This is a genomic window from Polynucleobacter sp. SHI8 (assembly GCF_027944005.1).
Taxonomy (GTDB): Bacteria; Pseudomonadota; Gammaproteobacteria; order Burkholderiales; family Burkholderiaceae; genus Polynucleobacter.
Genome location: NZ_AP027204.1, coordinates 1 through 57671, shown reverse-complemented (window position 1 = coordinate 57671; position 57671 = coordinate 1). Strand labels below are relative to the sequence as shown.

At 40.3% G+C, this 57671-nt stretch carries 49 protein-coding genes, 7 tRNA genes, 3 rRNA genes and 1 riboswitch (1 of these 60 running past the window's edge); of the genes, 8 read left to right on the top strand and 51 right to left on the bottom strand.

The window, feature by feature from the left end:
• The 18 genes from rpoC to QMN06_RS00210 form a co-directional block, all read right to left on the bottom strand.
• Window positions 1-2796: the 5' portion of a DNA-directed RNA polymerase subunit beta' gene (gene rpoC / locus QMN06_RS00295; protein ID WP_281970502.1), read on the bottom strand. Its footprint begins 1440 nt before the window's first position; 2796 of the gene's 4236 nt are visible here — the first part of the coding sequence; it begins with the start codon at window positions 2794-2796; its stop codon lies off the left edge, out of view.
• A 1-nt stretch (window position 2797) separates the two neighbouring features.
• Window positions 2798-6898, bottom strand: coding sequence for a DNA-directed RNA polymerase subunit beta (rpoB, locus tag QMN06_RS00290; protein WP_281971689.1), 4101 nt, complete (start codon window positions 6896-6898; stop codon window positions 2798-2800).
• A 207-nt stretch (window positions 6899-7105) separates the two neighbouring features.
• Window positions 7106-7477 (bottom strand): 50S ribosomal protein L7/L12, encoded by a 372-nt coding sequence (gene rplL, locus QMN06_RS00285; RefSeq protein WP_281970501.1) that lies wholly within the window; start codon window positions 7475-7477, stop codon window positions 7106-7108.
• A 46-nt stretch (window positions 7478-7523) separates the two neighbouring features.
• Window positions 7524-8027 (bottom strand): 50S ribosomal protein L10, encoded by a 504-nt coding sequence (gene rplJ / locus QMN06_RS00280; RefSeq protein WP_281970500.1) that lies wholly within the window; start codon window positions 8025-8027, stop codon window positions 7524-7526.
• A 161-nt stretch (window positions 8028-8188) separates the two neighbouring features.
• Entirely contained in the window at window positions 8189-8884 is a 696-nt protein-coding gene (gene rplA / locus QMN06_RS00275; protein WP_281970499.1) for a 50S ribosomal protein L1, read from the bottom strand.
• A 2-nt stretch (window positions 8885-8886) separates the two neighbouring features.
• On the bottom strand, window positions 8887-9318 hold the full coding sequence (rplK, locus tag QMN06_RS00270; RefSeq protein ID WP_281970498.1) for a 50S ribosomal protein L11: 432 nt from the start codon (window positions 9316-9318) through the stop codon (window positions 8887-8889).
• Between the two features lie 120 nt (window positions 9319-9438).
• Window positions 9439-10011: a transcription termination/antitermination protein NusG gene (nusG, locus tag QMN06_RS00265; RefSeq protein ID WP_281970497.1), complete on the bottom strand. Its 573-nt coding sequence runs from the start codon at window positions 10009-10011 to the stop codon at window positions 9439-9441.
• 2 nt (window positions 10012-10013) lie between these two features.
• Complete coding sequence (secE, locus tag QMN06_RS00260; protein ID WP_281970496.1) at window positions 10014-10394, bottom strand: preprotein translocase subunit SecE; 381 nt, start codon at window positions 10392-10394, stop codon at window positions 10014-10016.
• A 23-nt stretch (window positions 10395-10417) separates the two neighbouring features.
• Window positions 10418-10493 (bottom strand) — tRNA-Trp (locus tag QMN06_RS00255).
• A gap of 6 nt (window positions 10494-10499) precedes the next feature.
• Window positions 10500-11690 carry an elongation factor Tu gene (gene tuf / locus QMN06_RS00250; protein WP_281970495.1) on the bottom strand — a complete coding sequence of 397 codons (1191 nt, stop codon included), beginning with the start codon at window positions 11688-11690 and terminating at the stop codon, window positions 10500-10502.
• Between the two features lie 59 nt (window positions 11691-11749).
• Window positions 11750-11824, bottom strand: a tRNA-Thr gene (locus tag QMN06_RS00245).
• 37 nt (window positions 11825-11861) lie between these two features.
• Window positions 11862-11937 (bottom strand) — tRNA-Gly (locus QMN06_RS00240).
• A gap of 27 nt (window positions 11938-11964) precedes the next feature.
• Window positions 11965-12050: transfer RNA gene (locus tag QMN06_RS00235), tRNA-Tyr, on the bottom strand.
• Between the two features lie 141 nt (window positions 12051-12191).
• A 5S ribosomal RNA gene (gene rrf / locus QMN06_RS00230) occupies window positions 12192-12305 on the bottom strand.
• 103 nt (window positions 12306-12408) lie between these two features.
• A 23S ribosomal RNA gene (locus tag QMN06_RS00225) occupies window positions 12409-15270 on the bottom strand.
• 277 nt (window positions 15271-15547) lie between these two features.
• Window positions 15548-15623 (bottom strand) — tRNA-Ala (locus QMN06_RS00220).
• A gap of 37 nt (window positions 15624-15660) precedes the next feature.
• Window positions 15661-15737: transfer RNA gene (locus QMN06_RS00215), tRNA-Ile, on the bottom strand.
• A 59-nt stretch (window positions 15738-15796) separates the two neighbouring features.
• Window positions 15797-17325: ribosomal RNA gene (locus QMN06_RS00210) — 16S ribosomal RNA — on the bottom strand.
• The 16S, 23S and 5S rRNA genes sit together here with 5 tRNA genes alongside, the layout of an rRNA operon.
• A gap of 410 nt (window positions 17326-17735) precedes the next feature.
• Between QMN06_RS00210 and QMN06_RS00205 the strand changes: the two genes are divergently transcribed.
• Entirely contained in the window at window positions 17736-18368 is a 633-nt protein-coding gene (locus QMN06_RS00205) for a GNAT family N-acetyltransferase (RefSeq protein ID WP_281970494.1), read from the top strand.
• On the opposite strand, the gene QMN06_RS00200 is transcribed toward QMN06_RS00205, so the two are convergent.
• Genes QMN06_RS00200 through QMN06_RS00190 form a run of 3 tightly spaced genes read right to left on the bottom strand, consistent with a single transcriptional unit; the run spans window position 18365 to window position 19921 of the window.
• Window positions 18365-18721 (bottom strand): c-type cytochrome, encoded by a 357-nt coding sequence (locus QMN06_RS00200; protein WP_281970493.1) that lies wholly within the window; start codon window positions 18719-18721, stop codon window positions 18365-18367. The genes QMN06_RS00205 and QMN06_RS00200 overlap by 4 nt on opposite strands.
• Entirely contained in the window at window positions 18687-19316 is a 630-nt protein-coding gene (locus tag QMN06_RS00195; RefSeq protein ID WP_281970492.1) for a BON domain-containing protein, read from the bottom strand. The genes QMN06_RS00200 and QMN06_RS00195 overlap by 35 nt, the downstream gene beginning before the upstream one ends.
• A 2-nt stretch (window positions 19317-19318) precedes the next feature.
• Window positions 19319-19921: a phosphoheptose isomerase gene (locus QMN06_RS00190; RefSeq protein ID WP_281970491.1), complete on the bottom strand. Its 603-nt coding sequence runs from the start codon at window positions 19919-19921 to the stop codon at window positions 19319-19321.
• Window positions 19922-20000: 79 nt separating this feature from the next.
• On the opposite strand from QMN06_RS00190, the gene rsmI reads away from it, so the two are divergent.
• Entirely contained in the window at window positions 20001-20918 is a 918-nt protein-coding gene (gene rsmI / locus QMN06_RS00185) for a 16S rRNA (cytidine(1402)-2'-O)-methyltransferase (protein ID WP_281970490.1), read from the top strand.
• 2 nt (window positions 20919-20920) lie between these two features.
• Here the strand turns inward: rsmI and QMN06_RS00180 are convergent, their stop codons facing one another.
• Complete coding sequence (locus tag QMN06_RS00180; protein ID WP_281970489.1) at window positions 20921-21445, bottom strand: c-type cytochrome; 525 nt, start codon at window positions 21443-21445, stop codon at window positions 20921-20923.
• 159 nt (window positions 21446-21604) lie between these two features.
• On the opposite strand from QMN06_RS00180, the gene QMN06_RS00175 reads away from it, so the two are divergent.
• Window positions 21605-21680 (top strand) — tRNA-Arg (locus tag QMN06_RS00175).
• A 68-nt stretch (window positions 21681-21748) separates the two neighbouring features.
• On the opposite strand, the gene QMN06_RS00170 is transcribed toward QMN06_RS00175, so the two are convergent.
• Entirely contained in the window at window positions 21749-22432 is a 684-nt protein-coding gene (locus tag QMN06_RS00170) for an OmpA family protein (protein WP_281970488.1), read from the bottom strand.
• A 306-nt stretch (window positions 22433-22738) separates the two neighbouring features.
• Here QMN06_RS00170 and QMN06_RS00165 point away from each other — a divergent pair, with 306 nt between their 5' ends.
• Both QMN06_RS00165 and QMN06_RS00160 read left to right on the top strand, forming a co-directional pair.
• Window positions 22739-23854: a fatty acid desaturase gene (locus QMN06_RS00165; RefSeq protein WP_281970487.1), complete on the top strand. Its 1116-nt coding sequence runs from the start codon at window positions 22739-22741 to the stop codon at window positions 23852-23854.
• A 55-nt stretch (window positions 23855-23909) separates the two neighbouring features.
• On the top strand, window positions 23910-24104 hold the full coding sequence (locus QMN06_RS00160; protein ID WP_281970486.1) for a hypothetical protein: 195 nt from the start codon (window positions 23910-23912) through the stop codon (window positions 24102-24104).
• Window positions 24105-24115: 11 nt separating this feature from the next.
• Here the strand turns inward: QMN06_RS00160 and QMN06_RS00155 are convergent, their stop codons facing one another.
• Complete coding sequence (locus tag QMN06_RS00155) at window positions 24116-24760, bottom strand: MBL fold metallo-hydrolase (RefSeq protein ID WP_281970485.1); 645 nt, start codon at window positions 24758-24760, stop codon at window positions 24116-24118.
• Window positions 24761-24838: 78 nt separating this feature from the next.
• Window positions 24839-24921, top strand: a riboswitch (glycine riboswitch).
• A gap of 111 nt (window positions 24922-25032) precedes the next feature.
• On the opposite strand from QMN06_RS00155, the gene gcvT reads away from it, so the two are divergent.
• From gcvT to gcvP, 3 genes are read left to right on the top strand one after another with little or no spacing between them, the layout of a single operon-like run.
• Complete coding sequence (gcvT, locus tag QMN06_RS00150) at window positions 25033-26148, top strand: glycine cleavage system aminomethyltransferase GcvT (protein ID WP_281971791.1); 1116 nt, start codon at window positions 25033-25035, stop codon at window positions 26146-26148.
• 18 nt (window positions 26149-26166) lie between these two features.
• Window positions 26167-26547 (top strand): glycine cleavage system protein GcvH, encoded by a 381-nt coding sequence (gcvH, locus tag QMN06_RS00145; protein ID WP_281970484.1) that lies wholly within the window; start codon window positions 26167-26169, stop codon window positions 26545-26547.
• A gap of 3 nt (window positions 26548-26550) precedes the next feature.
• Entirely contained in the window at window positions 26551-29451 is a 2901-nt protein-coding gene (gene gcvP, locus QMN06_RS00140) for an aminomethyl-transferring glycine dehydrogenase (protein WP_281970483.1), read from the top strand.
• Here the strand turns inward: gcvP and priA are convergent.
• The 27 genes from priA to dnaA all read right to left on the bottom strand — a co-directional run bounded on the left by priA (window position 29448) and on the right by dnaA (window position 57571).
• Window positions 29448-31520 (bottom strand): primosomal protein N', encoded by a 2073-nt coding sequence (priA, locus tag QMN06_RS00135; protein WP_281970482.1) that lies wholly within the window; start codon window positions 31518-31520, stop codon window positions 29448-29450. The two genes, gcvP and priA, sit on opposite strands and share 4 nt — an antisense overlap.
• Before the next feature lie 308 nt (window positions 31521-31828).
• A complete protein-coding gene (hemE, locus tag QMN06_RS00130; RefSeq protein ID WP_281970481.1) occupies window positions 31829-32962 on the bottom strand; it encodes a uroporphyrinogen decarboxylase in 1134 nt (377 codons plus the stop codon).
• Between the two features lie 7 nt (window positions 32963-32969).
• Window positions 32970-33386, bottom strand: a complete 417-nt coding sequence (locus QMN06_RS00125) for a F0F1 ATP synthase subunit epsilon (protein ID WP_281970480.1) — start codon at window positions 33384-33386, stop codon at window positions 32970-32972.
• Window positions 33387-33409: 23 nt separating this feature from the next.
• Entirely contained in the window at window positions 33410-34810 is a 1401-nt protein-coding gene (gene atpD, locus QMN06_RS00120; RefSeq protein WP_281970479.1) for a F0F1 ATP synthase subunit beta, read from the bottom strand.
• A 40-nt stretch (window positions 34811-34850) separates the two neighbouring features.
• Window positions 34851-35726, bottom strand: coding sequence for a F0F1 ATP synthase subunit gamma (atpG, locus tag QMN06_RS00115; protein ID WP_281970478.1), 876 nt, complete (start codon window positions 35724-35726; stop codon window positions 34851-34853).
• Between the two features lie 23 nt (window positions 35727-35749).
• A complete protein-coding gene (gene atpA, locus QMN06_RS00110) occupies window positions 35750-37291 on the bottom strand; it encodes a F0F1 ATP synthase subunit alpha (protein ID WP_281970477.1) in 1542 nt (513 codons plus the stop codon).
• A gap of 50 nt (window positions 37292-37341) precedes the next feature.
• The gene (locus QMN06_RS00105; protein WP_281970476.1) at window positions 37342-37878 is read right to left on the bottom strand and encodes a F0F1 ATP synthase subunit delta; all 537 of its coding nucleotides are present in this window, start codon (window positions 37876-37878) and stop codon (window positions 37342-37344) included.
• 1 nt (window position 37879) lies between these two features.
• Window positions 37880-38350, bottom strand: coding sequence for a F0F1 ATP synthase subunit B (locus QMN06_RS00100; protein ID WP_281970475.1), 471 nt, complete (start codon window positions 38348-38350; stop codon window positions 37880-37882).
• Window positions 38351-38415: 65 nt separating this feature from the next.
• Complete coding sequence (gene atpE, locus QMN06_RS00095; protein WP_281970474.1) at window positions 38416-38688, bottom strand: F0F1 ATP synthase subunit C; 273 nt, start codon at window positions 38686-38688, stop codon at window positions 38416-38418.
• A 34-nt stretch (window positions 38689-38722) separates the two neighbouring features.
• Entirely contained in the window at window positions 38723-39586 is an 864-nt protein-coding gene (atpB, locus tag QMN06_RS00090; protein ID WP_281970473.1) for a F0F1 ATP synthase subunit A, read from the bottom strand.
• A 29-nt stretch (window positions 39587-39615) separates the two neighbouring features.
• Window positions 39616-40089, bottom strand: coding sequence for an ATP synthase subunit I (locus QMN06_RS00085; RefSeq protein WP_281970472.1), 474 nt, complete (start codon window positions 40087-40089; stop codon window positions 39616-39618).
• A 10-nt stretch (window positions 40090-40099) separates the two neighbouring features.
• The gene (locus QMN06_RS00080; protein ID WP_281971790.1) at window positions 40100-40990 is read right to left on the bottom strand and encodes a ParB/RepB/Spo0J family partition protein; all 891 of its coding nucleotides are present in this window, start codon (window positions 40988-40990) and stop codon (window positions 40100-40102) included.
• A gap of 2 nt (window positions 40991-40992) precedes the next feature.
• A complete protein-coding gene (locus tag QMN06_RS00075) occupies window positions 40993-41763 on the bottom strand; it encodes an AAA family ATPase (protein WP_281970471.1) in 771 nt (256 codons plus the stop codon).
• 13 nt (window positions 41764-41776) lie between these two features.
• Window positions 41777-42466 (bottom strand): 16S rRNA (guanine(527)-N(7))-methyltransferase RsmG, encoded by a 690-nt coding sequence (rsmG, locus tag QMN06_RS00070; protein WP_281970470.1) that lies wholly within the window; start codon window positions 42464-42466, stop codon window positions 41777-41779.
• On the bottom strand, window positions 42463-44382 hold the full coding sequence (mnmG, locus tag QMN06_RS00065; protein WP_281971789.1) for a tRNA uridine-5-carboxymethylaminomethyl(34) synthesis enzyme MnmG: 1920 nt from the start codon (window positions 44380-44382) through the stop codon (window positions 42463-42465). Before mnmG ends, rsmG begins: the two co-directional genes overlap by 4 nt.
• Before the next feature lie 56 nt (window positions 44383-44438).
• The gene (locus QMN06_RS00060) at window positions 44439-45236 is read right to left on the bottom strand and encodes a TSUP family transporter (RefSeq protein WP_281970469.1); all 798 of its coding nucleotides are present in this window, start codon (window positions 45234-45236) and stop codon (window positions 44439-44441) included.
• Window positions 45237-46214 (bottom strand): branched-chain amino acid ABC transporter permease, encoded by a 978-nt coding sequence (locus QMN06_RS00055; protein ID WP_281970468.1) that lies wholly within the window; start codon window positions 46212-46214, stop codon window positions 45237-45239.
• Entirely contained in the window at window positions 46214-47098 is an 885-nt protein-coding gene (locus tag QMN06_RS00050) for a branched-chain amino acid ABC transporter permease (RefSeq protein WP_281970467.1), read from the bottom strand. Before QMN06_RS00050 ends, QMN06_RS00055 begins: the two co-directional genes overlap by 1 nt.
• 12 nt (window positions 47099-47110) lie before the next feature.
• Complete coding sequence (locus tag QMN06_RS00045; protein ID WP_281970466.1) at window positions 47111-48307, bottom strand: ABC transporter substrate-binding protein; 1197 nt, start codon at window positions 48305-48307, stop codon at window positions 47111-47113.
• A gap of 24 nt (window positions 48308-48331) precedes the next feature.
• Window positions 48332-49033, bottom strand: coding sequence for an ABC transporter ATP-binding protein (locus tag QMN06_RS00040; protein WP_281970465.1), 702 nt, complete (start codon window positions 49031-49033; stop codon window positions 48332-48334).
• Window positions 49030-49800 (bottom strand): ABC transporter ATP-binding protein, encoded by a 771-nt coding sequence (locus QMN06_RS00035; RefSeq protein WP_281970464.1) that lies wholly within the window; start codon window positions 49798-49800, stop codon window positions 49030-49032. The genes QMN06_RS00040 and QMN06_RS00035 overlap by 4 nt, the downstream gene beginning before the upstream one ends.
• Window positions 49801-49867: 67 nt before the next feature.
• On the bottom strand, window positions 49868-51472 hold the full coding sequence (locus QMN06_RS00030) for a GMC family oxidoreductase N-terminal domain-containing protein (RefSeq protein WP_281970463.1): 1605 nt from the start codon (window positions 51470-51472) through the stop codon (window positions 49868-49870).
• Window positions 51473-51500: 28 nt separating this feature from the next.
• Window positions 51501-51728, bottom strand: coding sequence for a DUF3717 domain-containing protein (locus QMN06_RS00025; RefSeq protein WP_281970462.1), 228 nt, complete (start codon window positions 51726-51728; stop codon window positions 51501-51503).
• Between the two features lie 7 nt (window positions 51729-51735).
• Window positions 51736-52221, bottom strand: coding sequence for an SET domain-containing protein-lysine N-methyltransferase (locus QMN06_RS00020; RefSeq protein WP_281970461.1), 486 nt, complete (start codon window positions 52219-52221; stop codon window positions 51736-51738).
• Window positions 52214-54712, bottom strand: a complete 2499-nt coding sequence (gene gyrB, locus QMN06_RS00015) for a DNA topoisomerase (ATP-hydrolyzing) subunit B (RefSeq protein WP_281970460.1) — start codon at window positions 54710-54712, stop codon at window positions 52214-52216. Before gyrB ends, QMN06_RS00020 begins: the two co-directional genes overlap by 8 nt.
• Window positions 54713-54726: 14 nt before the next feature.
• The gene (dnaN, locus tag QMN06_RS00010) at window positions 54727-55842 is read right to left on the bottom strand and encodes a DNA polymerase III subunit beta (protein WP_281970459.1); all 1116 of its coding nucleotides are present in this window, start codon (window positions 55840-55842) and stop codon (window positions 54727-54729) included.
• Window positions 55843-56107: 265 nt separating this feature from the next.
• Complete coding sequence (gene dnaA, locus QMN06_RS00005) at window positions 56108-57571, bottom strand: chromosomal replication initiator protein DnaA (RefSeq protein ID WP_281970458.1); 1464 nt, start codon at window positions 57569-57571, stop codon at window positions 56108-56110.
• Window positions 57572-57671 lie beyond the last annotated feature (100 nt).

The window sequence follows — 57671 nt, the reverse complement described above, 5'->3', positions numbered from 1 at the left end:
AATTGACTGAGCAGCTATCACACCGACTGCCTCACCTACGTTAACTAAGCCACCACGACCTAAATCACGGCCATAACACTTCGCGCATAAACCATAACGTGTTTTACATGCAAGCACAGTTCTTACTTTTACTTCATCTAATCCTGAAGCAACGATGTCATCCACCATGTCTTCATCTAACAAAGTATCATCATCAACAATCGTTTGTTGGGTATCAGGGTGGATTACTTCACCAATTGTCACACGACCTAAAATACGATCGCGAAGTGCTTCAATAATCTCACCGCCCTCAACCAACGCCTTCATGGTTACGCCATCAACTGCGCCGCAATCATCTTCAATAACCACGAGATCTTGCGTAACATCACAAAGTCGACGTGTTAAATAACCTGAGTTTGCAGTTTTGAGAGCCGTATCAGCTAGACCTTTACGTGCGCCGTGCGTTGAAATAAAGTATTGCAAAACATTCAAACCTTCACGGAAGTTCGCAGTAATTGGTGTCTCAATAATGGAGCCATCTGGCTTTGCCATCAAGCCACGCATACCCGCAAGTTGACGAATCTGAGCGGCCGATCCACGGGCTCCAGAATCAGCCATCATATAAATTGCATTAAATGACTCTTGCTTAACTTGCGCGCCATGACGATCTTCAACAGTCTCTTGAGATAATTGCTCCATCATTGCTTTACCAACTTGATCTCCAGCAGCACCCCAAATATCAACAACGTTGTTATAACGCTCTTGATTGGTCACTAAACCAGACATAAATTGCTTTTCATACTCTTTCACTTTGCTTGAAGCATCATGAATGATCTTCTCTTTTTGCGCTGGAATGAGCATGTCATCAATAGCAATAGAGATACCCGCCTTGGTTGCTAACTTAAATCCAGATTGTAAAAGTCTGTCAGCAAAAATCACGGTTTCGCGCAATCCACACTTACGGAATGAGGTGTTGATCAAGCGAGAGATTTCTTTTTTCTTCAGTGGCTTGTTAATGTTTTCAAATGCCATGCCTTTGGGCAAAATCTCAGACAAAATAGCACGCCCTACAGAGGTGGGATAAAGAGTTGTCTTTTTCTGAAAACGGGCCTCGCCTTCTGCTTTTTTATCTACAACATCCCACTCATTAATTCTTACGGCAATACGTGAGGCAAGTTCAACTTGTCCCGCATCATATGCACGCAATACTTCAGAGATATCAGCAAAAAACAAGCCTTCGCCTTTACCGTTAATCTTGTCACGTGTTGCATAGTACAAGCCTAAAACGATATCTTGTGAAGGAACAATGGATGGCTCGCCGTTTGCCGGGAAGAGGATATTGTTCGATGCAAGCATGAGTGAACGTGCTTCCATTTGGGCTTCGAGTGATAAAGGTACGTGAACCGCCATTTGGTCACCGTCAAAGTCAGCGTTAAATGCGGCGCAAACTAATGGGTGTAATTGAATCGCTTTACCTTCAATTAAGAGGGGTTCAAATGCTTGGATCCCTAAACGGTGAAGGGTTGGAGCACGATTCAACATCACTGGATGTTGACGAATCACTTCTTCTAAGATATCCCAAACGATTGCCGTTTGGTTTTCAACTTCCTTCTTCGCTGCTTTAATCGTGGTAGCAATGCCAAGAGTCTCAAGCTTGTTAAAAATAAATGGCTTAAATAATTCTAAAGCCATCAATTTTGGCAAACCACACTGATGTAATTTCAGATTTGGTCCAACCACAATGACTGAACGACCAGAATAGTCTACGCGTTTACCCAACAAGTTTTGACGGAAACGACCGCCCTTACCTTTAATCATCTCTGCAAGAGATTTAAGAGGGCGCTTATTGGCACCAGTCATCGCTTTACCACGACGACCATTGTCTAGTAATGAGTCAACGGCTTCTTGTAACATACGCTTTTCGTTACGCACAATAATTTCTGGTGCGCGCAGTTCAAGCAATTTCTTTAAACGATTATTACGATTGATTACACGACGATATAAGTCATTTAAATCAGAAGTTGCAAAACGTCCGCCATCCAATGGAACTAATGGACGTAACTCTGGTGGCAATACAGGCAATACATCTAAAATCATCCAATCAGGTTTGATTCCAGAGGTTTGAAACGCCTCTAAAACTTTTAAGCGCTTTGCGTATTTTTTAATTTTTGCATCGCTACCAGTTGCTTTTAAATCTGCACGTAAAGTTTCTACTTCGCGATCAATCTGGATACTTCTCAAAAGATCACGAATACCTTCAGCGCCCATTTTGGCTGTAAATGCTCCTTCGCCATGCTCTTCAACTTTGGCAGCATACTCGTCTTCGGACATAATTTGTCCACGCTTCATTACTCCATCAGGAGTTAAGCCTGGATCAACTACTACATATGCTTCAAAATAAAGAACACGCTCGATATCGCGCAAGGTCATGTCCAAAACCATACCGAGACGGGATGGTAATGACTTTAAAAACCAAATATGTGCGACTGGTGCAGCTAAGTCAATATGACCCATGCGCTCACGACGTACTTTTGCTAATGTAACCTCAACGCCACATTTTTCACAAATAACACCTCTAAACTTCAAGCGCTTATATTTTCCACACAAGCACTCATAGTCTTTGATAGGGCCAAAAATTTTGGCGCAGAATAAGCCATCACGCTCCGGCTTGAAAGTTCTGTAGTTAATTGTTTCAGGCTTACGAACTTCTCCATAAGACCATGAGCGAATTTTTTCTGGTGATGCTAAACCAATTTTGATTGCATCAAACTGTTCATCACCATGCGCTTGTTTAAATAAATCCAGCAGTGCTTTCATATTAATTACGCTCCATATCGATATCAATTCCTAATGATCTGATTTCTTTTACCAGAACATTAAAGGACTCAGGCATTCCAGCTTCAATCGTGTGCTCACCTTTGACAATGTTCTCGTAGACTTTTGTACGTCCGTTCACATCATCTGACTTAACTGTGAGCATCTCTTGAAGAACATAAGATGCGCCATAAGCTTCCAATGCCCAAACTTCCATCTCACCAAATCTTTGACCACCAAATTGCGCTTTACCGCCGAGTGGTTGTTGTGTAACAAGTGAGTAAGGTCCAGTAGATCGAGCATGCATCTTGTCATCAACCAAATGGTGAAGTTTGAGAACGTGCATCACTCCAACGGTTACATTTCTTTCAAATGCATCGCCAGTTTGACCATCAAACAACTTCATTTGTTGTCTTGAAGCAGTCATACCTAATGGTCCAGCAATTTCTGGAGGATAGGCAAGCTCTAGCATTTTGGCAATTTCACCTTCTGTCGCGCCATCAAAAACTGGCGTTGCAAATGGCGTACCTTCACGTAAATTCTTGGCCAACTCTAAAATTTCATCGTCAGATAATTTATCTAACTCTTCAATGCGACCAGTCTCGTTATAGAGGCTTGTCAAGAAAGTGCGTAACTCCATCACTTTTGCCTGAGCTTGAATCATGGCATTAATACGCTTACCTATGCCCAAAGCAGCCCAACCTAAGTGGGTTTCTAAAATTTGACCGACGTTCATCCGTGATGGAACACCAAGTGGGTTCAATACAATATCAACCGGCGTTCCGTCTGCCATGTATGGCATATCTTCCACTGGTGCTATTTTTGAAACAACCCCTTTGTTTCCGTGACGTCCAGCCATCTTGTCACCAGGTTGCAGGCGACGCTTAACGGCTAAATATACTTTAACCATCTTTGTTACGCCTGGCTGTAATTCATCACCCTGCGTTAACTTACGCTGTTTCTCTGTAAAGGCCTCATCAAACTGCTTACGTTTTGCTTCAATAGACTCTTTAATTGAATCAACCTGTGAAGACATGTCTTCATCGGCCAAACGAACATCGAACCAATGATATTTGTCAATACCTAGCAAATACTCTGCAGACACTTTAGTGCCTTTTGCGAGCTTGTTTGGACCACCGTTTGCTTCTTTGTTTAAGAGTAGCTTCTCTAAACGGCTAAATGCATCACCTTCAACAATACGCAATTGATCGTTTAAGTCTAGTCGATAACGGTGCAACTCTTCCTGAATAATGGACTGAGCACGTTGATCGCGTTCAACACCTTCACGAGTGAAGACTTGAACATCAATCACAGTTCCTGTCATTCCTGATGGAACACGAAGTGATGTGTCTTTAACATCAGAAGCCTTTTCACCGAAAATTGCACGTAACAATTTCTCTTCTGGAGTTAATTGAGTTTCACCCTTAGGTGTAACTTTACCGACAAGAACGTCACCAGCTTCGACTTCTGCACCAATATAAACAATACCACTTTCATCTAAACGGCTGAGTTGTGACTCAGCTAAGTTAGAAATATCGCGAGTAATATCTTCAGGTCCAAGCTTTGTATCTCGAGCAACAACAGATAATTCTTCAATATGAATAGATGTGTATCGATCATCTGCTACAACTTTTTCTGAAATAAGAATCGAGTCTTCGAAGTTATAGCCATTCCATGGCATAAATGCCACAGTCATGTTTTGACCCAATGCCAATTCACCCAAGTCCGTTGAAGCGCCGTCCGCGACTACATCGCCACGTGCAATATGATCACCAACCTTAACGATTGGACGTTGATTAATATTGGTATTTTGGTTTGATCTTGTGTATTTAATTAAGTTATAAATATCTACACCGACTTCGCCGACAGCTGTTTCTTCATCGTTCACACGAATCACAATACGATTGGCGTCAACATAATCCACAACTCCACCACGCGTTGCCATAACAACCGTTCCAGAGTCAACCGCAACCGTTCTTTCAAGGCCTGTTCCAACTAAAGGCTTATTTGGTCTTAAGCAAGGCACGGCCTGACGTTGCATGTTTGCGCCCATCAACGCACGGTTCGCATCATCGTGCTCTAAGAATGGTACTAATGATGCTGCCGCTGAAACAATTTGGCTAGGAGCCACGTCAATGTAATTGATTTTTTCTGGCATAACCATTTTGGTTTCACCAGCTTCACGCGCAGACACCAACTCATCAGCCAATAAACCTTTATCACTGATAGTTGCATTTGCCTGTGCAATTACATATTTAGCTTCTTCGATTGCAGACAAATAATCAACTTGTTCAGTTACTTTGCTATCCACAACTTTTCTGTATGGAGTTTCTAAAAACCCATGTTCATTCAGTCTTGCAAATAAGGCTAATGAATTGATCAAACCAATGTTTGGTCCCTCAGGGGTTTCTATCGGACAGACACGACCATAGTGTGTTGGGTGCACGTCACGAACTTCAAAGCCAGCTCTTTCACGCGTCAAACCACCAGGTCCAAGCGCTGAAATACGACGCTTGTGTGTGATTTCTGATAATGGATTAGTTTGATCCATAAACTGAGAAAGTTGTGAAGATCCAAAGAACTCACGAATAGCAGATGAAATCGGTTTGCTATTAATTAAGTCATGCGGCATTAGATTTTCGGTTTCAGCTTGTCCAAGACGTTCTTTAACAGCACGTTCTACACGAGCCAAACCAGCTCTAAATTGATTTTCAGCTAACTCACCTACGCAACGAACGCGACGATTACCTAAGTGGTCGATGTCATCAACTTCGCCTTTACCGTTTCTTAAATCAACAAGTAACTTAATCGAATCCAATATGTCTTCATTGGACAAGACCATTGAACCTTCCATTTCAGCGCGATTTAAACGACTATTTACCTTCATGCGACCTACACGAGATAAGTCATATGAATCTTCGTTAAAGAATAACCGTGCAAACAAAGCCTCAACCGCATCTTCTGTTGGCGGCTCACCTGGGCGCATCATGCGATAAATAGCAATTCTTGCAGCCATTTGATCTGCAGTCTCGTCCACTCGGAGAGTTTGGGAAATATATCCACCCTGATCTAAGTCATTTGTGTAAATCGTTTCTACTTTCTTTACACCGGCTTCACGCAACTTTGCCAAAATACCTTCTGTCACTTCATCGTTGGCATTTGCTAAAACCTCGCCAGTTTCTTCATCAATGATATTTTTAGCCAATACACGGCCAATTAAATACTCATCAGGTGAATGAATCATTTGAGTTTTTGCAGCTTCTAATTCACGAATATGCTTTGCGTTAATACGTTTGTCTTTTTGAACTACAACAACGCCATTACGATCAGTAATATCAAAACGCGCCACTTCACCACGTAAGCGCTCAGGAACGAACTCTACTGATACGCCATCATTGTTAATTTCAATATGGTCAAATTTAAAGAAGTTGGCGAGAGTTTGTTCTACGTTAAGTCCTAATGCCTTTAACAAAATTGTTACTGGCATCTTACGACGACGGTCAACGCGGAAGTACAAAATATCTTTTGGATCAAATTCAAAATCTAACCATGATCCACGATAAGGAATAATTCTTGCGGAAAATAATAATTTTCCTGAACTATGTGTTTTACCTTTGTCGTGCTCGAAAAACACACCTGGTGAACGATGTAATTGAGAAACAATCACACGTTCTGTACCATTAATGACAAAAGAACCAGTATCTGTCATCAAAGGAATTTCTCCCATGTAGACTTCCTGCTCTTTAATTTCTTTTACTTTTGTAGGCGCTTCACGATCGTTAATAATTAAACGAACTTTTGCACGAAGTGCCGAATGGAAAGTCAATCCACGCTGTTGACATTCTTTAACGTCAAATGGTGGCGGTGATAATTGGTATGAAACATACTCCATCCTTGCAAATCCATTATTGGACACAATCGGGAATATCGATAGAAAGGCCGCCTGCAATCCCTCATTAAGTCTTGAGTGTTGCAATGTTCTTTCTTGTAAAAATTTAGTATATGACTCTAATTGAGTCGTTAATAAATAGGGTACCTGATGGTTGTTCAAGCGCTTAGCAAAGCTCTTACGGATGCGTTTGCGTTCGGTGAAGCTATAAGCCATGTCATCTCCGAATTTCATCAACTGTTCAAAGTTTTGGTGGTTGGCCTCTACCAACCTCTGGCGGACAGCACGCACATCGGCGCACCCGACCAAATTTGTCTACTGCAGTTGTATCAGAAGACAAACCAGATAACTCAGTAAGTTATCTGGTTTGGCTACTAACCAAACCAAGAGTTCCCAAGAAATCTCTTTCTTGGGATATCTAAATTACTTGAGCTCTACTTTCGCGCCAGCATCTTCTAACTTCTTCTTAGCGTCTTCAGCGGCTACCTTGTCAACACCTTCTTTGATTGGCTTTGGTGCGCCATCAACGAGATCTTTAGCTTCTTTCAAACCAAGTCCAGTAATTTCACGAACAGCCTTAATTACTGATACTTTATTTGCTCCAACTTCTGCAAGAATCACGTTAAATTCAGTTTTCTCTTCAACTGCAGCTGCACCACCTGCACCTGGAGCTGCAACAGCCATTGCTGCTGCTGATACGCCAAACTTCTCTTCAAATGCCTTAACTAAGTCATTTAAATCCATTACAGACATATTGCCAACTGCTTCAATAATTTCTTCTTTAGTAATTGCCATTTTTAATACTCCTAATTCGTTCAAATTTAATAAGTGCTAGTTGCCATTAGGCAGCTGGCGTTTCTTCGGATTTCTGAGCAGCAACTGCTCCAAGTACACGAGCCATGCTCGATACAGGGGCCAGCATCACGCCTAACAACATTGCTATGAGTTCATTACGACCTGGGATTGATGCGAGGGCTTTTACACCATTAGCATCTAATGCCTTACCGTTATAAGAACCTGCTTTGATGACTAGGGTGTCTTTTACTTTAGAAAAGTCATTTAAAACTTTTGCTGAAGCAATTGGATCTGCAGAAATACTATAAATCAGCGGTCCGACCATCGCGTCACTTAGCGGCTCGAATTGTGTACCTTGTACAGCACGACGCGCTAATGTATTTTTCAATACACGCAAATAAACACCTTGCGCTCTAGCGTTTGCACGTAGTTTGGTCAATTCGCCCACTGGAATGCCACGATACTCAGCTAGTACGATGGTTTGAGCATTGGCAACTTGTGCACCAATGTCAGCCACTACCGCTTTTTTGTCATCCAAATTTAAAGGCATGTTTTACTCCAATTAACCCTCAATTTGAGGGGGTTGCACACCAGCGAATTCTTTACAGGTTCGCCATCTACGTTGGTCAATACTTAATTAAGAACTTTCGTTCACCAACGGTCTTTGATGGCCGTTGATTTTTCAATCAACGACCCAAAGTCTTGTAATACTTAAATCGATATTGAAGATTGCTCTACACGAACACCAGTACCCATCGTGCTAGAAAGTGCTATCTTTCTTAAATAAACGCCCTTGCTTGTTGCAGGCTTGGCTTTTTGCAAAGCATCTAATAATGCAACAAGATTTGATTTCAAAGCACTAGGCTCAAATGAGCGACGACCAATCGTTGCATGCACAATTCCAGCTTTGTCAACACGGAATTGAACCTGACCAGCTTTTGCATTTTTAACTGCAGTAGCCACATCAGGAGTTACCGTTCCCACTTTAGGATTTGGCATTAAACCACGTGGTCCTAATATTTGTCCCAAAGTACCCACAATTCTCATAGTATCTGGTGAAGCAATCAAAATATCAAAATTGATATTGCCGCCCTTAACTTGTTCTGCAAGGTCTTCCATACCAACGATATCAGCCCCAGCTTCTTTTGCCTGAGTTGCTTTATCACCTTGGGCAAATACAGCTACGCGAACTGATTTTCCAGTTCCTGCAGGTAATACAACAGCTCCACGCACAACTTGGTCTGATTTTTTCGCATCAATACCTAACTGAACAGCTACATCAATCGACTCGTCAAATTTAGCAGTTGCACATTCTTTAACTAAATTTAAAGCCTCATCGATTGGATAAAATTTATTTCTATCAACTTTTGATTGAAGAGCAGTTACTCTTTTAGATGTATTTGTCATGATTAGAGTCCCTCAACAGTGATGCCCATCGAGCGGGCGCTTCCAGCAATTGTTCTTACTGCAGCAGCTAAATCAGCGGCAGTTAAATCAGGCATTTTGGCCTTTGCAATATCTTCAGCTTGAGCCAAAGTGATTTTCCCAACCTTATCTGTATGAGGTCTTGGTGAGCCCTTATCTAATTTGGCCGCTTTTTTAATTAAGACTGTTGCTGGAGGTGTTTTTAAAACAAAAGTAAAACTCTTGTCTGCAAATGCTGTAATTACGACCGGAACAGGCAAGCCTGGCTCCATGCCCTGAGTTTGGGCATTAAACGCCTTACAGAACTCCATAATATTTAAACCACGCTGACCTAATGCAGGTCCTACTGGTGGTGATGGGTTTGCCTTACCGGCAGGTATTTGTAGCTTAATAAAGCCAATAATTTTCTTTGCCATTAAATAACTCCTTAAAAGCGCGTCTTTTTAATTTTTAAGACCGCTGTTGAGTAAACGCATTGTTAAAGCGGCAACCTTAACTCAGCTCCTCTTGATAGCGTTTCCACCATCAACACATACTTACATCTTCTCTACTTGCCCGAATTCTAATTCAACCGGAGTACCGCGACCAAATATTGTAACAGAAACTCGGAGTCTTGACTTCTCATAATTAACTTCTTCGACGTTTCCATTAAAGTCAGTAAATGGGCCTTCTTTAACTCGAACCATTTCACCAATTTCAAACAAAGTTTTTGGTTTTGGTTTATCAACACCAGCCTGCATCTGATCCATAATCTTTTGAACTTCTGCTGTAGATATTGGCGATGGTCGATTTCTAATTCCACCAACAAACCCAGTAACTTTAGGTGTGTTTTTAACTAAATGCCAAGACTCATCGGTCATTTCCATTTCAATAAGGACATATCCAGGAAAAAATCTACGCTCAGTAACAGTTTTCGTCCCAGACTTCACTTCAATCACCTCTTCGGAAGGAACCATAATACGGCCAAACTTATCCGTCATGTCCGATCTTCCAATGCGCTCCTCTAAGCCTTTTTTTACGCTTTTTTCCATGCCAGAATAAGCATGTATCACATACCAACGCATATTTTCAGCGGCTTGGGGATTTTTACTTATTTCTTCATTCGTCATTTTTATTTCCATCCAAGGAAGACTGCGAAAATCAACCACTCAATAATTTTGTCAGCACTCCATAAGAAAATAGCCATAACCACCACAAAAGCAAAAACAATCAAAGTCATTTGGGTTGTTTCTTTTCTTGAAGGCCAGACTACTTTCTTTACTTCATTCACACTGTCTTTTGCATATGCAAGAAAACGTTTGCCAGTAGGTGTTACTGCGACCAATCCCAATGCAATTACTATCCCACCAACAAGCACACCCAAACGGATCATCAATGGTTGAGTGGCCAAGCCATAATAACCAATTAACGATCCTAAAATGAGCGCAATAGATATACCAGCGACTAAATTCGATTCACTAGCATCTTTAGTTAAGTTTTTTTGTTCAGACATTCTTTAGTTACCGTTGCTTTTGGTGGCAGGGGCGGAGGGCATCGAACCCCCAACCTTTGGTTTTGGAGACCAACGCTCTGCCAATTGAGCTACACCCCTATTCACTTAAGCAATAATTTTAGAAACAACACCAGCACCAACGGTACGGCCACCTTCACGAATCGCGAAACGTAAACCTTCTTCCATCGCGATCGGCGCAATTAACTTCACGCTAATTTCAACGTTATCACCAGGCATTACCATTTCTTTATCTTTTGGCAACTCAATCGCGCCAGTTACGTCCGTTGTACGGAAGTAAAACTGCGGGCGATAGTTGTTAAAGAATGGTGTATGACGGCCGCCTTCATCTTTCGATAAAACGTATACGCTACCTGTAAATTCTGTATGCGGCAAAATTGAACCTGGCTTACACAACACTTGACCGCGCTCAACGTCTTCACGCTTTGTACCACGCAACAAGATACCAACGTTATCGCCAGCTTGACCTTGATCTAACAACTTACGGAACATCTCAACACCCGTACATGTCGTCTTTTGTGTGGCGCGAATACCAACAATCTCAATCTCTTCACCAACTTTTACAATGCCACGCTCGATACGACCTGTAACCACAGTTCCGCGACCAGAGATCGAGAACACGTCTTCTACAGGCATCAAGAACGCGCCGTCAACAGCACGCTCAGGTGTCGGAATGTATGTATCTAATGCCTCGGCTAAAGCCATAATCGCTTGCTTGCCGAGTGGGCCTTCGTCGCCCTCTAATGCTAATTTTGCTGAACCTTTAATGATTGGTGTGTCATCGCCAGGGAAATCATACTTGGACAACAACTCACGCACTTCCATTTCAACGAGTTCTAATAATTCTTCATCATCCACCATGTCGCATTTATTTAAAAATACAACGATGTACGGAACACCAACCTGACGTGCAAGCAAAATGTGCTCGCGCGTTTGTGGCATTGGACCATCAGCTGCTGAACAAACTAAAATCGCGCCGTCCATTTGGGCTGCGCCGGTAATCATGTTCTTTACATAGTCAGCGTGGCCTGGGCAATCAACGTGTGCGTAGTGACGATTCTGCGTCTCATACTCAACGTGCGCTGTATTAATCGTAATACCGCGCGCCTTCTCTTCTGGCGCCGCATCAATTTGGTCATACGCTTTGGCTTCTCCACCAAACGCTTTTGACAACACCGTTGTTATCGCTGCAGTTAATGTTGTCTTACCATGGTCAACGTGACCAATTGTTCCGACGTTTACGTGCGGCTTCGTCCGCTCAAACTTCTCTTTTGCCATTTTTAGCCTCTACTCAAATGTTGTCTACTTCAAGTTGTAAATATTGCTCTTTAAGACTTTGGTGCTCATGGGCAGGATCGAACTGCCGACCTCTCCCTTACCAAGGGAGTGCTCTACCACTGAGCCACATGAGCCTTACACTTCTCTCATTCGTCACTACTCACATAACCATGGAGCGGGAGACGAGGTTCGAACTCGCGACATCTTGCTTGGAAGGCAAGTGCTCTACCAGCTGAGCTACTCCCGCAAAACCTTACTGCCGTTACTAAACAACTGGTGGAGAGAGTTGGATTCGAACCAACGTAGGCGTAAGCCAACAGATTTACAGTCTGCCCCCTTTAGCCGCTCGGGCATCTCTCCGAGAACCTTAAATTGTCTCTCTATATACTACTTTCTGTCAATCATTTAAGTCATTTGTTTTACAAATAATACGTAATTTCATCATTTGTAAATTAATAAAGCAAAAAGCCCAGTTCTTTGAACTGGGCTTTTCTTAAAGGTGCCTGGCAATTACCTACTTTCACACGGGTAATCCGCACTATCATCGGCGTAGAGTCGTTTCACGGTCCTGTTCGGGATGGGAAGGGGTGGTTCCAACTCGCTATTGTCACCAGGCGTAGAGGGTTGATTGTTTCCGAAAAAACAATCCAAATTGAGTAAGCAATTGAGTTTGAATCATGCACAAACATGTTTTATAACCAGTAATACTGCTGGTTATAGGATCAAGTCTAACGGGCAATTAGTATCAGTTAGCTTAACGCATTACTGCGCTTCCACACCTGACCTATCAACGTCGTGGTCTTCAACGACCCTTTATGGAGGTTTAACCTCCGGGAGATCTCATCTTCAGGCAAGTTTCCCGCTTAGATGCTTTCAGCGGTTATCTCTTCCGTACATAGCTACCCTGCGATGCTTCTGGCGAAACAACAGGTACACCAGCGGTACGTCCACTCCGGTCCTCTCGTACTAGGAGCAGCCCCCGTCAAATCTCCAACGCCCACGGCAGATAGGGACCAAACTGTCTCACGACGTTTTAAACCCAGCTCACGTACCTCTTTAAATGGCGAACAGCCATACCCTTGGGACCGGCTACAGCCCCAGGATGAGATGAGCCGACATCGAGGTGCCAAACACCGCCGTCGATATGAACTCTTGGGCGGTATCAGCCTGTTATCCCCAGAGTACCTTTTATCCGTTGAGCGATGGCCCTTCCATACAGAACCACCGGATCACTATGACCTGCTTTCGCACCTGCTCGACTTGTCGGTCTCGCAGTTAAGCACGCTTTTGCCATTGCACTTTAGGCACGATGTCCGACCGTGCCAAGCGTACCTTCGTACTCCTCCGTTACACTTTGGGAGGAGACCGCCCCAGTCAAACTGCCTACCATGCACTGTTCCCGATCCAGATAATGGACCAAGGTTAGAACCTCAAACAAATCAGGGTGGTATTTCAAGGTCGACTCCATCAGGACTAGCATCCTGATCTCAACGTCTCCCACCTATCCTACACAAACCGGTTCAAAGTCCAATGCAAAGCTACAGTAAAGGTTCATGGGGTCTTTCCGTCTAGCCGCGGGTAGATTGCATCATCACAAACATTTCAACTTCGCTGAGTCTCAGGAGGAGACAGTGTGGCCATCGTTACGCCATTCGTGCAGGTCGGAACTTACCCGACAAGGAATTTCGCTACCTTAGGACCGTTATAGTTACGGCCGCCGTTTACTGGGACTTCAATCAAGAGCTTGCACCCCATCATTTAATCTTCCAGCACCGGGCAGGCGTCACACCCTATACGTCCACTTTCGTGTTTGCAGAGTGCTGTGTTTTTATTAAACAGTCGCAGCCACCATTTTTTTGCAACCCTTTCGCCCTTTAACAAGCTACTTGGGCGTACCTTATCCCGAAGTTACGGTACTAATTTGCCGAGTTCCTTCTCCTGAGTTCTCTCAAGCGCCTTAGAATACTCATCTCGCCCACCTGTGTCGGTTTGCGGTACGGTCTTGATAGACTGAAGCTTAGAGGCTTTTCTTGGAACCACTTCCAATTGCTTCGCGAACAAGTTCGCTCGCCTCAAAATCTTGAATTACGCTACCGGATTTACCTAATAGCCATCTCGATAATAAGGACCGGGACATCCAACACCCGGACAACTCTCCGCGATCCGTCCCCCCATCGCATCTATCAATGGTCAAGGAATATTAACCTTGTTCCCATCAGCTACGCATCTCTGCCTCGCCTTAGGGGCCGACTCACCCTACGCCGATGAACGTTGCGTAGGAAACCTTGGGCTTACGGCGAGGGGGCTTTTCACCCCCTTTATCGCTACTCATGTCAGCATTCGCACTTCTGATACCTCCAGCATGGTTTACACCACACCTTCACAGGCTTACAGAACGCTCTCCTACCATCACATTACTGTGATCCGCAGCTTCGGTTATATGCTTAGCCCCGTTACATCTTCCGCGCAGGACGACTCGATCAGTGAGCTATTACGCTTTCTTTAAAGGGTGGCTGCTTCTAAGCCAACCTCCTGACTGTTTTAGCCTTCCCACTTCGTTTCCCACTTAGCATATATTAGGGACCTTAGCTGGCGGTCTGGGTTGTTTCCCTCTTGACGGCGGACGTTAGCACCCGTCGTCTGTCTCCCGTGCTTGCACTCTTCGGTATTCGGAGTTTGCTATGGCGCGGTAATCCGCAATGGACCCCACAACCATGACAGTGCTCTACCCCCGAAGGTGATACACGAGGCACTACCTAAATAGTTTTCGGAGAGAACCAGCTATTTCCAGTTTTGTTTAGCCTTTCACCCCTATCCACAGCTCATCCCCTAACTTTTCAACGTTAGTGGGTTCGGTCCTCCAGTACGTGTTACCGCACCTTCAACCTGGCCATGGATAGATCAACTGGTTTCGGGTCTACACCCAGCAACTAACGCCCTATTCGGACTCGCTTTCGCTACGCCTTCCCTAAACGGTTAAGCTTGCTACTGAATGTAAGTCGCTGACCCATTATACAAAAGGTACGCCGTCACCCCTTGCGAGGCTCCGACTGTTTGTATGCATACGGTTTCAGGATCTATTTCACTCCCCTCCCGGGGTTCTTTTCGCCTTTCCCTCACGGTACTTGTTCACTATCGGTCGATTACGAGTATTTAGCCTTGGAGGATGGTCCCCCCATATTCAGACAGGATTTCACGTGTCCCGCCCTACTTGTCTCTAGCTTAGTACCATTAATCTGTTTTCGTATACGGGGCTATCACCCTTTATTGCCGGACTTTCCATTCCGCTCTACTAACAAACTAATTAACACTAGAAGGCTGTTCCCATTTCGCTCGCCACTACTTTGGGAATCTCGGTTGATGTCTATTCCTCTGGCTACTTAGATGTTTCAGTTCACCAGGTTCGCTTCTATAAGCTATGTATTCACTTATAGATACCTCGTAAGAGGTGGGTTGTCCCATTCGGAAATCTGCGGATCAAAGTTTATTTGACAACTCCCCGCAGCTTATCGCAGTCTATAACGTCCTTCATCGCCTGTAATCGCCAAGGCATCCACCATATGCACTTATTCACTTGATCCTATAACTAGCACCACTACTGATGCCGTTATAAGTTAGTGCTTTAAGATTTTTTAATTCTCAAGCTGACATGCTTGTGCCGTATTCCAAAATCATTTTTTTACTACTTAAAACTCAGATTTGAAATGGTTTGATTCAATTTAATGCTACCCATGTTCGTTAATCTCTCAAAGAATTAACGAACGCATTGCTTACTCAAATTGTTAAAGAACAGCCATATAAAATGACAAAACTAAATTCCCATATGGATGTTTAGTTTTGCCTTTTCCGCAGAAACGTGGTGGAGGATGACGGGATCGAACCGACGACCCCCTGCTTGCAAAGCAGGTGCTCTCCCAGCTGAGCTAATCCCCCGGCATACTACGTCTGCATGAATCTGTGCCGCTTGATGTGGTGGGTCTGGAAGGACTTGAACCTTCGACCCCCGCCTTATCAAGACGGTGCTCTAACCAGCTGAGCTACAGACCCGCGGCATTTTTTCGTCAACCGATAAGTGTGGATACTACGCATCCAGCATTGTTCTCTAGAAAGGAGGTGATCCAGCCGCACCTTCCGATACGGCTACCTTGTTACGACTTCACCCCAGTCATGAACCCTGCCGTGGCAGTCGCCCTCCTTGCGGTTAGGCTAACGGCTTCTGGCAAAACCCACTCCCATGGTGTGACGGGCGGTGTGTACAAGACCCGGGAACGTATTCACCGCGGCATGCTGATCCGCGATTACTAGCGATTCCAGCTTCACGTAGTCGAGTTGCAGACTACGATCCGGACTACGATACGTTTTAAGAGATTAGCTCCCCCTCGCGGGTTGGCAACCCTCTGTACGTACCATTGTATGACGTGTGAAGCCCTACCCATAAGGGCCATGAGGACTTGACGTCATCCCCACCTTCCTCCGGTTTGTCACCGGCAGTCTCTTTAGAGTGCTCTTGCGTAGCAACTAAAGACAAGGGTTGCGCTCGTTGCGGGACTTAACCCAACATCTCACGACACGAGCTGACGACAGCCATGCAGCACCTGTGTTAACTTTCTCTTACGAGCACCTAATGTATCTCTACTTCGTTAGTTACATGTCAAGGGTAGGTAAGGTTTTTCGCGTTGCATCGAATTAATCCACATCATCCACCGCTTGTGCGGGTCCCCGTCAATTTCTTTGAGTTTTAATCTTGCGACCGTACTCCCCAGGCGGCTGACTTCACGCGTTAGCTACGTTACTCAGGATAAAATCCCGAACAACTAGTCAGCATCGTTTAGGGCGTGGACTACCAGGGTATCTAATCCTGTTTGCTCCCCACGCTTTCGTGCATGAGCGTCAGTGTTATCCCAGGGGGCTGCCTTCGCCATTGGTATTCCTCCACATATCTACGCATTTCACTGCTACACGTGGAATTCTACCCCCCTCTGACACACTCTAGCTATACAGTCACAGACGCAATTCCCAGGTTAAGCCCGGGGATTTCACGCCTGTCTTGTATAACCGCCTGCGCACGCTTTACGCCCAGTAATTCCGATTAACGCTTGCACCCTACGTATTACCGCGGCTGCTGGCACGTAGTTAGCCGGTGCTTATTCTTCAGGTACCGTCATTCACAACTGTGTTAGAGCTGCTGTTTCTTCCCTGACAAAAGAGCTTTACAACCCGAAGGCCTTCTTCACTCACGCGGCATTGCTGGATCAGGGTTGCCCCCATTGTCCAAAATTCCCCACTGCTGCCTCCCGTAGGAGTCTGGGCCGTGTCTCAGTCCCAGTGTGGCTGATCGTCCTCTCAGACCAGCTACTGATCGTCGCCTTGGTGAGCCTTTACCTCACCAACTAGCTAATCAGATATCGGCCGCTCTAATAGCGTGAGGCCTTTCGGTCCCCCACTTTCCCCCTCAGGGCGTATGCGGTATTATCGCAACTTTCGCTGCGTTATCCCCCACTACAAGGCACGTTCCGATATATTACTCACCCGTTCGCCACTCGCCACCAGGATTGCTCCCGTGCTGCCGTTCGACTTGCATGTGTAAAGCATGCCGCCAGCGTTCAATCTGAGCCAGAATCAAACTCTTCAGTTTAATATCTGTATGCCATTTAAGGCATGTCGCTCACTCAAAGAAATGACTCATTTATTTCTATTTGAATCAATTTACTGTTTAAGTGAGTACTACTTTATTTCATTGTCCAAAAGGACTAAATGCTTTCAGGTAGTACCCACAATTATCGGTTGACTAATTTTTAAAGAGTGGCTGTTTGTTTAATTAAGAACAATCAGCGAAGAAGTGAGACTATGACAGATATATTTTTTCTTGTCAACACCTATTCTGAAATATTCCACTTTTTCTTTAAAAACTTCTTAAATCATCTAATTGACACACCTTTTCTCTATATTTTAAGTGTGCAATTCATTGTTTTTAAGGGTTTACCCTAATTATTTTTAGTTTTTAGTTTAAAATACAGCTTAGTTATCTTAATTTGGAAGGTTGATATGGGCTCAAGCGACAATATTCAAACTAGACCAAAAATGATTTTAGTCTTGGAACTAAACCGTTCTCATCTTGAAATGATGAGAAGACACCTTCTTTCTTTGGGTGAAAATGACCGTCGACTACGCTTCGGTATGCACGCAACAGATTTGTTTATTAACTCCTACGTAGACTCTTTTAATTATTCTAGGGATTGTTTTTTCGGTGTCATTGATAGTACCTTAACAATTATTGGATTAGCTCATTTAGGTTATGGGCAAACGGTGCCTGGTCAGGAACACTCTGCTGAGTTTGGGGTATCGGTTTCTGAAAATGGCCGTGGCTTTGGTGTTGGAACTGCGTTATTTAAAAGATCCGCAATACACGCAAGAAATACGAATGTCAGCGTTCTTTACGTTCACTGCTTATCTAGCAATGCGGCAATGATGCATATTGCACGTAAGGCCGGCATGGAAGTTGAGTACTCTTATGGCGAGGCAGATGCCTATTTGAGACTTCCTCCAGGTAATTCACAGAGCATTATTCTTGAAGCAATGCAAGATCAATCTGCGATTATTGATTACTCTATCAAGCAAGGCTTTAAAAGAACTCTTCTCAATAACAGGTTACTTTTTGGTGACCTACTGACAAACTAGTGATTAAGTACCCACTGAATGATTTTTTCTAAATCGGAGTCGCTAATATTTTTGTTTGCGGGCATTGCCACAACTCCCCAAATTCCTGATCCGCCATTTTTGACTCGTAATGCAAGGTATTGTTGAGCCGCTGGTAACTGTCGATATTTTTCTGCAATATCACGAAACGCGGGACCTATAATTTTTTTTGTTTGTGCATGACATCCTAAACAACCATATTTTTTAGCAAGCTCCTCTGCAACTTGCTTTCCCTCTTCAGCGCGTGATATGGGCGAAGTAAACCCTACAATTAATACAAGGAATATCGCCCTTGTAAATTTATGGTTTAGTTTGAGTTGGCGGTGTAGAACCATTGACTAATTTTTTCTTTTCTTCTTCCGTAATTATGTCAAAAAGCTTAACCACTTGTTTGATACTGCTGCTACTTTTACTCGTGACAGTTGCTGCGGCTTTTGCTTCAAGCTCGGTTGTAATCCCCATTAAATAAACACTACCAGCTTCTACTGTTATTTTGATTGAGTTGGTGGGTACGTCATTTGTAGTAATTAGTTTTGCTTTTACTAGGGTAAATAAAGAGCTATCTGACAACCTTGAACTTGTTGAACTAGGGATACCAATTTGTATTTCGTTAACAATATTTTTGACGTTTTTAACAGGCAAGATCGCATTTTGTACCTGATCTTTTAACTCTTGTGTTGTTGCTTCACCCGTTAATAATACTTTTTGATTAAATACATTTACATTGACGTGAACATTATCTTGAAATTTTTTGGAAATTAATGAATCCGCCTCAAGTTGGATTCCTCTGTCCAAAGTCACGATACTTACAGGTCGTCTATCACCCAATACTAAGGCTGTTTCTGCCACGCCTCCAATAATTAGGGGAACACAGCCCGTTAAGTTGGTGAGCAGAAAACTAACAAACAAAAGTTGCGCTAAATTTTTCATTTTTAATCCAGTAACAAATGATCAATGCCATCACATAAACAATGGAGTAAGAGTAAGTGTGTTTCTTGAATCCGTGCTGTTCTTTCTGACGGAACGCACAAATGAACATTTTGTTGGCTTATCTGTTGGCTAAGTAGCTGGTTGATTTTTCCCCCTCCTCTGCCAGTGAATGCAATTATGCCCATACCAATTTTTTGCGCAGCTTCAATTGCTAGGATAACGTTTTTTGAATTTCCTGAGGTAGATATAGCTAATAGGACGTCTTCTGGCTTTCCTAGTGCTCTTACCTGCTTACTAAACACCTCATCGTAACCATAATCATTTCCTATTGCCGTCAGAATGGATGAGTCCGTTGTTAAAGCAATTGCGCCAAGCTCTTTTCTTTCTCTCTCAAATCGGCCTACAAGCTCAGCCGCAAAGTGTTGGGCATCTGCGGCAGATCCTCCATTTCCACAAGCTAGTATTTTTCCACCCTTGCTAACAGATGAAAACATTAATTCAATAGCAACTTGAGCTAAGGGTGCAAGCTGTTCTAAGGCTTCTTGCTTGGTGGAAATACTATCCTTAAATTGTTGCTGGATTCGTATTAATAAATTTTTATTCATTACTTCCTTCTTTTTCAAATGGATATAAGCTTAAACTGTTATATCGCAATTCTTCTACACTGAAACCCATCACTATATTATGGATCAAACATTTTTTTTAGACCAACAAAATATGCCGAAAAGCTCACTATACGTTGTGGGCACGCCTATTGGTAATTTGGGTGATATCACTTACCGTGCTGTGCACATTTTACGGTCTGTAGATGGGATTGCTTGCGAGGATACTCGTCACACAGCTCACCTGCTACAGTCTTTAGGAATACATAAGCCTTTAATGGCTTTACATGAGCATAACGAAAATACAGCTGCAGGCTCTTTAATTAATCGCCTTCAAATGGGCGAGCGTTGGGCCTATGTTTGCGATGCGGGAACACCAAGTATTTCAGACCCAGGCGCACGTCTAGTTCATGAAGTGCAACGTGCTGGGTATCAAGTGTTTCCTATCCCAGGGCCTAGTGCAATAACCACTTTGATTTCCGTTGCAGGTCAATTAACTCACGGCCGACATGGGGAATTTCAATTCTTAGGTTTTTTACCGTTAAAAGGAAAAGATCGCTCGGATGTTTTGGACTTTATAGATAAAAGCATTCTAGCCACTGTTTTCTATGAGTCTCCTCAAAGAATTAAAAATACTTTAAACGATCTCCTACTTCATATGAATGACCATTCAAGGACTCTGGTCATTGGGCGTGAATTAACCAAAAAATTTGAAACTATATCGTATTTGGCTCTGCAAGATCTTCCATTATGGCTAAGCTCTAATTTAGAAGAGCGCGGTGAGTTTTGTATCATTTTAGGTGGTGCAAACACAGACCCTAACCATTTAGGATTAACGCCAAATGATTGTCTTGTTAACCTTCCAAAGCTCGCGGAAACATTATCTTTTTACTTAGGAAGTAAACAAATTGCAGAGATTTTTTCAAAAGCTAACTTGATGTCCAAAAATGACGCCTATGATTTATCTCTTAAAGTAAAAAACCCGTCTAAAGACGGGTAATTTTATTTTTTTCCTGATCCAGCGTCTTTTGCTGCTTCTGGATCCTTAGGTTCTTTTAACTTTCCACCTGAAGCATTTGCCATGTAAACAACTGCACGCCCTATTTCAAAGTCACTTACGTCATCTGGCGATGCGCCGCCTCGAGCAGGCATTGCATTTTTTCCTTTGATTGCTGATGTAACCAAATAATCATATCCTTTAGAGACCCTTCCAGACCATGCCGCAACATCTTCAAATTTAGGTGCTCCAGCGGCTCCAGATGAGTGGCATGATGCACAAACGCTTTGGTAAACCGCTTCGCCCGTTTTGATAACCTTAGGTGCAGATGAATCGACAAAGTTTAAGTTTGCTACCGGTTTAATAATTTTTAGAGTCGATTCTGTATTTGGTACTGAGGACTGTTTTGTTCCACTATCAGCATATATTAATAGTAAAAGGATCACAATCAGGGGTATAAAAAATGCTGCGAATACCATAGTAATTAACTGTTTAGGGTTTTTAATCATGCTGCCATGTTGTTCGCTCATCACTTTTCCTTCAATTTTGATTTATTTAGTATCTTAATTACAAATTATAGCCATTCAACATAACATTTTATTTACACATGCATTAACCTAAGTAGAATCATCCTATTTAAACAACAATATCACTTATTTGATTCACTTTTATTACCAGTCATTATTATTGCGCCCGTAGCTCAGTGGATAGAGTATTGGCCTCCGAAGCCAAGGGTCGCGCGTTCGATTCGCGCCGGGCGCACCACCAAATAGGCTAATTTTAGCCAATAAAAAAGCACCGTTTTAAACGGTGCTTTTTTAACATCATCAGTATTATTTAGCTGTTTCTTTTGCGAAGCCGCTAAATTTGACTTCTACACGACGGTTAGGCGCTTCACAAACTGTCCGTGAAACTGGGCGACCATTAACCTTCATGCCATTACATGTAGATGGATTAACTACATAATTTGTTGATCCATATCCATCATAAGACATTTTTGAGGCCGGCACACCTTTAGAGGCTAAGTAATCATTGACACTTTTGGCGCGGTTTTTAGACAAAGGCATATTTAATGAGTCCTTACCTTGTGAGTCTGTATAACCGCTAATAACTAGCTTGTCTAAGTCATAACTTACTAATTTTGCTAAAGCAGCGTCAAGGATTAACTTACCTTTTGGTGTAATAACTGCAGAACCTAATGTGTAGGCACCATCGGCACCTAAAGTAAACGTACCGGAAATAGGCTGTCTAGTCTGCACAACTTGTTGTTGAACGGGTTGGGCAGCTACTGGGGCTGGTGCGCCATCACAAAGAGCATTTGCAGTTGCAGGCGTCCAAAAGTTATCTCTCCAACAAAGTTCATCTGTTCCATTTTTCCAAACATAACCATTTGCTGCTCCGCTCCAGTTATCGTTTGCTGGGGTTTTATTCACTTCATATGCAATGGGAGCAGCTTGAGATGCCACCACGAATGAGGCAAGGGCTAAAGCCGTGCCAAATTTGCCAAAATTGTTCATGCAAATCCTCCTAGATTTATAAATAATATGACTTAAAGAATACTTTAAAAAAATAACATAAAAATTGTTACGGTTCGATATTGAGGCTCGATAGCGTGTAATAAATATCAATTTTTTTGAATGATACAGTTGTATTTTTACCCTTTCACATTGTTGTAGCTAAACAACGATTTTGAAAGGATTGGGCGGAAGTTTTTTAACTTTTTTGAACTTTTTAAGGATTATCGTGTTGTTTTGAACAGTCTAAATACGTTAAATCTAAAAGATAGATAAAATACTGTTCAATACACAAAAATCTTTCTAAATATGACCACACAGTTAAACACTACTATCGTTGATATTAAGCCCATTCCAGAGGGCTTACCTATTCCCAATCGCAAGGTGATTCGTAGTTGGATCGAGCCTTTTGCTGAAAAACAAACATTAAAAGCAATTCTATTGCTTGTTGGTGATATTGTGATTTGGCTTGCCTTAATTGCTGGTATTGTTTTTATTGAAAACTTATTTATTAAAATTGTTTTAGGCAACATTGCGGGATTTTGGATTGGACGCCTATTTATTCTTGGTCATGACGCCTGCCATCAAAGTTATACGCCTCATCGAGAATTAAATAAAATTTTGGGACGTATTGCCTTTTTACCTTCCATGACCCCTTACAGCCTTTGGGAAGTTGGCCACAATGTGGTTCATCATGGCCAAACAAATTTAAAAGGTTTTGACTTTGTTTGGGCGCCCGCTAGTTTGGAAGAGTTTCAGTCAATGCCTGTGTGGCGTCAAAATCTAGAGCGCATTTATCGAAGTGGATGGGGGCCTGCAATCTACTACATGCTCGAAATCTGGTGGAACAAAATGTTTTTTCCTAACAAAAAGAACATGCCTTCAACCCGTAAGGTGTTTTTAAAAGACAGCATGTTGGTTGCAGCATTTGGTATCTTATGGATAGGCACTTTAATTTACGCAGCCTTAGCAACCAATCAATCTATTATAGGTTTGCTTATCTGTGGTTTCTTGATTCCATTTGTTTTTTGGAACGGTATGATTGGCTGGGTTGTGTATGTTCACCACACTCATACTAGCGTTTCTTGGTATGACAATAAATCTGAATGGTTGAGGGCTCAACCGTTTGTTTCTACAACGGTTCACCTTACATTCAAATACCATTTTGGCATGTTAATGCATCACATCATGGAACATACCGCTCACCATGTGGATATGGGAGTGCCACTTTATCAATTAACTAACGCACAAAATAAACTTGAAGAAGTTTTGCCAGGAAGAATCATTAAACAGCCGTTTTCTTGGTCTTGGTATTTTCAAACGGCAAAGCTTTGTAAGCTTTATGACTTTAACAATAAAATTTGGTTAGATTTTCAAGGAAATAAAACTGCTGAATCTATAAAAGTCGTCCTCAGCCCGCAATAAAGGTCTTATTTTAAAATTGAGTTAAAATAGAGTTTTGTTGCATAGGCTGTAATAAATGACTACAAGTACAACAACCACTTCTTCTACGACTGAATCCACCAGTCAGTCACTTAAATTTTGCTCTTCCTGTAGTAGGGAGAAGCGGCTTGATGGCGGAACATGGATTCCGACTAGTAATCGCAAGCAACGTTGGATATGCGCCAGTTGCCTTTATAACCGAACACACCGTACCGGAGCCATTAAGGCTTAATAATTATTCCTTCATCCGTTGATTAAGAAAGGGTTCGACACTCTTTCTTGCCCAAAGGTTGATGTTGGACCGTGTCCTGGGATAAATGTGATGTCATCCCCCAGTGGAAATAGCTTTTCTTTAATTGAGTTGATTAAGTCCTGATGGTTGCCTTTTGGAAAATCAGTTCTTCCGATTGAACCAGCAAACAGGACATCGCCAACCACTGCAACCCTTGTTTTTTTATCTACAAAAATAACATGTCCTGGTGTATGCCCTGGACAATGAATAACATCAAAGCACTCCTGACCGACCCACACTTGATCTCCATCGCCTAGCCAACGCTCAGGTATAAAAGAGTGGCCTTCATGCTCAAAACCAAATCTTTTTGCTTGTTCTGGTAATAAGTTTATCCAATACTGATCATCGATATGTGGTCCTATAATGTCAACTCCGAGAGTAAGCGCCAACTCTTTGGCGGCTGAACAGTGGTCAACATGGCCATGTGTAATTAATATTTTATCAACTGTTACATTCCACTTTTCAATTTGTGCTTGAATAATGTCTAAACCACCACCAGGATCTACGATGGCCGCCCTTTGAGTAACATCACACATTAATAATGAGCAATTTTGCTCAAAAGGGGTAACAGGTATTAATACTATTTTTAGAGCCATTGGATCATCATATCAAGGATTTTTACAGCAAAAAAGTTTCGTTTTCATCATTTTATCTTTCAATTTTAAGTTAAACTTTAAGGGTTGGTAGGAGAGAGTGTATTACACCGCCGAAGGCGCAATGCCCATAAACGCTCAGGCAAAAGGACTGTCAACATTAACACTCTGGAGAGCGGCATTTAATTGCCCACCGAAGGGGCTAACGCAGAATATTGCGTAATCTCTCAGGTATCAAGGACAGGGGGGCCTTCATTAGGATTCCTATGGCTCCTATGCCAGCGTATACTATTTTTAACGAGGCGCACAAATCCTTCGGTGCAAAAATGATTGATTTTGGTGGCTGGGAAATGCCCATACACTATGGCTCTCAGCTAAGTGAGCATTTGCACACAAGAACTTCTGCCAGTTTATTTGATGTTTCCCACATGGCTGTGGTTGATTGTTTCGGCTCTGACTCATCTGCCTTTTTAACCTATCTTTTGGCAAATAATATTCATAAGCTGAAAGCTCCTGGAATGGGTCTCTATTCTTGTATGTTAAATCACGAGGGCGGCATTATTGATGATTTAATCGTCTATAGGCTTGAGGATCGATACCGTTTAGTGATAAACGCGTCAACTGCAAATTCAGACCTCATTTGGATCAATGAACAAGCAAAAGCTTTTAAAAATATTGCTCTTATTCCTAGGCGGGATGGCTTAAATCATTGCATCGAGCCTGAGGTCTTATTAGCAGTTCAAGGGCCGTTAAGTTTAAAAGTTCTTTCAGAAGCATTTCCAACGATTGCTAATGAATTAGAAAAGCTTACCTATTTTCATGTTTCCTATTTAGCCACTCAATTTGGCAGATTAATGTTTGCTAGAACTGGCTATACGGGCGAGGATGGTTTTGAGATAAGTATTCCAATATCTCAAGGTCAGTTCGTTTGGGACTATTTACTAAATCTTTCATCAGATTTAAAACCTGCTGGTTTGGGTGCCAGAGACACTCTTCGTATTGAGGCTGGCTATAACTTATACGGCCAAGATATGAATACACAAACGAGCCCTCTTGATTCTGGATTGTCTTGGACAGTCGATTTAAAAAGCGAGCGCAATTTCATTGGTAAATCTCATCTCATTCAAGATGGTCAACAATTTGATTTTTTAGGTCTCGTTTTATTAGGCAAAGGGATTATTCGATCTCATCAGAAAGTTGTAACTCCTTCGGGTTTAGGTGAAATATGTTCTGGAACGTATAGTCCCTCTCTAGAGAAGTCTATTGGCTTAGCCCGTTTACCCAAAGGTCAAATTCTTGGATCTATTGTTCAAGTTATTATTCGCGATCAAGAAATTGATGCTCAATTAGTCAAACCTCAATTTGTTCGTCGCGGTCAAATTCTTATTTAATTTTTTAGGAGATTTTTTATGTCAGTGCCACAAAATTTAAAATACGCAGCTTCTCACGAATGGTGTTTATCTAACGAAGATGGATCTTATTCAGTAGGAATTACGCATCATGCTCAAGATGCTTTAGGTGATATTGTGTTTATAGAGCTTCCCAAAGTGGGGCAACAAGTTGTTGCAAAATCTAATTGTGCTGTTGTAGAATCAGTTAAAGCAGCAAGTGATATTTACGCACCAATCAATGGTGAAATTATCGCTATTAATGAGGCTCTTACGAACTCTCCTGAACAAATAAATTCCGCCCCCTACGACTCTTGGTTTTTTAAGATCAAAGCATCAAATCCTACTGATCTAAATGACCTACTTGATGCTGCATCATATAGCTCATCCATTGGGGAATAACGTATGCCTTCCTCTCTAGTACAAGATAACCTTCAAACACATGCTGAATTTATTTCAAGGCATATTGGCCCGTCACCCGATGAACAAAATTCTATGCTTCGGGTACTCGGCTTTCAATCAAGAGAGGATTTAATTCAATCCGTAGTTCCGTCTTCTATTAGAGAAAATCAAGCATTACCACTTTCTAAATTTACCGAGCCACTTTCAGAAATTGATGCGTTAAACCAATTGAAGTCACTCGCTAATAAAAATTTAGTCTATAAAAGTTGGATTGGCCAAGGTTATTACAATACATTTACTCCCGCTGTCATACAAAGAAATATTTTAGAAAACCCTTCTTGGTATACCGCTTATACACCTTATCAACCTGAGATATCTCAGGGCAGATTAGAAGCTATCATCAATTTCCAACAAATGATTATGGACCTTTCGGGCATGGATATTGCAAATGCGTCTATGCTTGATGAAGGGACTGCTGCTGCTGAGGCAATGACATTGGCACTTCGCTCGACAGAGTCTTCATCCACCTCTTTTTTTGTTGCTTCAGACGTTTTCCCCCAAACTATAGATGTCATTAAAACTCGAGCAAAGCCATTAAATATCCATGTCATCGTAGATGACGCTTTCAATATCCCGCAATATGATGTTTTTGGTGCAATTATTCAATATCCAGGGGGCAATGGCCACATACATTCCCTTGACGATTATTTAAAAATGAGCGAGCACATTCATGCAATTAAAGGCTTGTTTATTATTGCTGCTGATTTATTAGCTCTAACATTGTTGGAGTCTCCTGCCAAGCTTCTAGCTGATATTGTGATCGGCAATTCACAACGCTTTGGTGTGCCGATTGGCTTCGGTGGTCCGCATGCCGCTTTTTTAGCGACTAAAGATATTTATAAAAGAAATATGCCCGGACGGTTGGTTGGTGTCAGTATTGACTCAAATGGTAAGTCTGCTTATCGTCTCGCTTTACAAACTCGTGAACAGCATATTCGAAGAGAAAAGGCAACTTCAAATATTTGTACTGCACAAGTTTTATTGGCTGTTATTGCTAGTATGTTTGCCGTTTACCATGGACCACAGGGTTTAAAGAAAATTGCTCTTCGTACCCATTTCTATACTTCTTTATTGGCTAATACCCTCAAGAAGCATGGCGTAGCCGTTTGTAACTCAACTTGGTTTGATACTCTACTTATTAAGTCAAACCTTGTAGAGTCCATTCTTTCCAAAGCCAATTCTCTTCAAATGAATTTTAGATATTTAGATGATCAACATCTTGTGATCTCCTTAGATGAAACTTGTTCTGATGAGGATATAACTGTTATTTTAAAAGCATTTGGTATTGAATTGATGGTTGATAAGCTTGAGTCATTTATACCCACATCAGAATCCTTCTTTCCTCAAGATTTAGGTCGTACAGATTCTTTTTTAACCCACCCAACATTTAATCGATATCACTCAGAACATGAAATGCTTCGATATCTTCGCCGCCTTTCAGATAAAGATTTGGCATTAGATAGAACGATGATCCCGCTTGGTTCTTGCACGATGAAGTTAAATGCTACCAGTGAAATGTTACCCATTTCATGGCCCACATTTAATCAAATTCATCCCTTTGCACCTTCTGGTCAATGGACTGGATATGCGGAGCTCATAGAACAAGTTGAACATATGATGTGTGCAGCAACTGGTTATGATTGTGTATCTTTACAGCCGAATGCTGGATCACAAGGTGAGTATGCTGGTCTATTGGCGATTCAGGCTTATCATGAGTCTCGTGGAGATATGCACCGTAATATTTGTCTTATTCCATCATCGGCTCACGGCACTAATCCTGCATCTGCACAAATGGCTGGGATGGAAGTGGTAGTGATTGCATGTGACTCTGATGGAAATATTGATTATGCAGATCTACATACTAAAGTAGTATCTCACTCTTCAAACCTCGCGGCTATGATGATTACTTATCCCTCTACTCACGGAGTTTTTGAATCTCACGTAAAAGTGGTCTGTGAATTAATTCATGCTCATGGTGGTCAGGTATATATTGATGGGGCCAATATGAATGCTTTAGTTGGTACAGCATCTCCTGGGCATTTTGGTGGGGATGTTAGTCACTTGAATTTACATAAAACTTTTTGTATTCCTCACGGTGGCGGTGGTCCCGGTGTTGGACCAATTGCAGCAAAAGCTCACCTAGCTCCTTTTTTGCCTATGTCTTTTACTGCTGACTCAATTGCCAAATCTAGTCAACGTCGTCCTCGTATAAGTTCTGCGCCATATGGTTCTGCATCAATACTTCCTATTTCTTGGATGTATGTTGCAATGATGGGTTCGAATGGCCTTCGGCAAGCAACGGAAGTTGCTATTCTTTCCGCCAACTATATAGCAAAAAAACTCAGTCCTCATTTTCCAATCTTATACAAAGGTCAAAATGATTTAGTTGCCCATGAGTGTATTTTAGATATTAGGCCTATTCAAAAACTTTCCGGCATTAGTAATGAGGATATTGCCAAACGCTTAATAGACTTTGGATTTCATGCCCCTACGATGAGCTTTCCTGTTCCAGGAACTTTGATGATAGAACCCACAGAAAGTGAGTCTAAATTTGAAATGGATCGATTTATTGATGCAATGATTTGTATTCGTGAAGAAATAGAATTAGTCATTACAGGTAAGTTTGCTCCATTGGATAATCCGTTAAAAAGCGCTCCACATACCGCACACTCCCTTTTATCATCTGAATGGAAGCACTCGTACTCTAGAGAAATAGCTGCTTATCCAGTTTCAAGACTAAGGCTTAATAAATATTGGCCGCCAGTTGGTAGGGTCGATAACGTCCATGGTGATCGAAATTTATTTTGTGCGTGTGTTCCGATGAGCGAGTACGAGGAAATTTAAAACTGAAGTGGGTCACGATCGATTAGTAATTTTATTGATCGTGATTTTTTCTTGATAACCTCAATATAATCCAATGCTTTTTCAAGTGTTTTTTGTAATTTAACTCTATCGTTTGTTTCAATTAATATTTGGTTTCTATCAACCCCGGATAATCGTTGTAAAACTCTAGGCGTTGGATCACTTATTTGAATATTCTCAGGCAACTCATGCTCTAAATACTGTTTTAAATTATTTAGTACTTCATTATTAATTTGCTCATTTTTCGATTCCGCAATAATGAGTGCCTGATGTGAATATGGTGGTAGTTGGTAATCCTGCCTCTCTTTTACAATATCCGTTATAAACTGATCATACTGATGTTCTGCCAATGCTTTAAACATCGGATGGTCCACAAACTCTGTTTGAATATAGATATTGGAACCTTCAGCTGCTTCACCTCGTCCGGCTCTTCCGGCTACTTGAACTAGTTGTGAAAATATTTTTTCAATTGCTCGAAAATCTTGAGAGTACAAACTCTTATCGACGTCCATCACAATAATTGATTGTATGTGTTGAAAATCATGTCCCTTAATAATCATTTGTGTACCAATGATTATGGCAGGCTCACCCGCATGTATTTTTTTAAATAACTCATCAGCTGATCCTTTTGATTTAGTTGAGTCACTATCAATTCTTATTAAATCTATTTGAGGATATGTTTCTTTTAAAAACTCCTCTATTTTTTGTGTTCCCATTCCAAGTGTTTCTAAATCTTGGTTCCCACAATCCGGACAACTGAGAGGTATGTATTGATTACTTCCACAATGATGGCATTGCAATAATTTTCTATTACTACCTATTTTTTTATGAACAACCATCCACGCACTACACTTATTACAGCTTGACTTCCAAGAACATGTTTTACAGTGCAATATGGGAGCATACCCTCTTCTATTTATATAGATTAGTGTTTGTTTATTGTTTTTCTGTGTTCTGGTGATAACTTCGTGTAACTCTTCTGTTATCCCATATGTGTTAATTTTTTTGTTTTTTCTTGCAACGGCTAAATCAATTAGATTTAATGTTGAAAGGCTTGCTCCATCTTTAGCTTTTTTATTTAATGTTAATAAGCTTATCTTATTTTGTAAAACTTTATGCCATGTTTCAGAAGATGGTGTAGCAGATGTTAGGACTATTGGTATTTTGAGTTCAGCGGCTCTCCATATCGCTAAATCCCTTGCGTGATACCTTAAACCGTCTTGTTGTTTATATGAGTTGTCGTGTTCTTCGTCAATGACCATGGCTTTAATGGTTTTAGCTGGTGCAAATATACTAAGTCGCGTGCCCAATATGACACGAGATATTCCATTTTCTATTTTCCACCAAGCAAGATTCCTTTGCGCTGAGCTTATGTCGCTATGAAGCACTGAAACCTCTTCGTTTACAAAAACTTGTTTTACTATTTTTTCTAGTTGCGGCGTTAAATTTATTTCTGGAACTAGTATCAGACATTGAGCGTTATCATCCTTTAATACTTCCTTTAGCCATGTTAAATATACGGCTGTTTTTCCACTACCAGTTATTCCCTTTAATAAGGTTATTTCAAAGCGATTTTTTTTAGAACTAGTTTGTAAATACTCTAAGCTCTTGATTTGTTCTTCATTCAAATCCCATTGGTATTCAGCGACATCACTTTTGCTTTTTTTTTGTTTTTTTTCTTGTTCTTTTAATTTTTGTTTTTGTAATAGGCTCCATTTATTTGGCCTTTTCCAGTCTGCAGGAATGCTTGTAAATAATGTCTCCCCTAAAGGTTTTAAATAGTATTTTGCTGAAAACTGACATAAACTTATTACTTGAGTAGTTACTTTTAAATCGGGCGCTATTGCTAATACTGGCTTTAAATTTCTTATTTGATCATTTGCACACGAATTCTTCTTATCTATTTGTAAGACAATACCTGCTGTAATTTTTTTTCTGAATTCAACTTTTACAATATCTCCTATTTGCGGAGCTTGTAATAACTCCTCTTGATTCCAGATGTAATCAAATAGTTGAAATATAGGAACATCAATAGCTATAGTTACGATCACTTGAATGACTATTTTCCGTATTTATTTTTGATACAACATAGTAATTACTAACTTTGATTCAAATCTTTCTTTTTAAGATTATCCTGTGGATAACTCTGTGGATTATTTGTTAGTTTACACTTCCTTTCTTTCTAGAGAAATCACATTTTATTTATTGATTCCATCACTTAATATAGATATTATATTTTAAATCAACAACTTATAGGCTTTTTGTAGAAATCAAATTTAGTATCTATTGCAAGGTACTGTTATGTGTCGATAGCAAAGCTACCTGTGTATAACTTTTCTACTATTTTACTTAAGTAACCTCAAATTATCTTTGTTCGGTGCCTTTTCGACTCTGATCTTATGGCATCAATTAAACAGTAGACATTTTCTGGGGGAGTAAATTGAGAAATTCCATGCCCTAGATTAAAAATATGTCCATCTAGAGGTGATATTTCATCATCGATTGCCTTAGTAAGCGCCAACTCATTAAATAGCTCACTCACCTTTTTTTTAATGATCTTTTGATCACCTAATAAAGTTAATGGATCAAGGTTTCCTTGTATCGCTATTTTTTGTTTACCCAAAAGTTCTCTTGCCTTAGATAATGAAATAGTCCAATCCAATCCTAAGACATCGGCTCCTGATTTTGCCATTTCATTTAGCCAAATTGCTCCGCCTTTTGAAAATAACAAAATAGGGACTTGTTCTTTTATCTCTCGATCTTCATGAAGTCTTCTAATAACCTCTCTCATCGGCGCCAATGAATACTCTAAATAATCTACAGAAGACAAAAGTCCACCCCAAGTATCAAACAACATAACCGCTTGGGCTCCTGATTCAATTTGTAAGCGAAGGTACTCTGTAACAGATTGAATATTAATATCTAAAATGTGCTTCATTAAATCAGGGCGTTTGTACAACATCGTTTTAGTTTCTTGAAAATCTTTTGATCCAGCCCCCTCAACCATATAGCAAGCTAAAGTCCATGGGCTTCCTGAGAACCCTATTAATGGAACTCTTTGCTTGCCATCCTGAATTAGATCTTTTTTGATTTGACTAACGGCATCAAAGACATACCGCAACTGATCCATGTCTGCGACTCTTAAATCCTTAATACTCTTTTCAGTTCTAAGGGGATTTGAAAATCTAGGTCCTTCGCCCTGCTCAAAGCTCAAGCCAAGACCCATTGCATCTGGAATAGTTAGGATATCTGAAAATAAAATTGCAGCATCTAATCCATAACGATCTATTGGCTGCAGGGTTACTTCTGATGAAAGTTGTGGATTTTTTGCTAACTGTAAAAAACTTCCAGCTTTAGCTCTTGTTTTGTTATATTCCGGTAGATATCTTCCCGCTTGTCTCATTAACCAAATTGGAGTACTGTCTAACTTCTCAAAACGACAAGCCTTTAAGAACCTGTCATTGATTAATTCAGGAAAGATATTACCTGGCAATTTTTATTTATTTTTTTCTGCGGAATCTAGCAATAGCTGCAAGTTGAGCCGCTGCCATAGCAAACTCAGATTGAGCATGCGCAAAATCAATATCTGATGTGCGAGTAGCCATTAAATCTTCAGCGCGGCGCTTGGCTTCGTTTGCTTTAGCTTCATCTAGATCTGCACCTCTTATTGCAGTATCGGCTAATACCGTAACAGAGTGTGGTTGAACCTCAAGGATCCCACCAGCAACAAAAACAAACTCTTCTTCACCATCGGGTTTTTCAATTCTGACGGATCCGGGGCGGATACGAGTGATTAAAGGTGTATGGCCTGGCAATACGCCTAACTCTCCGGATTCTCCAGGCAAAGCTATAAATTTAGCTTCGCCTGAATAAATCGAATTTTCTGCACTTACAACATCAACATGTATGGTAGCCATAATGTATTAAAACCTTATTTAAATTAAAGCTTCTTAGCTTTTTCAATAGCTTCGTCAATTGTGCCAACCATATAGAATGCTTGTTCTGGCAAGTGGTCTAACTCTCCATCTACAATCATTTTAAATCCACGGATTGTTTCTTTTAAAGTTACATACTTTCCAGGAGAGCCTGTAAAGACTTCCGCGACGTGGAATGGCTGTGACAAGAAGCGTTGGATTTTACGTGCACGAGCAACTGACTGCTTATCTTCAGGTGAAAGCTCATCCATACCTAAAATAGCGATAATATCGCGCAACTCTTTATAACGTTGCAAAGTGGTTTGAACTCCACGCGCAACTGCATAGTGCTCTGTTCCAACAACTAATGGATCTAACTGACGACTTGTTGAGTCTAAAGGATCAACTGCAGGATAAATACCAAGTGCTGCAATATCACGTGATAAAACAACTGTAGAGTCTAAGTGTTGGAATGTTGTTGCAGGAGATGGGTCAGTTAAGTCATCCGCTGGAACATAAACAGCCTGAATAGATGTAATTGAGCCTGTTTTAGTAGAAGTAATACGCTCCTGTAAACGTCCCATTTCATCTGCGAGTGTAGGCTGGTAACCTACGGCTGATGGCATACGCCCCAAAAGCGCAGAAACCTCTGTTCCAGCTAGGGTATAACGATAAATATTGTCAACGAAGAACAGAATGTCTCTTCCTTCATCACGGAAACGCTCAGCCATTGATAGGCCAGTCAACGCAACACGTAAACGGTTTCCTGGTGGCTCATTCATCTGTCCAAAAACCATTGCAACTTTATCTAAAACATTTGAATCCTTCATTTCATGATAGAAGTCATTACCCTCACGAGTTCTCTCGCCAACACCAGCAAAAACAGAAAGTCCTGAGTGTTGTTTAGCAATGTTATTAATTAATTCCATCATATTCACTGTTTTACCCACACCCGCACCACCGAACAGTCCGACTTTACCACCCTTAGCAAATGGGCAAACAAGGTCGATAACCTTAATACCTGTCTCTAATAAATCTACGGAAGGAGAAAGTTCGTCAAATTTTGGGGCAGCTTGATGAATAGATCTACGCTCTTCTGTTGCTATCGGACCAGCCTCATCAATTGGTCTTCCTAATACGTCCATAATACGACCAAGAGTTGCAGGACCCACAGGAACGGAAATTGGGGCACCTGTTCCACGAACGCTCATACCACGGCGTAATCCATCGCTTGAACCCATCGCAATTGTACGAACAACTCCGTCGCCTAACTGTTGTTGAACTTCAAAAGTTAAGCCTTTTTCAGCAAAAGATGCTTCATTGCTTTCTTCTAAAACTAAGGCGTCATAAACCTTAGGCATACCATCGCGCGGGAACTGAATATCCACAACAGCTCCAATACATTGAACGATATTTCCGTTACTCATCGCATTTCTCCAATCAAATCAATATTTACAATTCTTTAAATTAAACCGCTGCTGCGCCACTTACAATTTCTGATAATTCTTTAGTAATAGCCGCTTGACGTGTCTTGTTATAGTCAAGCTGTAATTCCGCTATTAAGTTCTTCGCATTATCAGAAGCCGCTTTCATCGCAACCATTCGAGCTGATTGTTCAGAGGCCATGTTTTCTGATACTGCCTGATATATGATTGCTTCAATATATTTTTTCAGTAAATCATCTAATACTGTTTGAGCATCTGGCTCATATATGTAGTCCCAACCGTAAGCAACCTTCTCTTGTGAAGATTGATCTAGGCTTTCCATCGGCAATGGTAATATCTTTTCAATTACTGGCTCTTGCTTCATCGTATTGATAAAGCGGTTGTAGCATAAGTAAATTTCATCAACTTCGCCTTTTTCAAAAGCATCAAGTTGAATTTTAATCGTACCAATTAAATCATCAAGCAATGGCTTATCACCTAAATGTGTAGCGTGTGATACGAGCTTTGCTTTAATTCGGTTTAGGAATTGAAAGCCTTTTGCACCTATTGCAGTACACAAAATATCTTTTTTATCACCGTGCCAAGACTTCATACTTGTGGTTAGCATACGTAAAATATTCGTATTCAATCCACCGCACAATCCCTTGTCAGTAGTAATTAAAATGATGCCAACATTTTTAACTTCTCTTTCAACTAAAAATGGTGGTCGATACTCGGGGTTTGCACGAGTAATATTGGCTGCAACATTCCTAATTTTGGCAGCAAATGGTCTGGCTGCACGCATACGCTCTTGCGCACGACGCATCTTTGACGCTGCAACCATTTCCATTGCTTTGGTAATCTTTCGCGTATTTTGTACGCTCTTGATTTTGTTTCGTATTTCTTTAGTTCCAGCCACGCGGCTCTCCTCGCCTCTTTATATTAGAAAGAAGCAGAACGTTTAAAGTCTTCGACAGCTGCTTTTAATGCAACTTCGTCATCCTTGGATAACTCTTTAGTGTCTTCAATACGGCCAATTAAATCGGCGTATTTAGCCTTAAGATGATCCTGCATTCCTTTTTCAAAAGGAAGAATATCTTTAACTTCGACATTGTCTAGGAAGCCATTATTCGCTGCGTATAAAGAAGCTGATAACTGCCAAACTTGTTGTGGATTGTATTGAGACTGCTTTAGCAATTCCATTACTCGACGTCCACGATCTAACTGTTTACGTGTTGCATCATCTAAGTCAGAAGCAAACTGAGAAAACGCAGCAAGTTCACGGTACTGAGCAAGGTCAGTACGAATACCGCCAGAAAGTTTTTTGATAACTTTTGTCTGTGCCGCTCCACCAACTCTCGATACTGAAATACCTGCATTAATCGCTGGGCGTACACCCGCATTAAATAAGTCAGTTTCTAAGAAGATTTGTCCGTCGGTAATTGAAATAACGTTCGTTGGAACAAATGCAGAAACGTCACCGGCTTGAGTTTCAATCACTGGTAGGGCTGTTAAAGAACCTGTTTTACCCTTCACATCACCGTTCGTGAATTTCTCTACATATTCGGCGTTAACGCGAGCTGCACGCTCCAATAATCTTGAGTGCAAATAGAACACATCGCCAGGATAAGCTTCGCGGCCTGGAGGTCTACGTAGCAAAAGTGATACTTGACGATATGCAATCGCTTGCTTAGTCAAATCATCATAAACAATTAATGCATCTTCACCACGATCTCTAAAGTACTCGCCCATAGTGCAACCAGCATATGCTGACAAATATTGCATCGCTGCTGAATCAGACGCTGTAGCCGCAACAACAATCGTATAAGCAAGAGCGCCATGCTCTTCTAGTTTACGAACTACGTTATTAATAGTTGATGCTTTTTGACCGATCGCCACGTAAACACAATATACGCCCTTACCTTTTTGATTAATAATGGCATCAATCGCAACGGCTGTTTTACCTGTTTGTCTATCACCAATAATTAACTCGCGCTGTCCTCTTCCAATCGGAACCATAGCATCAATTGACTTAAGACCTGTTTGTAAAGGCTGGCTAACGGACTGACGCGCAATAACGCCAGGTGCCACTTTTTCAATAATGTCTGTTTGCTTTGCGTTGATTGGACCCTTACCATCAATAGGCTGACCAAGCGTATTTACAACTCTACCTAAAAGCTCTGGACCAACTGGAACTTCAAGAATACGACCCGTACATTTTACAGGGTCACCTTCTGAAATGTGCTCATAAGCACCTAAAATAACTGCTCCGACTGAATCACGCTCTAAGTTCAGGGCTAAACCAAATGTGTTATTTGGAAACTCTAACATCTCACCTTGCATAACACCTGATAAACCGTGAACACGGCATATGCCGTCAGTCACAGAAATAACAGTACCTTGATTTCGAACTTCAGCGTCTACACCAACACTACTGATTCGACTTTTGATCAGCTCACTGATCTCAGATGGGTTAAGTTGCATTTATAACTCCTAGGGTCTTTTAATTTCGTTGTACTACTTGTTTATTTTGCTCATGAAAGTAAAGCGGCTTGCATCGCCTCTAATCTTGACTTTGCCGATGTGTCCAACACTTCATCGCCAACCTGAACTCTCACTCCACCAATTAATTCTGGATCGATTGAAACAGTTGGTTTTAAATTTTTATTTCCAAAACGCTTTGAAATAGCAGCAACCAAGCTTTTAACTTCATCTTCACCCATTGGAAAAGCACTTGTTATTTGCACCTCAGCGGAACCATCTCTAGTATTTTTGATTTCATCAAACTGCTTTGAAATTTCTGGTAAAGCAGCAATACGATGGTTCAATGTCAACAAAGTTATAAATTTTTTCAAAGCCGGTGAAATATCACCTGAAATACCTGCAGTTAACAAATCTGCTAACTGCTCTTGGGATACATTAGGGTTTGAAGAAAGAATTGCAACTTCGTGATTGCTGGCAAGATGTGCTAAAGAGCCTAACTGTTCAGACCACTTTGCCATTTCTTCAGGCAAGGCAGTACCAGCTAAAGCTTCAGCGTATGGGCGAGCGATTGTTGCTAAATCCGCCATATTACAACTCAGCTTTCAATTGGTCTAACAAAGAAGCATGTGCAGCCGGGTTAATTTCTTTACGCAAAATTTGCTCAGCACCTTTGACCGCTAAAGATGCGACCTGAGCACGAAGTTCATCTCGCGCCCGGATGATCTGTTGATCCGCATCAGCTTTAGCTTGGGCAATAATACGTGCGGCTTCTGCTTGTGCATTTTGCTTGATTTCATCGGCACTAAGTTGAGCACGCTTTTCAGCTTCAGCAATACGTTGTGCTCCTTCATTTCTCGCCTCAGCCAAGGCTTGATCAGCACGCTTTGTGGCAAACTCTAAATCAGTTTTACCTTTCTCAGCAGCTGCTAATCCATCTGCAATTTTAGTTGCTCTTTCATCTAAGGCTTTAACAAGCGGCGGCCAAACAAATTTAGCTACCACCCACCAGAGGATGAAAAACACAACCATTTGCGCGAATAGGGTCGCGTTCAGATTCACGGCTTTTCCTTTCGGTTCAGTTTGACAGAACTACTGTATCCAGTAGTTATCACTTTTTAAAACTATTAAGCTGTTAATTTTGACAACAATGGGTTTGCGAATGCGAAAAGCATAGCAATACCAACACCGATCAAGAATGCAGCATCAATCAAACCGGCTAACAAGAACATCTTAGTTTGTAGCGGCTCCATCAATTCAGGTTGACGTGCGCAAGCTTCGATATATTTACCACCCATTAAACCGATACCTAAACAAGCACCAATAGCACCCAGACCGATAATGATACCGATACCGACCGCTGTCAAACCTTGAATATTTCCGATGAACTGATTTAGCATTGTTGACTCCTAGTTAAATAAAAAAATAAAAAAATTAATGATGACTATGCGCTTGACCTATATAGACCAGCGTAAGCATCATGAAAATGAACGCCTGTAAGAGAATGACCAATATATGAAATATTGCCCATGCCGCTCCAGCTATAACATGTCCTACAAAGCCGAAAAGACTTGGATCTAAACTGAATGTCCAAATGCTTCCTAACAGTGCGATTAACATGAATATTAATTCACCAGCATACATATTTCCAAAAAGTCGCATGCCTAGTGAAACCGTTTTTGCTACATACTCAATCAAGTTGAGTAGTAAGTTGAATGGTGCGAGATACCATTTGGCACCGAATGGTGCTGAGACTAACTCGTGAGCAAAACCACCAATCCCTTTGATCTTCACACTGTAATACAAAATAATTAGTAATACTGATAGGGACATGCCCATTGTTCCATTTAAATCTGTAGTTGGAACAATTTTGTGGTGGGAAACGTGTATATGAAACACACTTAGAACTCCATTTACACCATTAACCCAATCAATAGGTATCAAATCTAATGTGTTCATGAAAATAATCCAACAAAAAACAAATAGAGCTAATGGTGCAATAAATGTTCTATCCCCATGAACAATGTTTTTGGATTGTGTTTCCACCAGTTCAACAATCATTTCAACTAGTGCTTGAAATCTTCCAGGCACTCCTGCTGTAGAGCGTCTTGCCGCAAGAACTAATAAGCCGACCGCCAACAAGCCCATCGTTAAAGACCAGAAAATAGTATCGTAATTTAAAACACTAAAGTCGACTATTTCAGTTTGAGCATGCCCCATAGAATTGAGGTTTGTTAAATGCTCGAGAATATATTCAGTAGGTTGTAATGATTCTGTGGACGAGGCTTCAGCTGACATCTATATTTTTCCAATACCCTTAGTAACTATTAATTCTTCTTTAAAAAACCAATCAACCAGTAAGACTGCAACGTTACAACAAACATTCCTAAAAACAACAACCAATTTAAATTGGGTACCAATCGAATTACAAGAATTATTATAGTTAACGTTAATGTAATTTTTATGACTTCAGCTAAAATCCATGAACTAATAAACTTCCTTGCATTTAAACTTTTTTTTACAGCTTGAATTCTAATTATAAACACAATGCTAGGGAATACCCCTAAAACCCCTCCTAGTAACACTGATAGAACTAGGTGTTTTTCATTAAAAATTAAACTATAAATTTCCGCTACCACTGTAAACGCAAATGTTAAAAGACTTTGTAACTTCACAATTTGCCATGGGCTAGTGACCTTTGGGGCAAGTTGACTCTCAGTAAATAGCCTATGCGCTTCGTCACGCGTTAGCTTTTTAAACTCCGACTCTAAGCTTTCTTCTTCATAATTATCATATTCCATAAAGTTTTCTTTACAGATTCCTCAATCCAAGCTTTTGTAATAAGTTTTGTAACTCGTCTGTGTGCGAAAATTTAATTTTTATTTCGCCACCTTTTGAGCGAGTCTTAATTTCTACCATCAACCCGATTGAATCTGCCATGTGATTTTCAATGCGCTTTAAATCTGGGTCCGGCTTAATTTTTGTTTTATTTTTTTCAGTTTTGTCAGTATCGTTTTTTTTGCTAGAGTTCAAAATTCCATTAGCTAATCTTTCCGTTTCTCTGACGGAGAGCCCCTGTGCAGCCACTCTTTGAGCAAGACCAATTTGCATAGCCGGAGATATAGGCAATAAGGCTCTTGCATGTCCCATGTCAATTTCACCTGAGGCTAACAATGCTTGAACGGATTTACTTAATTGAGTTAATCGCAAAAGATTAGTTACAGCACTTCTTGACTTGCCTACCACTTGAGCGGCCTGTTCATGTGTAAAACCAAAGTCCGCAATTAATCTAGCCAATCCCTCAGCCTCTTCTAAAGGATTTAAATCTTCTCGTTGCATGTTTTCGATCAGTGCCATAGCGGCAGCTGTCTGATCATCTACATTTTTTATGAGCACAGGAACTGACTCTAGCCCCGCCATCCCTGCGGCTCTAAACCTTCTCTCACCGGCAATGATTTCATATTGGTTTGAGCCAATTGACCGCACTAACAAGGGTTGCATAACCCCCTGTGCTCTTATACTTTGTGCCAACTCTTCTAATTCACTTTCTTTCATCTGCATACGCGGCTGATACTTGCCTCGCTGAAGTTGAGAAAGTTTTAGCTCCTTTGTTGAACTTTCTTTTGAATCTTGACCGCTTAAATCAATAGACTCACCAAGCAGAACTTCAAGCCCTCTGCCAAGGCCCTTTTTTTTAATCATCACTAAATACTCTTTATTCTTTCTATCATTTCCAAACCAAACTCCACATAAGCCTTTGCTCCACGTGAGGATTTATCATAAACAACACCTGGAATTCCATATGAGGGTGCCTCTGCTAGTCGAACATTCCTAGGAATAATTGATTTAAAAACTTTATCGCCAAAATGTTGAATCAATTGTTCCGAAACTTGCTGTTGTAAGGCCGTTCGAGGATCAAACATAACTCTTAACAATCCAATAATTTTCAATCCTGGGTTTAAGTTTGCATGAACCTGTTTGATGCTATTTACTAAATCGGACAAGCCCTCCAAAGCAAAGTACTCGCATTGCATGGGTACTATTACTCCATTTGCGGCGCATAAGCCATTCAGAGTTAATAAAGAAAGTGCCGGAGGGCAGTCGATAAGAATAAAGTCATAATCATCCGCTACTTTTTGTAATGCATCTCTTAAGATTGACTCTCTATTTTTAAAGTCGACTAACTCAATTTCAGCACCGGCCAAGTTTCGGTTAGCAGGCACAACATCATAACCCCCTGATTCAGAAGGATATTTTGATTTTTCTATGCTACTATGTCCAATTAAAACTTGATAGACAGAATGGTCTAGTTGGTGTTTATCTATACCGGAACCCATGGTAGCATTACCTTGTGGGTCCAAGTCTACTAATAAAACTCTTTGCTTTAATGCCGCTAGCCCAGCAGCTAAATTAATCGCGGTTGTTGTTTTTCCAACCCCACCTTTTTGATTTGCTATACAAAAAATCTTCGCCATCTTACACCCCTATTTATTGGTTAGATTTTCTCATGGATTGGATGCATAAAATACATCTATAGGCATCTAAATAAGGGATTTTGAGTTCGTTGTTAAAAATAACTTGATGCGTATTTGGTAATCCCTCTAACTCTACTGTTATTTTTTGCGACTTCATTGCAAACATTAGCCCTCCCTCTTTTACCAAAGGATCTGAATATTCAATAAAGTGCTTTAACTCCGTAAATGCTCTTGAAATGGTTGCATCCATTGAGTGAGGATTTTGCTTAGCAAAGTTTTCTATTCTTTGTTCAACAACTTGAACATTGTTTAGTTTTAATCTACCCTTCATATGCTGCAAAAAAGCTGTTTTTTTTCGAACGGCTTCCACCAAAAAAAACTCAAAATTCGGGATAAATATCGCTAAAAGCATTCCCGGAAATCCTCCACCAACACCCAAATCAGCTATTTGAGCTCGTTCAGGCAGAATCCCCTCCTGAACTGTTTTTAAAATCGGATGAAGAACAGCTAAAGAGTCCATAACATGTGCACTTAAGTATTCATCTTCATCTGTAATTGCACTTAAATTATGGATAGAGTTCCACTTAAAAAAATCTATGCTAAACACGACTAATTGATTGATTTGGCTAGGGCTACATGATATTTCAAGTAACTCAAGTCCTTGCTGAACTCTTTCCTCAAATTTTGTTGAATTAAAACTCATACGGGTGCACTTTTTCTAGCTGCGCCTTTTTTTAAATATATCAATAAAATAGAAATTGCGGCTGGAGTTACTCCAGATATTCTAGCGGCTTGACCTAATGTTTGAGGTTGATTAGCAATTAATTTCTGACGAACTTCATTAGACAATCCACTGATATCAGAATAGTCTAACCATTTGGGCATCTCTAAATGCTCATAGTAGGAGTGACGCTCAATCTCCAAGGTTTGTCTATCTATGTAGCCTTGATATTTAATACCTATTTCAACTTGTTCATTAATTTGAGTTTGCAAGGTCAAATCAAACTCCTCTACCCCACTTGCCCATCTGCCTTCTAGCGATCCAACCAAGTCTTTATAAGTAACTTGGGGCCTTTTTAATAAATCAGCCAAACTATACTCATGACTTAGTATCTGGCCAAAAATAGCCGTACTTTCTTCTGCAAGTAGGTTTTTAGGTGAAACCCATGTTTCCATTAATCGAGATGTTTCACGTGAAACAGCCTCTTGTTTTTTACAATAAAAACTCCACCGCGCATCATCCACCAAGCCCATGGATCGACCAAGCTCCGTCAACCTAGCATCTGCATTATCTTCGCGAAGACTTAAACGGTACTCTGCTCTACTCGTAAACATTCGATATGGCTCTTGGACGCCCTTTGTAGTAAGGTCGTCAACCAATACCCCTAAATAGGCATCCCTTCTTAAAGGGCGCCATGGGTCATTTTGCTTTACTCTCAAGCCAGCGTTAATCCCAGCCAATAAACCCTGAGCCGCTGCCTCTTCATAGCCGGTAGTCCCATTAATTTGACCAGCAAAAAACAAGCCCTCGATTTGTTTAGATTCCAAGCTTTGCGTTAATGAGCGCGGGTCATAATAATCATATTCAATCGCATAACCTGGTCGTAATATGTGCGCATTTTCTAAACCCGGAATACTATGAACCAGGTTCAATTGGACATCAAACGGCAGACTAGTAGAAATCCCATTTGGATAAAACTCGTTTGTAGAGAGCCCCTCAGGCTCTAAAAAAATTTGATGACTAGGCTTTGAGGCAAAACGATGAATTTTATCTTCTATAGAAGGACAATATCTTGGGCCAACTCCTTCTATCACTCCAGTATACATAGGCGAACGATCTAGACCACCTCGAATAATATCGTGGGTGTGCTCATTCGTATAAGTAATCCAACAAGGAAGTTGCGTAGGATGCTGCTCCGGCCTTCCTAAAAAAGAGAAAACTGGAAGCGGGTCCAGGTCTCCGGGCTGCTCTTTCATTTTAGAAAAATCTATTGTTCGCCCATCGATTCTTGGAGGGGTTCCTGTTTTAAGCCGCCCCTGAGGCAGCTGTAATTCTTTTAATCTCTCAGATAAGCGAACAGCCGCAGGATCCCCAGCTCTTCCACCCGAGTGATTTTCTAATCCAACATGGATTTTCCCATTTAAAAAAGTCCCAGCCGTTAATACAACGGTTGGTGCATAGAAGTGTAAGCCCAATTGAGTAATCGCCCCAACCACTCGAGTACCACTAATAATTAAATCATCCACTGCAGACTGAAATAGAGTTAAAAAAGGCTGCCCCTCTAATAGGCTACGCATGGCAGATTTATATAAGGCCCTGTCAGCCTGAGCTCTTGTAGCACGAACAGCTGGCCCCTTACTAGAGTTCAGAATTCTGAATTGTATTCCAGCGTGATCGGTTATCTGAGCCATCGCACCACCCATCGCATCTATTTCTTTAACTAAATGCCCTTTTCCAATACCCCCAATGGAGGGGTTACAACTCATAGTGCCGAGGGTCTCGATATTATGGGTTAATAACAGGGTTTCGCAACCCATTCTGGAGCTTGCCAAAGCCGCCTCGCAACCAGCATGTCCGCCACCAATGACAATTACATCAAATTGTTTTTTAAAGTCGATCATCTAAGAATAAGTAATTGTGTTGAATGTGTTTCACGTGAAACACTAAAGCTCTATTATCTTATGAAATCAAGAATATGATAAGAGTCATTTGCTGTTTTCAAGACTAAGGCTAGAACTATCCAAATAAAAAATACTCTTACCATTTTACTGCCATGCTTAAAAGCAAAAATACTCCCTATAATGCCCCCTAGAATATTAAAGCTCATCATCCAAAGAGCAATGCCCCAATGAATATGCCCGGTGGGTATCAGCAACGCAAGTGCTGCAAAATTGCTCAAACAGTTGAGAATTTTCGTAGCAGCTGCCCCATGTAAAAAATCAAAGCCTAAAAATTTAACAAATAAAAACATGAAAAAAGCACCTGTGCCAGGCCCAAAAAAACCATCATAAAAGCCTATACACAAAGCCCCAGCTGAAGCAAAAAAAATACTTCGTAGACTTTGTGTTTGGTGTTGATGTGTTAGACCAAAGTTTTTATTCTTTAAAGTAAAGCCTAACAATAACAGCAAGACAAACGGCAATAACTTACGAATGTAATCTGGTGATATTTGCGTAAGCGTCCAAGCGCCCAAAAAGGAACCAACAAATGAAAATAAAGATGCATAAAGCATCAACTTTTTGGGCAAACTTACTTTTTTAACGTATTGAGTAGCTGCTACAAAAGTACCCCCTATTGCAGACACTTTATTAATACCAAAAAGTGTTGCTGGGACCTCTTTAGGATAAACCGAAAATAATGCCGGAATTTGCAGTAGTCCACCACCCCCTACAATTGCATCGACAAATCCAGCAAAAAAGGCTGCTAGCGCTAAGACAACTACGCCATAACTTAAAATATCATTTAAAATCAATTAGTTAGTTCTATTTTTGATAAGGTCTAGAAGCTCACCTACGATGCCTTTGCGGAATGCCATTACACAAATAACGAAGATCAATCCAGTAACAATGGTAACTGACTCTCCTAAGGTTCTAAACCATTCAATATTAGTTAAAGCAAATATCCAATTGCCGATTTCCCCAACCTTATGCTCTAAAACAGTGATAACAAAAGCGCCAATAATAGGCCCTATCAATGTTCCAACACCACCGACCAAAGTCATTAAAATTACCAATCCGGACATTGACCAATGAGAGTCTGAAAGAGTTTCAAACCCCATCATTAACGCCTGTAAACTGCCAGCAAGTCCAGCAAGAGTTCCTGACAAAATAAATGCCAGTAATTTAAAGCGATCCACCTCGTATCCTAAAGAAATTGCTCTGGGCTCATTTTCTTTGATGGCAAATAAAATTTTGCCAAAAGGTGAAGTCGTCACTCGGGCTATTAAGAAAATAGAGGCCATGAAAAAAGCAAAAACGACGTAATACATATTGATGTCATTTTGCAAGTCCAACATACCCAAAAATGTCCCTCTGGGAATACCCTGCATACCATCCTCGCCACCAGTAAACTTAGCCTGCAAAAATACAAAATATAACATTTGGGCAAAGGCCATCGTTATCATTGCAAAATAAATACCTTGTCGTCGTATAGCAAGGCTACCCATGATGTAACCTAATAAAGCGGCAAATAAGGTACCGCCTAATAATCCGATCTCTGGAGGTAAGCCCATATCGCGAATGATATAGCCACAAATATAGCCAGCGCCACCCAAAAATGCTGCATGACCAAAAGATAGAAGTCCTGTATAGCCTAACAACAAATTAAATGCTGCAGCAAACAAAGCAAAACATAAAATTTTCATCAAAAAAATTGGATATAGAAACCAAGGAGCTAATACACCAAATAAAATAAGGACAAGATAAAAGATCATGCTTTGATTTTTACTCATTACTTCTCTCTACCAAAAAGTCCAGCAGGACGAACTAATAATACAAATGCCATGACTAAAAACACCACGGTACTAGATGCCTCGGGATATAGAACTTTTGTAATCGCCTCTATAAGTCCAAGGCCCAAACCCGTCAAAATGGATCCCATGATTGAGCCCATTCCACCAATAACCACAATTGCAAAAATGGTGATGATTAAATTCGACCCCATTAAAGGCGAAATCTGAATAATGGGGGACGCCAAAACCCCAGAAAAGGCGGCTAACGCAACGCCAAAAGCATAGGTTAAAGTCACCATAAGTGGGAAATTAATGCCAAACGCTTGGATTAGTTTAGGGTTTTCTGTTCCAGCACGCAAATAAGCGCCCAGTTTTGTTTTTTCGATTACGTACCACGTTCCAAAACAAACAATCAGCGAGATTAAAACAACCCAAGCACGGTATATTGGAAGGAACATAAAACCAACATCGACAGAACCCGTCAAGGAGTCTGGAACACTATAAGACATTCCTGAAACACCAAAAAATGACCTAAAAACGCCTTCAAGTATGAGGGTAAGACCAAAAGTTAATAAGAGTCCATATAAGTGATCTAAATGATATAAATGTTTTAGCAAAAACTTTTCAATCAAAACACCGACCACAGCAACTAATAACGGCCCAAGAATTAACATGGGCCAATACCCAATACCAAAAAATGTAGCCGCCATCCAGGTAAGTACCGCACCCATCATAAACATGGCACCATGGGCAAAGTTAACAACATTTAATAAACCAAAAATAACTGCTAAACCAAGGCTGAGAACAGCATAAAAGCTACCGTTAACCAACCCCAAAAGGAGTTGGCTAAGGACAGCGGACAAAGGTAAACCAGATATTTCCATGTAAGAACTAATTTACTTAATTAAAGAACATTTTGACTCTGCCAAAGTATTAAATGCTTGTTCACCAGGCAATTTTTTTACAATGCGATAGTAATCCCATGGCTTCGTAACCTCTTCAGGTTTTTTAACTTCAAACAAATACATATCATGCATCATAGTTCCATCTTTACGAATATATCCGCCCTTAGTAAATAAGTCGTTGATCTTCATTTTTTGTAACTCAGCCATCACCTTATCTGGATTATCTGTACCCGCAGCTTTAACCGCTTTTAAATACGTCAACATGGAAGAGTAATCACCCGCATGGACTGAAGTTGGCATACGCTTCATTTTTTGAATAAATCTGCCGGCAAAAGCTCTAGTTTCATCATTCAAATCCCAGTACCAAGCTTCAGTCGCCAAAAGACCTGATGCATTTTTAATGCCAATGCTGTGTACGTCTGTAATAAACACAAGTAACCCAGCCAATTTCATCGTCTTATTAATTCCAAACTCATTCGCAGCTTTAACTGAATTAATCGTGTCGCCACCTGCGTTGGCCATACCCAAAACTTGAGCTTTTGAATTTTGAGCTTGTAACAAGAATGAAGAAAAGTCGCTAGCATTTAATGGGTGTTTAACCGCACCAAGAACTTTACCGCCATTGTCATTAACCACTTTAGAAGCATCTTTTTGTAGCTGCTCACCAAACGCATAATCTGCAGTCAAGAAAAACCAGTTTTTATTACCTTTTTCCAACATGGCTTTACCAGTTACATTGGCTAAGGCAATCGTGTCATAAGTGTAATGAATTGTATAAGGAGTACATTGTTCATTAGTTAGGGCGGAAGTACCTGCGCCATTATTAATATAGATACGTTTTTTCTCAGCAGTTACTTTGGATGTGGCCAATGCGGTTCCAGAGTTCGTACCACCAAAAATAACATTAACACCCTCTAGGTCTATCCACTCGCGTGCTTTACCTGCAGCAATATCCGCTTTGTTTTGATGGTCCGCATATAAAACCTCAACTTTTCGACCCAAAACAGATCCACCAAAATCAGCAATCGCCATTTCCATAGCTTCTTTACCGCCAATACCATCGATGTCTGAATACAAACTTGATCCATCAGTGATAAACCCAATTTTAATAGGCTTAGTCTCTGCCGCAAAACCCAAAGCTGATGCAGAAATAAGCGTCAATGCAGTTACAATTTTTTTCAGTTTCATTATTTTCCCCAACAGTTAAATTATCTAAACACCCAAATAACTATTTAAGACACTTGTTTTTTGAGTTAACTCACTACTTAAAACAGTTTCTACTACTTTGCCATGTTCCACAACATAATGTCGATCAGCTAATGGCGCTGCGAAACGAAAGTTCTGCTCAACCAAGATAATCGTATAACCCTTTTCACGCAAATCTTTTACTACTTGACCTAATTTTTGAACAATTACAGGAGCAAGCCCTTCGGTGATTTCATCCAATAAAAGAATCTTTGCTCCAGTTCTCAAAATTCTTGCCATGGCAAGCATTTGTTGTTCTCCACCACTAAGGCGAGTTCCTGGGCTTAAGCGCCGTTCATACAAATTAGGAAACATTTCATAAATTTCTTCAATACTAAATCCACCCTGACTAATGATGGGTGGTAAAAATAGGTTTTCCTCAGCAGTAAGGGTTGAAAAAATACCTCTTTCTTCAGGACAATAACCAATACCCATCGGTGCAATTTGATGCGTCATGAGATTGGTAGTTTCAACACCATTAATTTTGATAGAGCCCGTTCTTTTATCAGTCAGTCCTAAAATAGCTCTAAGGGTAGTTGTGCGCCCTGCACCATTTCTACCCAATAAAGTGACAACCTCACCTTGATGAACCTCTAGGTTAATCCCATGCAAAATATGAGACTCACCATACCAAGCCTCTAGATTATTAATTTCTAACGCAATCGTCATACTGCCTCACTCGCTTGCCCCATATACGCTTCCATGACCAAAGGGTTTCTAGACACTTCATCATAAGAGCCTTCAGCCAAAACTGAACCGCGTTGTAATACTGAAATTGTATTTGCAATGGAAGAAACAACTTTCATATTATGCTCCACCATTAATACCGTTCTTCCCTTAGCAACCTCTGCAATTAAACGCGTTACACGATCGACATCTTCATGGCCCATTCCTTGGGTAGGCTCATCTAGTAGCATTAACTGAGGGTCCATTGCTAAGGTCGTAGCGATTTCTAAGACACGCTTTCGGCCGTAAGGTAAATTAACCGCCAATTGATCATAAAAACCATTCAAACCGACCAAGTCAAGTAACTCGATGGCACGATCGTTAAGAACATTTAAAGTGCTTGGTGATTTCCAAAAATGAAACTCACTTCCTAATTGTTTTTGAAGTGCAATCCGCACATTATCCAAAACTGATAAGTGAGGAAATACAGCAGAAATCTGAAATGACCGAATAACTCCTTTACGAGAAATTTGTGGCGGCGATAAAAGAGTTATATCTTCTCCTTTATATAAGATCTTGCCACTTGTAGGAGCTAAAAATTTTGTTAACAAATTAAAACAAGTCGTTTTTCCAGCACCATTAGGTCCTATCAATGCATGGATAGATCCCTCAAGCACTTTTAAATTAACATCATTAACAGCAATAAATCCCTTAAATGACTTAAAAAGGCTTTGGGTTTCTAAAATATAAGATGAGGAATTATTAATCATAAGGACTTGAGAATATTATAAAAATCAAAAATCTGAAAGACTTAGTTAATAGGGGTTTACACGAGTGTTACTTTAATAAGGTCGCAATTCTCTCAGCAATCATCATGGTCGGAGCCGCCGTATTACCTGAAGTGATATTTGGCATTACTGAAGCATCAACAACACGTAATCCCACAATTCCCCTGACTCTCAAATCCCCATCTAAAACCGCCATTGGATCTTTTTCAGAACCCATCTTACATGTTCCGACTGGATGAAAAATAGTAGTTCCAATGTCACCTGCAGAATGAATTAATTCATCGTCCGTTTGAAATGAACCCCCAGGATTAATTTCAGAAGGCTTGTATGGCTGCAATGCAGGTTGTGAAACAATATTTCTTGTTATACGAATTGCCTGCGCAGCCACTTGTTGATCTTCTTTGGTTGATAAGTAATTAGGGTTAATAGACGGTTTACCCATAACATCTCGACTAGTAATGTGAACACTACCTCTAGAGGTTGGACGTAAGTTACAAACACTTGCTGTGAATGCGTTAAAGGAATGTAAATCCTCGCCAAAACGATCTAGGGAGAGTGGCTGAACATGGTATTGCAGATTAGGGCGACTATGCTCTGGAGAGCTCGAAGTAAATAAACCAAGCTGTGAAGGAGCCATCGACATTGGCCCAGATCTTTTTAGTAAATACTCTAACCCGATTTTGGCTTTACCTAACAAATGATTGGCCATCGTATTCAAAGTTTTTATACCCGATACCTTAAAAATCATTCTTAACTGTAAATGATCTTGTAAATTTTCTCCCACTCCAGGTAAATCATGAATAACTGGAATTCCTAAATCTTGCAAACGTGGGCCCTGACCCACACCTGATCTTTCCAAAATTTGAACAGATCCGATTGAACCTGCAGATAGTAAAATTTCTTTTGCGCAAGTTGCAGAATGTGTATGACCACCACCTACAAAATGAATACCCTTGCAACGCATAGTGATGGGATCAATTTCTACGCGATCAACATATGCGCCAGTAATCATTGTTAAATTTGGTCTCTTCGCTGCCTTTTTTAAAAACGCCTTGGATGTATTTAAACGAAAACCATCTTTTTGGTTCACGTCAAAATACCCTACCCCAAGGTTGTTACCTTGATTAAAATCGCTGACCTCAGGAACACCAGCCTGAATGGCCGCATTTTTAAACTGCTCTAGTATTTGCCAATTTAAGCGCTGTTGGCTGACTTGCCACTCACCTCCCGTGCCATGCCACTCATTATTACCACCATAGTAGTTCTCGAATTTTTTATATCTTTCTAAGGAGGCTTCCCATGACCAGTCAGCCTCTCCAGTTTTTGATGCCCAATCATCATAGTCGTGGGATTGCCCACGCATATAAATCATTCCGTTAATTGAAGAACTGCCACCTAAAATTTTTCCTCTTGGGTATAACAAAGATCTATCATGAAGGCCTTTGATTGGGTCAGTTTTAAATTGCCAATCCGTTCTAGGATTATCGATACAGTAAAGATACCCTACCGGAATATGCACCCAGATATAGTCATCTTTAGCACCTGCCTCTAATAGCAATACATTGACATTCGGATTTTGAGTTAGTCGATTTGCAAGCAAACTTCCAGCACTTCCAGCACCAACAATAATATAGTCAAATTCACCGTGATCCACTATGACTCCTTAGTCTAATCAATCAGCATTAATTTTTTGAGCGCATATTATTAATATATCCATTCCAAGCATCTAATGCTTTAGGATCTAGATAATCAATTGCTAACCGTTGAGCACCTTGGATAATTAAAACGGCGTAAGGCTTTGCCAAAGCAGAGACCTCGGGACAAAGCTCTAATGCCTCTCCAACAGAGGGAGATTGAGACCGCCAATAATTAATAGCCGCCTCAAGTTCAGGTAAGCTGATAAATAACATGAAGCCTTTATTTTTTACTCAACATCGTTCCACGACACTTTTTAGACCCACACCGGCATAAATAATCTTCTTTTAGAGCCTTGGTATGTTTACCTTCGACATCTAAACTGTAATCATAAAATAACTCTTCACCAATTTGAATATTTTTTTTCGCAAATAAAAAAACATGTAAACGATTTTTTTTATCTGTAAGCTCATTGGCAATGCAGTTTGGCGCACAAGAATGATTAATCCATCTTGCATCGTTTCCTTTGACATTGCCATCAATAACTTTGCCATTAGTGATAGAAAAATAAAAAGTATGGTTCGGTTGTGATGGATCGTGTGGATGGCGCTTTAATGCTGTTTTCCAGGAGATTCTTTCTCCTTTGTATTCAATAATGCAATCGCCCTTTTGAATATTTGTTTGCGCAAAAACCCCTTTTCCATGAATTGTAGAGTCTTGAACTTGAATAGAGGATTTATTTAAGGGTTTAGGTAATTTGTCAGACATCGATATTTTTCGCGATCAAGGCGTTTGTTTCAATAAAGGCTCGCCTTGGTTCAACATCATCACCCATAAGGGTCATAAATGTTTGATCCGCGTAAATAGCATCTTCTATTTGCACTTTTAATAATGTTCTTGTGCTTGTATCCATTGTTGTTTCCCATAACTGACTTGGATTCATCTCCCCAAGACCTTTATAACGCTGGCGAGAGACTGTTCGCTCAGCTTCAGAAATTAACCATGAGACCGCTTCTTGAAAATTACCTACTGCAAACTCTTTGCTTCTATCTGGGTCGCCGCGTTTTACTTTGGAACCAACCCCAATTTTTCCAGCCTCAGACTGAGAAAATGCTTTAATCGAAGCATAATCAGATCCATGGATAAAGTCTGAATTGATAAATGACAACTTTAGATTACCGTGCACGCGACGCGATACCAATAAACGATAACGCTCTGTTCTTTCCTCAAGCTGAGGAATAATTTCTAAACTTTGGCTATTGTCACCTAAGCGTTTCTGAAGTGCCGCAGACAACTCTTTTGCAGATGCCGAAGCATCATCTAAAGAGTCAAGACGAATATCAACGCCCTCGCTAATCACACGAAGAACATCTGCATCCATCGTTCTAGATAGTCTATCAATCACAGTTTGAGTTAAATAATATAGGGTAGTTAACTGCTTTAAATTATCTCCCTCAAATATGTCATTATTTGCATTAATTATTTGTGCACTACTTAGGGCTATTTCAATTAAATAACTAGTTAATGCAATATCATCCTTAATATACTGTTCAGTTTTGCCATGTTTAACTTTGTAAAGAGGCGGCTGAGCAATATAAATATGGCCTCTTTGGATGAGTTCAGGCATTTGACGATAAAAGAAAGTAAGTAAAAGAGTTCTAATATGGCTTCCGTCAACGTCCGCGTCCGTCATAATAATAATGCGATGGTAGCGAAGTTTTTCAATGTTATATTCTTCAACACCGATTCCCGTGCCTAATGCTGTAATGAGTGTTACTACTTCTTGGCTAGCCAGCATCTTATCAAAACGGGCTTTTTCAACATTTAAAATCTTGCCCTTTAATGGCAGAATTGCTTGAAATTTTCTATCTCGACCCTGTTTGGCTGAGCCTCCCGCAGAGTCTCCCTCAACAATAAATAATTCAGAATTAGCTGGATTTTTTTCCTGACAGTCTGCAAGTTTTCCAGGAAGACCTAAACCATCCAAAACTCCCTTACGACGAGTCATATCCCTCGCTTTTCTAGCAGCCTCTCTACCCCGTGCAGCTTCAATGATTTTTCCACAAATGATTTTTGCATCACTTGGGTTTTCTTGTAAAAATGCAGTTAGAGTTGAAGAAACAACTTCTTCAATTGGGCCACGAACTTCGCTTGATACAAGCTTATCTTTTGTTTGACTCGAAAACTTTGGTTCAGGAACCTTTACTGATAAAACACACGTAAGTCCTTCGCGCATGTCATCACCAGTGACTTCAACTTTCGCTTTTTTTGCTAAATCGTTTTCATCAATATATTTATTAATGACACGGGTCATTGCAGCACGAAGACCGGTTAAGTGAGTACCACCATCACGCTGAGGAATGTTGTTTGTAAAGCATAAAACTTGTTCTGTATAACCGTCATTCCATTGCATGGCGACTTCAGAGGTAATCATACCTCCCACTTCGGCTGCTTTTTCTCCAACTGCATGAAATATATTTTGATGCAATACAGACTTAGCTTTATTGATGTATTCAACAAAACCTTTAACACCTCCTGAAAAAGCAAAATCTTCCTCTTTTCCTGTGCGCTCATCAATTACTCTAATATGAACGCCATTATTTAAAAAAGATAACTCTCTAATTCGTTTTACTAAAATTTCGTAATGAAACTCCACTTTGCCAAAGATTTCCTCATCAGCACTAAAGTGAACTTCTGTTCCTCTTTTATCAGTTGTGCCTATTACTGGAATTGGAGAAATGATTAAACCGTTTTCTTCAATGATGGTTCTATTTTGAACAACGCCTTTGGCAAATTCTAAAAAGTGTGTTTTGCCATCGCGGCGAACAGTTAAACGTAACCATTTGGATAATGCATTGACGCAACTGACCCCAACACCGTGTAATCCACCAGAAACTTTATAACTATTTTGATCAAACTTTCCACCGGCATGTAATTCAGTCATTACTATTTCAGCAGCACTTCTTTTGGGGTCGTGTTTATCGTCATACTTAATACCGGTTGGTATTCCACGACCGTTATCAATTATCGAAATTGAATTATCTGTGTGAATAGTCACTGTAATTTCTGAACAATGACCTGCCAAGGCTTCGTCAATCGAGTTATCCAAAACTTCAAAAACAAGATGGTGTAATCCACTCCCATCTGAAGTATCCCCAATATACATACCAGGGCGTTTTCTTACAGCTTCTAAACCTTCTAATATTTGAATCGAGGATGCACTATATAAATCTGTTACAGATTGATTTTCTTTTGTCATTTGTTCTTCGTTAATTAAATACGCATTGGCATAACAACATATTTAAAATTTTCATTTTCGGGAATTGTTATTAAAGCACTTGAATTAGAGTCGCCAAGACTTAATTGAATTTCATCATTTTTAACATTACTTAAAACATCTAATAAATAAGTAACATTAAATCCAATATCAATTTCATCGCCAGAATAAATAGTTTCTATTTCTTCTTGAGCCTCTTCTTGTTCCGCGTTCGTTGATTGAACATTTAACAAGTTTGTTTTTAAGGAACAACGAATTCCTTTGAATTTATCAGTTGTTAAAATTGCAGCTCTTTGTAAAGCTGCCTGAAATCCTTCACGTTTAACGATCACCATATTCTTATGACCCTTTGGAATAACTCTTTGATAGTCAGGAAATTTTCCCTCAACTAACTTGGAGAGTAATTCAATAGAACCAAATTTAAATTTAATTTGTGATGGGCTAATTTGAATATCCAATACTTCATCTGAATCATCGAGTAAATGTTGGCATTCTAAAATTGTTTTACGAGGAACAATCACTTCAAGCTTTCCAGAATCACCGGTGATTGCTTGTTGCAAAATAATTTGACCATACGCAAGGCGGTGTCCGTCCGTAGCAACAGCAATCAACTTGGAACCTTCTAAAACAAATAACATTCCATTCAAGTAATAACGTATGTCTTGTTGCGCCATCGCGAAATAAACTTGACTAATAAGCTGTTTAAACTCTTTTTGACTCATGCTTAGTGAACGTACATCTTGTAAGTTTTCTTGCATGATAGGAAACTCGTTTGCGGCTAAAGTTTGTAGAGAAAATCTACTTTTGCCACTTTGTACAACCATCCGATTATCTTTTACATTTAGATTCACAGGACCTTCAGGCATTGCACGAAGAATATCTAACAATTTTCTTGCGCCAACTGTCGTACTTAAATCTTCTTCTCCAATACCAAAATCCGTTGTTGTAGTAATTTGAATATCTATATCAGTTGAAATAAAAGAAATTTTTTCTTTATTTTTTTTCAGTAATAAATTTGCAAGTATGGGTAAAGTATGACGACGTTCAACAATACCGCTTACCACCTGTAAGGGCTTTAAAAGAACATCTCTTGTTGTACTGACCAGTTGCATGTTGTTATTCCTAATATAGATAAATTTAATTTATTAATAGTAATAAGGGCAAAGAAATCTGTGGATAATTATAAATACCTTTATTAATCAATATTTTACAACAATTAAAACCTGTTAATAACTTCTGTATAACTTGGGGATAAAACGTGAATAACTTCTTTCCAATCCCTATTTTGCATGAATTTGGCAAGTTATCTACAAATTCTCAACAACTTATACACATACTTATACATGACTTTTCAACAAGCTTATCCACAGGCTTATTTTACGCTTTTAATGTTTGTTCTAATACATGTAACTCATGATTTAACTGACTATCATGAATTCTAGACTCAGCAATACGTCTTACAGCATGTAAAACTGTAGTATGGTCTCTGCCACCAAATAATTCACCAATTTCTGGAAGACTTTTTTGTGTTAATTCTTTTGCAATATACATTGCTATTTGCCTAGGTTTTGCAATATTCGCAGGCCTTTTTTTAGAATACATATCAGCAACCTTGATACTATAAAAATCAGCGACAGCCTTCTGTATATTTTCAACTGATATTTGTCTATTTTGAATCGAGAGAAGGTCTTTTAAAGCCTCTTTAGCAACATCAATATTGACTTCTTTGCCATGAAATCGGACATAGGCTAATATTTTTCTTAAAGCCCCTTCGAGTTCACGGATGTTTGATCTTAAATGTTTAGCAATAAAGAATGCGACATCTTCCGACATAGGAACAAACTCTGCTTGAGCCTTTTTCATGAGAATAGCGACGCGCATTTCTAATTCTGGGGGTTCAATAGCTACGGTTAAACCAGAGTCAAACCGAGAAATGAGCCGATCATCAATACCATTCATCTCTTTGGGATAAGTATCAGACGTAATGATTACTTGAGATTTATTTGAAGTTAAGGCCTCAAAAGCATAGAAAAACTCTTCTTGGGTCCGACTTTTACCACTAAAAAACTGAATATCGTCAATTAAGAGAAGATCTAAAGAGTGATAATAAGATTTAAATTTATCAAAAGCTTTTTGTTGATAAGCTCTCACTACATCAGATACATATTGTTCAGCATGGATATATCTAATTTTTGCATTGGGCTTTTGCTGTAAAAGGTAATTGCCAACGGCATGAATCAGGTGAGTTTTACCTAGACCAACGCCACCATATAAAAACATTGGGTTATAACTTGTACCAGGATTATTGGCGACTTGAACGGCTGCTGCCCTTGCTAATTGATTTGCTTTACCATTTACAAAGGTATCAAAGGTCAGAATTGGATTTAGCTTTGAGTAATCTTCAACATTAATTTGAAAAGAAATCCCATCAATATCGTCATCTAATTCGTCTTGACTTGCCAAAATATCCTCAGGTTCAGGACTTGATCCAATGAACGAAGGCGAAGAGGACTGCTCTGCCTCATTGATACTACAAGCCTTTGAGTCGACGATAAATCGAATTTGTGTTCCAGGAGGTAAATGAGTTTCAGCTAAGTTATTAATTTTATTAAAAAATTGGTTTTTAACCCAATCTAATTTAAATTGATTGGGGGCAGCAATAATGAAGCTATCAAGCTCTTGGGTAAAGCCAATTGGAGTCAAAGGCTTGATCCAAGTTCGAAATTGTGAGCTAGACATTTCTTTTCCAGCATCACTCAGAAACTCATTCCAAAAGTTGGTCTGTTGTATCTGGTTGATAGAAGCCGGTTGATGAGATGAGGTTTGCTCTAGTTGCGTCATTGAATATTTTTATTTTTTGGTAAATATAACTTAATTTTTATGTGGTAGTAGATTGTATCGAATTTTATAAGTTATCAACAAAGGAAAAACTTGTGAAAAA

What these genes read in the sequence shown, in the direction of transcription:
- QMN06_RS00170 (WP_281970488.1), bottom strand. Translation starts at nt 22,432, where the DNA reads ATGAACAATTTTGGCAAATTTGGCACGGCTTTAGCCCTTGCCTCATTC.
- QMN06_RS00195 (WP_281970492.1), bottom strand. Translation starts at nt 19,316, where the DNA reads ATGAAAAATTTAGCGCAACTTTTGTTTGTTAGTTTTCTGCTCACCAAC.
- atpD (WP_281970479.1), bottom strand. Translation starts at nt 34,810, where the DNA reads ATGAGTAACGGAAATATCGTTCAATGTATTGGAGCTGTTGTGGATATT.
- rplK (WP_281970498.1), bottom strand. Translation starts at nt 9,318, where the DNA reads ATGGCAAAGAAAATTATTGGCTTTATTAAGCTACAAATACCTGCCGGT.
- gcvT (WP_281971791.1), top strand. Translation starts at nt 25,033, where the DNA reads ATGCCAGCGTATACTATTTTTAACGAGGCGCACAAATCCTTCGGTGCA.
- nusG (WP_281970497.1), bottom strand. Translation starts at nt 10,011, where the DNA reads ATGACGAATGAAGAAATAAGTAAAAATCCCCAAGCCGCTGAAAATATG.
- QMN06_RS00020 (WP_281970461.1), bottom strand. Translation starts at nt 52,221, where the DNA reads ATGTCTGACAAATTACCTAAACCCTTAAATAAATCCTCTATTCAAGTT.
- gyrB (WP_281970460.1), bottom strand. Translation starts at nt 54,712, where the DNA reads ATGACAAAAGAAAATCAATCTGTAACAGATTTATATAGTGCATCCTCG.
- QMN06_RS00045 (WP_281970466.1), bottom strand. Translation starts at nt 48,307, where the DNA reads ATGAAACTGAAAAAAATTGTAACTGCATTGACGCTTATTTCTGCATCA.
- rsmG (WP_281970470.1), bottom strand. Translation starts at nt 42,466, where the DNA reads ATGAGTTTTAATTCAACAAAATTTGAGGAAAGAGTTCAGCAAGGACTT.
- dnaN (WP_281970459.1), bottom strand. Translation starts at nt 55,842, where the DNA reads ATGCAACTGGTCAGTACAACAAGAGATGTTCTTTTAAAGCCCTTACAG.
- QMN06_RS00075 (WP_281970471.1), bottom strand. Translation starts at nt 41,763, where the DNA reads ATGGCGAAGATTTTTTGTATAGCAAATCAAAAAGGTGGGGTTGGAAAA.
- QMN06_RS00165 (WP_281970487.1), top strand. Translation starts at nt 22,739, where the DNA reads ATGACCACACAGTTAAACACTACTATCGTTGATATTAAGCCCATTCCA.
- QMN06_RS00200 (WP_281970493.1), bottom strand. Translation starts at nt 18,721, where the DNA reads ATGGTTCTACACCGCCAACTCAAACTAAACCATAAATTTACAAGGGCG.
- QMN06_RS00040 (WP_281970465.1), bottom strand. Translation starts at nt 49,033, where the DNA reads ATGACGATTGCGTTAGAAATTAATAATCTAGAGGCTTGGTATGGTGAG.
- QMN06_RS00080 (WP_281971790.1), bottom strand. Translation starts at nt 40,990, where the DNA reads ATGATTAAAAAAAAGGGCCTTGGCAGAGGGCTTGAAGTTCTGCTTGGT.
- tuf (WP_281970495.1), bottom strand. Translation starts at nt 11,690, where the DNA reads ATGGCAAAAGAGAAGTTTGAGCGGACGAAGCCGCACGTAAACGTCGGA.
- rplJ (WP_281970500.1), bottom strand. Translation starts at nt 8,027, where the DNA reads ATGCCTTTAAATTTGGATGACAAAAAAGCGGTAGTGGCTGACATTGGT.
- dnaA (WP_281970458.1), bottom strand. Translation starts at nt 57,571, where the DNA reads ATGACGCAACTAGAGCAAACCTCATCTCATCAACCGGCTTCTATCAAC.
- QMN06_RS00035 (WP_281970464.1), bottom strand. Translation starts at nt 49,800, where the DNA reads ATGATTAATAATTCCTCATCTTATATTTTAGAAACCCAAAGCCTTTTT.
- secE (WP_281970496.1), bottom strand. Translation starts at nt 10,394, where the DNA reads ATGTCTGAACAAAAAAACTTAACTAAAGATGCTAGTGAATCGAATTTA.
- QMN06_RS00205 (WP_281970494.1), top strand. Translation starts at nt 17,736, where the DNA reads ATGGGCTCAAGCGACAATATTCAAACTAGACCAAAAATGATTTTAGTC.
- atpA (WP_281970477.1), bottom strand. Translation starts at nt 37,291, where the DNA reads ATGCAACTTAACCCATCTGAGATCAGTGAGCTGATCAAAAGTCGAATC.
- atpE (WP_281970474.1), bottom strand. Translation starts at nt 38,688, where the DNA reads ATGCTAAATCAGTTCATCGGAAATATTCAAGGTTTGACAGCGGTCGGT.
- QMN06_RS00180 (WP_281970489.1), bottom strand. Translation starts at nt 21,445, where the DNA reads ATGAGCGAACAACATGGCAGCATGATTAAAAACCCTAAACAGTTAATT.
- QMN06_RS00105 (WP_281970476.1), bottom strand. Translation starts at nt 37,878, where the DNA reads ATGGCGGATTTAGCAACAATCGCTCGCCCATACGCTGAAGCTTTAGCT.
- gcvH (WP_281970484.1), top strand. Translation starts at nt 26,167, where the DNA reads ATGTCAGTGCCACAAAATTTAAAATACGCAGCTTCTCACGAATGGTGT.
- rplL (WP_281970501.1), bottom strand. Translation starts at nt 7,477, where the DNA reads ATGGCAATTACTAAAGAAGAAATTATTGAAGCAGTTGGCAATATGTCT.
- rpoB (WP_281971689.1), bottom strand. Translation starts at nt 6,898, where the DNA reads ATGGCTTATAGCTTCACCGAACGCAAACGCATCCGTAAGAGCTTTGCT.
- QMN06_RS00155 (WP_281970485.1), bottom strand. Translation starts at nt 24,760, where the DNA reads ATGGCTCTAAAAATAGTATTAATACCTGTTACCCCTTTTGAGCAAAAT.
- QMN06_RS00125 (WP_281970480.1), bottom strand. Translation starts at nt 33,386, where the DNA reads ATGGCTACCATACATGTTGATGTTGTAAGTGCAGAAAATTCGATTTAT.
- QMN06_RS00025 (WP_281970462.1), bottom strand. Translation starts at nt 51,728, where the DNA reads ATGTTATTTATCAGCTTACCTGAACTTGAGGCGGCTATTAATTATTGG.
- QMN06_RS00160 (WP_281970486.1), top strand. Translation starts at nt 23,910, where the DNA reads ATGACTACAAGTACAACAACCACTTCTTCTACGACTGAATCCACCAGT.
- QMN06_RS00085 (WP_281970472.1), bottom strand. Translation starts at nt 40,089, where the DNA reads ATGGAATATGATAATTATGAAGAAGAAAGCTTAGAGTCGGAGTTTAAA.
- QMN06_RS00190 (WP_281970491.1), bottom strand. Translation starts at nt 19,921, where the DNA reads ATGAATAAAAATTTATTAATACGAATCCAGCAACAATTTAAGGATAGT.
- QMN06_RS00050 (WP_281970467.1), bottom strand. Translation starts at nt 47,098, where the DNA reads ATGGAAATATCTGGTTTACCTTTGTCCGCTGTCCTTAGCCAACTCCTT.
- atpB (WP_281970473.1), bottom strand. Translation starts at nt 39,586, where the DNA reads ATGTCAGCTGAAGCCTCGTCCACAGAATCATTACAACCTACTGAATAT.
- gcvP (WP_281970483.1), top strand. Translation starts at nt 26,551, where the DNA reads ATGCCTTCCTCTCTAGTACAAGATAACCTTCAAACACATGCTGAATTT.
- rsmI (WP_281970490.1), top strand. Translation starts at nt 20,001, where the DNA reads ATGGATCAAACATTTTTTTTAGACCAACAAAATATGCCGAAAAGCTCA.
- QMN06_RS00055 (WP_281970468.1), bottom strand. Translation starts at nt 46,214, where the DNA reads ATGAGTAAAAATCAAAGCATGATCTTTTATCTTGTCCTTATTTTATTT.
- rplA (WP_281970499.1), bottom strand. Translation starts at nt 8,884, where the DNA reads ATGACAAATACATCTAAAAGAGTAACTGCTCTTCAATCAAAAGTTGAT.